At 68.3% G+C, this 55835-nt stretch carries 53 protein-coding genes, 5 tRNA genes and 2 pseudogenes (2 of these 60 running past the window's edge); 36 read left to right on the plus strand and 24 right to left on the minus strand.

Annotation, left to right across the window (positions count from 1 at the left end; translation table 11 throughout):
- A protein-coding gene (pip, locus tag PJ250_RS11805) for a prolyl aminopeptidase (protein WP_271644751.1) crosses the window boundary here: on the plus strand, positions 1–655 show its 3' portion. The gene continues 287 nt to the left of window position 1, outside the view; 655 of the gene's 942 nt are visible here — the last part of the coding sequence; its start codon lies off the left edge, out of view; it ends in the stop codon at positions 653–655.
- 201 nt (positions 656–856) lie between these two features.
- Here the strand turns inward: pip and PJ250_RS11810 are convergent, their stop codons facing one another.
- Genes PJ250_RS11810 through PJ250_RS11830 form a run of 5 tightly spaced genes read right to left on the minus strand, consistent with a single transcriptional unit; the run spans position 857 to position 4647 of the window.
- The gene (locus tag PJ250_RS11810) at positions 857–1723 is read right to left on the minus strand and encodes a transglutaminase-like domain-containing protein (RefSeq protein ID WP_271644752.1); all 867 of its coding nucleotides are present in this window, start codon (positions 1721–1723) and stop codon (positions 857–859) included.
- Positions 1724–1772: 49 nt separating this feature from the next.
- A complete protein-coding gene (locus tag PJ250_RS11815; RefSeq protein ID WP_271644753.1) occupies positions 1773–2546 on the minus strand; it encodes an N-formylglutamate amidohydrolase in 774 nt (257 codons plus the stop codon).
- Positions 2539–3090: an NUDIX hydrolase gene (locus tag PJ250_RS11820; protein ID WP_271644754.1), complete on the minus strand. Its 552-nt coding sequence runs from the start codon at positions 3088–3090 to the stop codon at positions 2539–2541. Before PJ250_RS11820 ends, PJ250_RS11815 begins: the two co-directional genes overlap by 8 nt.
- Positions 3090–4064, minus strand: coding sequence for a 5'-3' exonuclease (locus tag PJ250_RS11825; RefSeq protein ID WP_271648611.1), 975 nt, complete (start codon positions 4062–4064; stop codon positions 3090–3092). The genes PJ250_RS11820 and PJ250_RS11825 overlap by 1 nt, the downstream gene beginning before the upstream one ends.
- Before the next feature lies 1 nt (position 4065).
- The gene (locus PJ250_RS11830; protein WP_271644756.1) at positions 4066–4647 is read right to left on the minus strand and encodes a nitroreductase family protein; all 582 of its coding nucleotides are present in this window, start codon (positions 4645–4647) and stop codon (positions 4066–4068) included.
- A 133-nt stretch (positions 4648–4780) separates the two neighbouring features.
- On the opposite strand from PJ250_RS11830, the gene PJ250_RS11835 reads away from it, so the two are divergent.
- From PJ250_RS11835 to PJ250_RS11845, 3 genes are all read left to right on the plus strand, one after another.
- Positions 4781–7006, plus strand: coding sequence for a DUF1631 family protein (locus PJ250_RS11835; RefSeq protein ID WP_271644757.1), 2226 nt, complete (start codon positions 4781–4783; stop codon positions 7004–7006).
- A gap of 148 nt (positions 7007–7154) precedes the next feature.
- Entirely contained in the window at positions 7155–9536 is a 2382-nt protein-coding gene (locus tag PJ250_RS11840) for a PacR family protein (protein WP_271644758.1), read from the plus strand.
- A gap of 85 nt (positions 9537–9621) precedes the next feature.
- Positions 9622–10713 (plus strand): NAD(P) transhydrogenase subunit alpha, encoded by a 1092-nt coding sequence (locus PJ250_RS11845; protein ID WP_271644759.1) that lies wholly within the window; start codon positions 9622–9624, stop codon positions 10711–10713.
- A 23-nt stretch (positions 10714–10736) separates the two neighbouring features.
- Here the strand turns inward: PJ250_RS11845 and PJ250_RS11850 are convergent, their stop codons facing one another.
- The 3 genes from PJ250_RS11850 to PJ250_RS11860 are packed head-to-tail and all read right to left on the minus strand — an operon-like array spanning position 10737 to position 12072.
- Entirely contained in the window at positions 10737–11219 is a 483-nt protein-coding gene (locus PJ250_RS11850) for a DUF3106 domain-containing protein (protein WP_271644760.1), read from the minus strand.
- A complete protein-coding gene (locus tag PJ250_RS11855; RefSeq protein WP_271644761.1) occupies positions 11216–11554 on the minus strand; it encodes a hypothetical protein in 339 nt (112 codons plus the stop codon). The genes PJ250_RS11850 and PJ250_RS11855 overlap by 4 nt, the downstream gene beginning before the upstream one ends.
- A gap of 5 nt (positions 11555–11559) precedes the next feature.
- Entirely contained in the window at positions 11560–12072 is a 513-nt protein-coding gene (locus PJ250_RS11860; RefSeq protein WP_271648613.1) for an RNA polymerase sigma factor, read from the minus strand.
- 195 nt (positions 12073–12267) lie between these two features.
- Between PJ250_RS11860 and PJ250_RS11865 the strand changes: the two genes are divergently transcribed.
- A complete protein-coding gene (locus PJ250_RS11865; protein ID WP_271644762.1) occupies positions 12268–12570 on the plus strand; it encodes an NAD(P) transhydrogenase subunit alpha part 2 in 303 nt (100 codons plus the stop codon).
- Positions 12567–14021 carry an NAD(P)(+) transhydrogenase (Re/Si-specific) subunit beta gene (locus PJ250_RS11870; protein ID WP_271644763.1) on the plus strand — a complete coding sequence of 485 codons (1455 nt, stop codon included), beginning with the start codon at positions 12567–12569 and terminating at the stop codon, positions 14019–14021. The genes PJ250_RS11865 and PJ250_RS11870 overlap by 4 nt, the downstream gene beginning before the upstream one ends.
- Positions 14022–14047: 26 nt before the next feature.
- On the opposite strand, the gene PJ250_RS11875 is transcribed toward PJ250_RS11870, so the two are convergent.
- Positions 14048–14464 (minus strand): hypothetical protein, encoded by a 417-nt coding sequence (locus tag PJ250_RS11875; RefSeq protein ID WP_271644764.1) that lies wholly within the window; start codon positions 14462–14464, stop codon positions 14048–14050.
- 169 nt (positions 14465–14633) lie between these two features.
- Here PJ250_RS11875 and sufT point away from each other — a divergent pair, with 169 nt between their 5' ends.
- The 5 genes and pseudogenes from sufT to PJ250_RS11900 all read left to right on the plus strand — a co-directional run.
- Positions 14634–15185: a putative Fe-S cluster assembly protein SufT gene (sufT, locus tag PJ250_RS11880; protein ID WP_271644766.1), complete on the plus strand. Its 552-nt coding sequence runs from the start codon at positions 14634–14636 to the stop codon at positions 15183–15185.
- A 671-nt stretch (positions 15186–15856) separates the two neighbouring features.
- The gene (locus PJ250_RS11885) at positions 15857–17746 is read left to right on the plus strand and encodes a M4 family metallopeptidase (RefSeq protein ID WP_333909481.1); all 1890 of its coding nucleotides are present in this window, start codon (positions 15857–15859) and stop codon (positions 17744–17746) included.
- Positions 17747–17881: 135 nt separating this feature from the next.
- Entirely contained in the window at positions 17882–18979 is a 1098-nt protein-coding gene (locus tag PJ250_RS11890) for a branched-chain amino acid aminotransferase (RefSeq protein WP_271644767.1), read from the plus strand.
- 445 nt (positions 18980–19424) lie between these two features.
- Positions 19425–21179, plus strand: a pseudogene (locus tag PJ250_RS11895) (S8 family peptidase); the annotation flags it as partial.
- A 138-nt stretch (positions 21180–21317) separates the two neighbouring features.
- Positions 21318–21548: pseudogene (locus PJ250_RS11900) on the plus strand (proprotein convertase P-domain-containing protein); the annotation flags it as partial.
- A 191-nt stretch (positions 21549–21739) separates the two neighbouring features.
- On the opposite strand, the gene PJ250_RS11905 reads toward PJ250_RS11900, so the two are convergent.
- From PJ250_RS11905 to wrbA, 3 genes are read right to left on the minus strand one after another with little or no spacing between them, the layout of a single operon-like run.
- Positions 21740–22225, minus strand: a complete 486-nt coding sequence (locus PJ250_RS11905; protein WP_271648616.1) for an asparaginase domain-containing protein — start codon at positions 22223–22225, stop codon at positions 21740–21742.
- Between the two features lie 35 nt (positions 22226–22260).
- Positions 22261–22647, minus strand: coding sequence for a DUF2069 domain-containing protein (locus PJ250_RS11910; protein ID WP_271644768.1), 387 nt, complete (start codon positions 22645–22647; stop codon positions 22261–22263).
- Positions 22644–23243: an NAD(P)H:quinone oxidoreductase gene (gene wrbA / locus PJ250_RS11915; protein WP_271644769.1), complete on the minus strand. Its 600-nt coding sequence runs from the start codon at positions 23241–23243 to the stop codon at positions 22644–22646. The genes PJ250_RS11910 and wrbA overlap by 4 nt, the downstream gene beginning before the upstream one ends.
- Before the next feature lie 91 nt (positions 23244–23334).
- Here wrbA and PJ250_RS11920 point away from each other — a divergent pair, with 91 nt between their 5' ends.
- The 3 genes from PJ250_RS11920 to PJ250_RS11930 are packed head-to-tail and all read left to right on the plus strand — an operon-like array spanning position 23335 to position 25474.
- A complete protein-coding gene (locus PJ250_RS11920; RefSeq protein ID WP_271644770.1) occupies positions 23335–24612 on the plus strand; it encodes a YihY family inner membrane protein in 1278 nt (425 codons plus the stop codon).
- A 53-nt stretch (positions 24613–24665) separates the two neighbouring features.
- Positions 24666–25205: a TlpA family protein disulfide reductase gene (locus PJ250_RS11925; RefSeq protein ID WP_271648617.1), complete on the plus strand. Its 540-nt coding sequence runs from the start codon at positions 24666–24668 to the stop codon at positions 25203–25205.
- Positions 25202–25474 carry an acylphosphatase gene (locus PJ250_RS11930; protein ID WP_271644771.1) on the plus strand — a complete coding sequence of 91 codons (273 nt, stop codon included), beginning with the start codon at positions 25202–25204 and terminating at the stop codon, positions 25472–25474. The genes PJ250_RS11925 and PJ250_RS11930 overlap by 4 nt, the downstream gene beginning before the upstream one ends.
- A gap of 13 nt (positions 25475–25487) precedes the next feature.
- On the opposite strand, the gene PJ250_RS11935 is transcribed toward PJ250_RS11930, so the two are convergent.
- From PJ250_RS11935 to PJ250_RS11955, 5 genes are all read right to left on the minus strand, one after another.
- Positions 25488–26549: a glycosyltransferase gene (locus tag PJ250_RS11935; protein WP_271644772.1), complete on the minus strand. Its 1062-nt coding sequence runs from the start codon at positions 26547–26549 to the stop codon at positions 25488–25490.
- Positions 26550–26669: 120 nt separating this feature from the next.
- Positions 26670–27455, minus strand: a complete 786-nt coding sequence (ppk2, locus tag PJ250_RS11940; protein WP_271644773.1) for a polyphosphate kinase 2 — start codon at positions 27453–27455, stop codon at positions 26670–26672.
- A 36-nt stretch (positions 27456–27491) separates the two neighbouring features.
- Complete coding sequence (moaB, locus tag PJ250_RS11945) at positions 27492–28010, minus strand: molybdenum cofactor biosynthesis protein B (protein ID WP_271644774.1); 519 nt, start codon at positions 28008–28010, stop codon at positions 27492–27494.
- A gap of 103 nt (positions 28011–28113) precedes the next feature.
- Positions 28114–28977 carry a hypothetical protein gene (locus PJ250_RS11950; protein WP_271644775.1) on the minus strand — a complete coding sequence of 288 codons (864 nt, stop codon included), beginning with the start codon at positions 28975–28977 and terminating at the stop codon, positions 28114–28116.
- 82 nt (positions 28978–29059) lie between these two features.
- A complete protein-coding gene (locus PJ250_RS11955; protein WP_271644776.1) occupies positions 29060–30364 on the minus strand; it encodes a S8 family serine peptidase in 1305 nt (434 codons plus the stop codon).
- 61 nt (positions 30365–30425) lie between these two features.
- Here PJ250_RS11955 and PJ250_RS11960 point away from each other — a divergent pair, with 61 nt between their 5' ends.
- Both PJ250_RS11960 and PJ250_RS11965 read left to right on the plus strand, forming a co-directional pair.
- Positions 30426–30938 (plus strand): RNA polymerase sigma factor, encoded by a 513-nt coding sequence (locus PJ250_RS11960; RefSeq protein ID WP_271644777.1) that lies wholly within the window; start codon positions 30426–30428, stop codon positions 30936–30938.
- Positions 30935–31681 (plus strand): anti-sigma factor family protein, encoded by a 747-nt coding sequence (locus PJ250_RS11965; RefSeq protein WP_271644778.1) that lies wholly within the window; start codon positions 30935–30937, stop codon positions 31679–31681. The genes PJ250_RS11960 and PJ250_RS11965 overlap by 4 nt, the downstream gene beginning before the upstream one ends.
- Positions 31682–31702: 21 nt before the next feature.
- Here PJ250_RS11965 and prfA read toward each other — a convergent pair whose 3' ends face one another.
- The gene (gene prfA / locus PJ250_RS11970; RefSeq protein WP_271644779.1) at positions 31703–32785 is read right to left on the minus strand and encodes a peptide chain release factor 1; all 1083 of its coding nucleotides are present in this window, start codon (positions 32783–32785) and stop codon (positions 31703–31705) included.
- Positions 32763–34043 carry a glutamyl-tRNA reductase gene (hemA, locus tag PJ250_RS11975; RefSeq protein WP_271644780.1) on the minus strand — a complete coding sequence of 427 codons (1281 nt, stop codon included), beginning with the start codon at positions 34041–34043 and terminating at the stop codon, positions 32763–32765. The genes prfA and hemA overlap by 23 nt, the downstream gene beginning before the upstream one ends.
- A gap of 65 nt (positions 34044–34108) precedes the next feature.
- Between hemA and PJ250_RS11980 the strand changes: the two genes are divergently transcribed.
- From PJ250_RS11980 to ychF, 8 genes are all read left to right on the plus strand, one after another.
- Positions 34109–35797, plus strand: coding sequence for a tetratricopeptide repeat protein (locus PJ250_RS11980; protein ID WP_271644781.1), 1689 nt, complete (start codon positions 34109–34111; stop codon positions 35795–35797).
- Positions 35794–36447: a lipoprotein insertase outer membrane protein LolB gene (gene lolB, locus PJ250_RS11985; protein WP_271644782.1), complete on the plus strand. Its 654-nt coding sequence runs from the start codon at positions 35794–35796 to the stop codon at positions 36445–36447. Before PJ250_RS11980 ends, lolB begins: the two co-directional genes overlap by 4 nt.
- Positions 36444–37328, plus strand: coding sequence for a 4-(cytidine 5'-diphospho)-2-C-methyl-D-erythritol kinase (gene ispE / locus PJ250_RS11990; RefSeq protein ID WP_271644783.1), 885 nt, complete (start codon positions 36444–36446; stop codon positions 37326–37328). Before lolB ends, ispE begins: the two co-directional genes overlap by 4 nt.
- Before the next feature lie 8 nt (positions 37329–37336).
- Positions 37337–37414 (plus strand) — tRNA-Gln (locus PJ250_RS11995).
- 62 nt (positions 37415–37476) lie between these two features.
- Positions 37477–38436, plus strand: a complete 960-nt coding sequence (locus tag PJ250_RS12000; protein ID WP_271644784.1) for a ribose-phosphate diphosphokinase — start codon at positions 37477–37479, stop codon at positions 38434–38436.
- 114 nt (positions 38437–38550) lie between these two features.
- Positions 38551–39219: a 50S ribosomal protein L25/general stress protein Ctc gene (locus PJ250_RS12005; protein ID WP_271644785.1), complete on the plus strand. Its 669-nt coding sequence runs from the start codon at positions 38551–38553 to the stop codon at positions 39217–39219.
- A gap of 54 nt (positions 39220–39273) precedes the next feature.
- Positions 39274–39855 carry an aminoacyl-tRNA hydrolase gene (gene pth, locus PJ250_RS12010; RefSeq protein WP_271644786.1) on the plus strand — a complete coding sequence of 194 codons (582 nt, stop codon included), beginning with the start codon at positions 39274–39276 and terminating at the stop codon, positions 39853–39855.
- A 73-nt stretch (positions 39856–39928) separates the two neighbouring features.
- Positions 39929–41020: a redox-regulated ATPase YchF gene (gene ychF, locus PJ250_RS12015; RefSeq protein WP_271644787.1), complete on the plus strand. Its 1092-nt coding sequence runs from the start codon at positions 39929–39931 to the stop codon at positions 41018–41020.
- Positions 41021–41082: 62 nt separating this feature from the next.
- Here the strand turns inward: ychF and PJ250_RS12020 are convergent, their stop codons facing one another.
- Genes PJ250_RS12020 through PJ250_RS12040 form a run of 5 tightly spaced genes read right to left on the minus strand, consistent with a single transcriptional unit; the run spans position 41083 to position 47560 of the window.
- On the minus strand, positions 41083–41985 hold the full coding sequence (locus tag PJ250_RS12020; protein WP_271648618.1) for a hydroxymethylglutaryl-CoA lyase: 903 nt from the start codon (positions 41983–41985) through the stop codon (positions 41083–41085).
- A 5-nt stretch (positions 41986–41990) separates the two neighbouring features.
- Entirely contained in the window at positions 41991–43985 is a 1995-nt protein-coding gene (locus PJ250_RS12025; RefSeq protein ID WP_271644788.1) for an acetyl-CoA carboxylase biotin carboxylase subunit, read from the minus strand.
- A 2-nt stretch (positions 43986–43987) separates the two neighbouring features.
- Positions 43988–44773: an enoyl-CoA hydratase/isomerase family protein gene (locus PJ250_RS12030; RefSeq protein ID WP_271644789.1), complete on the minus strand. Its 786-nt coding sequence runs from the start codon at positions 44771–44773 to the stop codon at positions 43988–43990.
- Positions 44774–44781: 8 nt separating this feature from the next.
- Positions 44782–46389, minus strand: a complete 1608-nt coding sequence (locus PJ250_RS12035) for a carboxyl transferase domain-containing protein (protein ID WP_271644790.1) — start codon at positions 46387–46389, stop codon at positions 44782–44784.
- 10 nt (positions 46390–46399) lie between these two features.
- Positions 46400–47560: an isovaleryl-CoA dehydrogenase gene (locus tag PJ250_RS12040; protein WP_271644791.1), complete on the minus strand. Its 1161-nt coding sequence runs from the start codon at positions 47558–47560 to the stop codon at positions 46400–46402.
- A 312-nt stretch (positions 47561–47872) separates the two neighbouring features.
- Between PJ250_RS12040 and PJ250_RS12045 the strand changes: the two genes are divergently transcribed.
- The 12 genes from PJ250_RS12045 to rpoB form a co-directional block, all read left to right on the plus strand.
- A tRNA-Tyr gene (locus PJ250_RS12045) sits at positions 47873–47958 on the plus strand.
- Positions 47959–47987: 29 nt separating this feature from the next.
- A tRNA-Gly gene (locus PJ250_RS12050) sits at positions 47988–48061 on the plus strand.
- A gap of 53 nt (positions 48062–48114) precedes the next feature.
- Positions 48115–48190: transfer RNA gene (locus PJ250_RS12055), tRNA-Thr, on the plus strand.
- A 51-nt stretch (positions 48191–48241) separates the two neighbouring features.
- A complete protein-coding gene (tuf, locus tag PJ250_RS12060) occupies positions 48242–49432 on the plus strand; it encodes an elongation factor Tu (RefSeq protein ID WP_271644792.1) in 1191 nt (396 codons plus the stop codon).
- A gap of 113 nt (positions 49433–49545) precedes the next feature.
- Positions 49546–49621 (plus strand) — tRNA-Trp (locus PJ250_RS12065).
- 62 nt (positions 49622–49683) lie between these two features.
- Positions 49684–50079 (plus strand): preprotein translocase subunit SecE, encoded by a 396-nt coding sequence (secE, locus tag PJ250_RS12070; protein WP_271644793.1) that lies wholly within the window; start codon positions 49684–49686, stop codon positions 50077–50079.
- Between the two features lie 13 nt (positions 50080–50092).
- On the plus strand, positions 50093–50650 hold the full coding sequence (gene nusG / locus PJ250_RS12075; protein WP_271644794.1) for a transcription termination/antitermination protein NusG: 558 nt from the start codon (positions 50093–50095) through the stop codon (positions 50648–50650).
- 205 nt (positions 50651–50855) lie between these two features.
- Positions 50856–51284: a 50S ribosomal protein L11 gene (gene rplK / locus PJ250_RS12080; RefSeq protein ID WP_271644795.1), complete on the plus strand. Its 429-nt coding sequence runs from the start codon at positions 50856–50858 to the stop codon at positions 51282–51284.
- A 5-nt stretch (positions 51285–51289) separates the two neighbouring features.
- Positions 51290–51988, plus strand: coding sequence for a 50S ribosomal protein L1 (gene rplA, locus PJ250_RS12085; protein WP_271644796.1), 699 nt, complete (start codon positions 51290–51292; stop codon positions 51986–51988).
- A gap of 360 nt (positions 51989–52348) precedes the next feature.
- Positions 52349–52888, plus strand: a complete 540-nt coding sequence (gene rplJ, locus PJ250_RS12090; protein ID WP_271644797.1) for a 50S ribosomal protein L10 — start codon at positions 52349–52351, stop codon at positions 52886–52888.
- Between the two features lie 42 nt (positions 52889–52930).
- On the plus strand, positions 52931–53299 hold the full coding sequence (rplL, locus tag PJ250_RS12095; RefSeq protein WP_271644798.1) for a 50S ribosomal protein L7/L12: 369 nt from the start codon (positions 52931–52933) through the stop codon (positions 53297–53299).
- A 285-nt stretch (positions 53300–53584) separates the two neighbouring features.
- Positions 53585–55835, plus strand: the 5' portion of a protein-coding gene (gene rpoB, locus PJ250_RS12100) for a DNA-directed RNA polymerase subunit beta (RefSeq protein WP_271644799.1). 1907 nt of this gene lie beyond the right edge of the window; the window shows 2251 of its 4158 coding nt (coding positions 1–2251); the start codon lies at positions 53585–53587; its stop codon lies beyond the right edge, outside the window.

Consider the following 55835-nt stretch of genomic DNA (forward strand, 5'->3'; position numbering starts at 1 on the left):
TGAGCACCTGGGCATCGAGGCCTGGCAGGTGTTCGGCGGTAGCTGGGGGTCCACCCTGGCCCTGGCCTACGCCGAAACCCACCCGCAGCGCGTGACCGAGCTGGTCCTGCGCGGCATCTTCATGCTGCGCCGCTGGGAGCTGGAATGGTTCTACCAGGAGGGCGCCAGCCGCCTGTTCCCCGATGCATGGGAGCACTACATCAAGGCGATCCCCGAGGTCGAGCGCGCCGACCTGATCTCGGCCTTCCATCGGCGCCTGACCAGCGATGAGCAGGCTACGCGCCTGGCGGCCGCGCGGGCGTGGTCGGTGTGGGAGGGGGCGACCAGCTTCCTGCGCGTGGACGATGATTTCGTCAACGGGCACGAGGATGCGGAATTCGCGCTGGCCTTCGCCCGCATCGAGAACCACTACTTCGTCAACGGGGGCTTCTTCGAGGTCGAGGATCAGCTGCTGCGCGACGCACACCGCATCGCCGACATCCCCGGAGTGATCGTGCACGGCCGCTACGACGTGGTCTGCCCGATTGCCAATGCCTGGGGCCTGCACAAGGCCTGGCCGAAGGCGACGCTGGAGATCAGCCCGACCTCCGGGCACTCCGCATTCGAAGCCGAGAACATCGACGCCCTGGTCCGCGCCACCGACGCCTTCGCCTGATCGCATCGGCGGCCACCCGCGCGGTGGCCGACGGCGGGATCCGTGCGTCGAGCGTCTGGCGGGTGTCGCAGAGGCCGCTGCTCTTCTTGCGGCGCGCGGGTCTCATCGCGCCCCGGGTTTGCAATGCGAGGTGTCCTGCCTGTCCTGCCTGGGTGTCCGCTGTCGCTGCCCGCGACCAAGGCAGGGGAATGGCGACTCGCCTCAGACAGCCTGCAGGGCCGGCACCGCCGAGATGCCCGCCATGCGCGGGGACAGCGAAGGGTCGTCGGTCTGGTCGGTCCAGACGACGAACTTCTCCAGGGTGTTGGCGCCGAAGCTGTTGCTGATGGCCGCGTCGGCCGCGTCGCGGCCGCGGGCGATCAGCACCCGGCCGATGCGGGGGACGTTGTGGCGCGCATCGAAGGTGTACCAGGTGCCGTCCAGATAGGCCTCGAACCAGGCCGAGAAGTCCATCGGTGCGTCGACCGGTGGGATGCCGATGTCGCCCAGGTACCCGGTGCAGTAGCGGGCCGGGATGTTCATGCAGCGGCACAGCGCGATGGCCGAGTGGGCAAAATCCCGGCAGACCCCGCGCCCCTCGCGCAGCGCCTGCGCCGCACCCTTGGTGGCACTGGCGTGGTGGTAGCCGAATTCGATCTGGCCGTGGACGTAGTCGCAGATGGCCTGCACCCGCTGCCAGCCCGGGGGCGTGTGGCCGAACAGGTCCCAGGCCATGCCGACCAGTTGGTCGGTCTCGCAATAGCGGCTGCCCAGCAGAAATAGCAGGGCCTCATCCGGCAGCTCTGGCACGGGGATCTCGCGGGCCAGCGGCATGGTGAGGTCCTGCACGCCGCTGTCCTGGACCACCGCGTCGGCGTGCAGTGTCAGCAGTCCCGCCGGCGCGACCAGGCGCGTGCAGGTGTTGCCAAAGCTGTCGTGGTACTGACGCATCGGCACGCCGGGCAGGGCGCGCAACTCCTGTCCGATGACGATGTCGGTGCGCCGACTGTCATGGATATTGAGCGTCACCAGCATCGGCGTCGGCTGCGGGAAGCGGAAGGCAATCTCGTAACCCAGTCGGATGAGCATGGCGGCGCGGCGTGAGGTCGGGGGAACCTCCGGTATAGCCCTGCGCGGCCTAGGCGGGCGTGAAGTCCGTCGCCAGATCGCTGAACAGGCGCGCCAGACGCGCCGCCCAAGCCGCCTGCCCCTCCTCGTGTGCGATCAGGTCCTGGCGAATCTCCAGTTCCAGGTGCACCAGTCCACGTCGTTCTCCATGCACGGGGATGGCGTAGTCAGTGGCGTCACTGACCGCGTAGGGCTCGTTGTCGCCCACGACCAGTCCCTCGGCTTCCAGCAGTGGCTTGAGCGCCATGGCAAAGCGTGCATCGCGCTGGTACAGCACGCCAGCCTGCCAGGGCCGCACGATTCCCGCATACACCGGGGTGAAGCTGTGCATGGCGATCAGGATGGTCGGCTGGCCGCGTGCGGCGCGCGCATCGAGCTGGGCACCGATGCAGGCGTGGTAGGGCGCGAAGATCTCGGCCACGCGCTGCGCGCGCTGGGCCTCGCTGGCCGCCACGTTGGCGGCGATGTCGGTGCCGTCACTGACCGCGGCGATCGAGCCGGGCGCTCCTGGTGGACGGTTGCAGTCGATGACCAGGCGCGAATAGGTCTGCAGCACCGCCGTGGCATCGAGCAGGGCCGCCAGCTTGCGCGTGGTGCCGGCGACGCCGATGTCCCAGCCGATGTGCCGGTCCAGTTCGGCCTGCGCAAGCCCCAGGCGGTCCAGTGCCGCCGGCACGGCCTGCCCGGCATGGTCGGCGATCAGCAGGAAGGGCGAGGGTGCGCCCTCGCTGATCAGGGCGAACGCAGGGGGATCCTCGGGGCCGAGCAGGCTGGCCTCAGCCACGCGGCGTACCGTCCAGGTGGTGTTCGATCATCCACAGGCCGGCCCAGAGCTTGGCGTCCAGCTGGTAGCCCTCGCCCAGCTTGGACACCAGCCAGGCGGCGGCCTGGGTGCGCGGAATCTCGTGGACGGTGATGTTCTCGTCGCCATCGCCGCCGCCCTCACCGACTTTGGTCAGGCCACTGGCGCGGACGAAGGCGATCTGTTCGCTGGTGCTGCCCGAGGAGACCGGGCCGATCAGCAGCACTTCGGCGTGCTCGGCGGTCCAGCCGGTTTCTTCCTCCAGCTCCCGGATGGCCGAGACCTCGATGGATTCGTCGGCGTGGATGTCGCCCACCAGTCCGGCGGGCATCTCGATGGTGTTGGCCTGCAGCGGCACGCGGAACTGTTCGACGAAGACGATCTTGTCCTGCGGAGTGACGGCGATGATGATCGCGGCCAGGCCGCCGGCGTGGGCGCGTTCGGCGTATTCCCAGGTGCCGCGGCGGATCATGCGCAGGTACTTGCCGTCGTACATGACTTCGGCCGGTTCGGTCTTGGAATTCATCAGGCGGGCTCGTAGGAAGGGAAATGGGGAGCGTCGTCGTCCTGCGGCGGCGCCCAGGGGTGTTCCAGGCCGGCCACGGTGCGCAGCCGGCGGCGCAGGGTCGGGCCGAAGCGCAGCGACTGACAGAGCGCGTCCAGCATGTCGCCATCGGCGTCCAGTCTCGCGAAACCGGGCACTGCGCCGTCCAGCGGCGCATCCAGGGCGATGGTGGTCAACTGCCGCCAGAGCAGCGCGTGCTCACGCTGCTCGCGCAGGCGCATCGCCACCTGGGCCGCGCCGCGCATGCGCAGATAGGCGACCTCGTCGCAGCGTGCTAGCAGCGCATCCAGGCTGCCGAAGTGCGCCAGCAGGATCGCGGCGGTCTTGGCGCCGATGCCGGTCACCCCGGGGATGTTGTCGATGGCATCGCCGCACAGGGCCAGATAGTCGGCGATCTGGTGGGCCTCAACGCCGTGGCGGGCCTTGACCCCGCCCATGCCCCAGCTCACGCGGCGAGCGAAATCCCATTGCTCGTCGTGCGCACCGAGCAGCTGGGAGAGGTCCTTGTCGGCCGAGACGATCACCCCGCGGAATGCCAGCGGGCGGGCCGCATGCAGCGCGCTGCCGATCAGGTCGTCGGCCTCGTAGTGGTGGTGGGCCAGCACCGGCAGGCCCAGCGCGGCGCACAGCGCCTTGCAGTGGGCGAACTGGCGCCGCAGTTCCGGCGGTGCCGGTTCGCGGTTGCCCTTGTAGGCAGGGTAGAGCGCATGGCGGAAGCAACTGTCCAGCGCCTCGTCGAAAGCAATGGCGATATGGCCGGGCCGTTCGCGTTCGAGCAGTTCGGCCAGAAAACGCGCAAAGCCATGCACCGCATTGGTCGGCCAGCCTTCGGTGTCCTGGAACTGGTCGGGCATCGAATGCCAGGCGCGGAACACGTACAGGCTGGCATCGACCAGGTACAGCGGGGTCGGCCGCTGCGCCTGGACGGGGGGCATCTCAGTCACGGCCGGGCCAGTCGGTCAGCAGGTCCGCCGGATCGGGACGCTCGCGCTCGGGGGCTTCCATGGCCGCAGTCCCCAGGTGCATGAAGCCGGCGATCCGCTCGTCCGGGCCAAGGCCCAGAGCCGCGTGCACCTCGGCATCGTATGCCGGCCAGCCGGTCAGCCACTGCGCGCCGAAACCGGCCGCCTGCGCGGCCTGGAGCAGGGCGAAGCACACGCTGCCGGCGGTCAGCCATTGCTCCTCCAGGGGCACTTTGTGACCCGGGCGCAGGCATGCGACGACAGTGACGACCAGCGGCGCATGGGAAAAGCGGTGCCGGTCCTTCTCCACGGCCGAGGCAGGGGCCTGCGGGTCCAGGGCCAGGGTGCGCGCGGCGAGCAGCTCGCCCATCGCCTGACGGGCCTGGCCCTGGATGCGCACGAAGCGGAACGGCACCAGCTTGCCGTGGTCCGGGACGCGCGAGGCACTGCGCAGAATGCGCAGCAGCGTGGCCTGGTCGGGGCCGGGGTCGCGGAGCTGCTTGGACGGGACTGAACGGCGCTGGTCGAGGGCTTGCAGCAGTTCGGGGGTCGGCATAGGCTGGAGTTTAGCTGCTTGGCACGCTTTTTGAGTGATAAGCAGATCGGGTGGGATGTGAACGCTAGTCACACATATCCCTCCGTATCTTCCACTCGATTCAGGCACTCAAGGGGGGGCTTGGTGTCTCGGCATGGCCAGTACATACGCCCAGGACGCAAAAAACGACCGTAACGCCGCGCTGCTCGAGCATGTGCGGCTGTTGGCGATCGTGCCGGCGGGCGAAATCTTCCAGGCCGTCTATGACACCTTGCCCACGGGCCTGGACGAATCTGCCGGCCGCGACGGCGCGGCCTCGATCGATCTGATCGAAGCCAAGCACGAGGTCCGCCGACGCCGCGAGCGCAGCCTGTCCCGGTTCCGGGCGCACTTGGTCAACGCCTGGCAGCTGCTGGAGCTCGGCCGTCCGCTGTCGGTGGAATACAAGCTCGCCGAGATCGACCTGGACGAGGACGGCGCTGCCAAGCTGGGCCTGCTCAGCTACCAGGACATGGAGGTGCGCCTGGCGATCCGGCGCATGGCCGATGCCATCGCCCACCGCTGGCGCCCAGAGCTGATGCGAGTCAACCGCTACGTCGGTCTGCTGGCCGGCGGGCTGAAGCTGGGGGACGACACGCTGCCGTTCGGTCCCCATCACATCGGGGCGGGCCTGTTCGATGCCCTTGAGGAGCTGGTCCTGGCACCGCCGGCGCGCCTGGCGATCATCCGCATCTGCGAAGCCGAACTGCAGGAACGGCTGGGCACGCTCTACGCGGGCCTGGAGCGCCGCCTGGTGCAGGTCGTGCGGGCCTCGGAAGAAGCGCTGCTCAAGCCCCGGACCCTTCGGCGCATCCCCAATGCGCGCTACCTCTCGGGCCAGGACGCCGCCGACCAGGACGAGGCGCCGGACTGGATCGCGCGCTTCTTCGCCCAGTGGCAGCCCCCCGCCGCCTCGCCGGCCGCGGCCGCGGGCGCCGAGCACGCGCGAACGACCAAGGAAATCCTGCCCTCGGAACTGCATGCCCTGCTGCAGCGTTCGCGCGGCGAGTCGCCTGCCGGACGCGCCGACCCGCGTCGTGCCTTGTCCCAGCGCGAACTGCTCTCGGTGCTGTCGCTGATGCAGTCCATGCCCTCGCCGTCCACGGCGCCCTCGACGGCGCGGCTGCCGCAGCAGCTGAAACACGACATCCTGGCGACCGGGGCCAAGCTCGGCATCGATCCTGCGCGCGTGCGGCTGGACCCGGTCGATGAAGACACCCTGGACCTGGTGGCGATGCTGTTCGAGGTCATGCTCGACGAATGCCATCTGCAGGGCGCGCTGCGCGCGTCGATGCTGCGCCTGCTGGTGCCCTACGCCAAGGTCGCCCTGATCGGGCCGGAGCTGTTCCTGCGCGAGAACGATCCACCGCGGCGCCTGCTCAATCTGCTGGCCGATGCGGCCGAATGCCTGGCCGGCGACGAGGCGGCGGAAAAGCAGCTGCGCGCCGAGTTCGATCGCACGCTCGACCGGATCGTCAGCGATTTCGCCGAGCACACCGAGGTGTTCGCCGCGCTGCTGCAGTCCTTCGCCACCGCCTTCGGCAACTATCGTCGTCGGGTGGAGATCGCCGAGCGCCGCGCCACCGAGATGCATCGCGCCCAGGAACGTCGCGACGAGGCGCGTCGGTTCGCCGATGGCGCGGTGAGCGCCCGCACCCAGGGGCGGCATCTGCCGGCCGCCATCGAGGACTTCCTGTCGCGCTACTGGGCGCCGTATGTCGGCATGACGGTCTTGCGCGGGGAGAGTGGCGCGGCGGACCTGTCCGACGCCCTGGCGCTGGCCGACGCGTTGCTGGAGGAACTGGACCTGGCCCGGGTGCATGGCCAGGCCCGCCCATGGCTGGAGCAGTTGCAGCCCTCCTTGTCCAAGCTGCTCGACAACCTGGGACTGAGCGCGGCTGACGCAGCGGCGGCGCGCCAGGCCCTGCGCGACGCGCTGGCCGGCCAGGCGCAGCACGACGAGAGCGTGCTGGCCGAACTGCCACCGCTGCCTCGTCCGTTGCCGACCGCCCAGCCCGAGGCGCCGGTGCCGGTGGCCTGGGAAGAACCGACGCCGCCGACCGAGGTCGACGAGGTGACGGCGGACTATTTCCGGCACATGCCGCTGGGAACGTGGCTGGACTTCGTGTCCCGCGACGGCAGCGTGCGTCCTGGCAAGCTCAGCTGGGTCAGCCCGATCTCGGCGCGGCTGATGTTCGTGGACCGGCGTGGCGGCCGGATGTGCGTGGCATCGGCCGATGAACTGTCGGCCATGGCCCATCTGGACCGGGTGCGCATGCATCGTCACGAGGATGCCTTCTACAGCGCCATGCAGGGCGCGATCGACCAGCTGGAGCACTGAGTCGATGGGGAGAGACCTTTTTGCTTTAAGCTGAAGGTGGATTGCCAATTGCATCACGGTTCAGCGCGATGGCGATTCACTACGATGAAATCGCGGTACAGGGGCCGCATTTCCTCACGCTGCGCTATCGACGGACGCCTTCGCCCGTATGTCCCCATTTGCCGACATCCATCACGGTTCTGGTCGCAATCCGCGCCTGCTCGAACAGGCGCGTGCGCTGGTGCTGCCTGCACTGGTCACCGCGTTCGGCGAATCGCTGGGCTCGTTCGACGATGCCCTGTTCGACCGCGCCGAGCGGGCCGGTCCCGTGCAGATGGCCTACCTGGATGGCATGCGTGAGCTACGCCGCCAGCGTGAGCCTTCGGTCGCGCGCTTTCGTCAGCATCTGGAGAAGGCCTGGCGCTCGCTGGAAGAAGGTAAGCCCCTGTCGGTCGATACGGCCCTGACCGATCCCGGTGCCGGCGGACTGAGCCTGGTGTCGGAAACCGAACTGGAGTCGCGGCTGGCCGCGCGCAATCTCGCCAGCGTCGTCGGCCGCGACTGCAAGCAGGTCCTGGCCCGCCTCGATCGACGCCTGGCGCTCATCGCCGGGGTCACCGACCTGGACGCCGATCACAACCCGATCGGTCCCGAGCATGTGGGCGTGGCCTTGCACGAGGCGTTCTCTGGCTGTGACTTCGCCCTGGAAGTCCGGCTGACGGTGATCAAGCTCGGTGAGCGCGAGCTGGTGCCGCAGCTGGCCCGCGTCTATGAGGCGCTGGACCAGATGTTGCAGCAGGCCGGCGTGATCGCCGAGCTGCCGTCCAATCGGCGGGTGGTCCCGCGGCGGCCGACGCCGCAGCCCGATTCCACCCAGATCCCGGGCCTGGAAACCGTCGAGGCACGGTCCGTGGGGGATACCGAAGCCGCCTTCAATGACGAGGCCGCGATGCCGGCCTGGATGGCGCGTTTTGCAGAGCGCCTGTCGAGCAGTGGCGGCGCCATGCCCGGCATGATGGGTCATGCCGGCGCTGGTGATGCGGACGCAGCCGGCGGGCCGCACGCGCAGGGTGTGCTGCTTGAGGCACTGCATCATTTGCTGCAGGAGTCCCGTAGCCATCGGGGCGCCAGCGGCAGTCGCAGCGCCGCCGGCAACGGGGCCCTGGACGAGGCATTCGATGCGCCGGTCGGCGACGCCCGCTCGCTGTCCAAGCGCGAGATGCTGTCGGTCCTGTCCATGCTGCAGACCACGCCCAGCGCGACCCTGCAGGGCGCGGCGGTGGGCACCAGCAGCGAATCGCTGGCCCAGCGTCTGAAGAGCGAGGTCATCCACAACGCGTCCCAGCTGGGTGTGGAACCCGGTACCACGCGCCTGTCGCAGGCCGACGAGGACGCCATCGATCTGGTCGGCATGCTGTTCGACGTGATGCTCGACGAGCGCGACCTGGAGGTCCATTCGCGCGAGTTGATGGGCAAGCTGGTGGTGCCCTTCGTCAAGGTCGCGTTGCTGGACCGGCGCATGTTCGTGCAGAAGACCCATCCGGCGCGGCGCCTGCTCAACGTGCTGGCCGAGGCCTGCGAGGGCAACACCGGCGAGAGCGCCGCCGAGCGGGTGCTGATGGCCAAGGTCGAGGAGGTCGTCGAGCGGCTGGTGGCCGAGTTCAACGAAAACCTGGCGATCTTCCTGACCCTGGAAGAGGAATTCCGCGACTTCCTGGGCCAGCACAAGCGTCGGATCGAAATCGCCGAGCGCCGCGCCACCGAACTGCAGCGCGGTCAGGAGCGCCTGGAAGCCGCGCGTGCCCGCGCCGCGACGGAGTTGGCCAAGCGCCTGGAAGGGCGGCGTGTGCCGCAGACCATTGAAGACTTCCTGCGCCAGCCGTGGGCCCACCACCTGACCATGGCCCTGCTGCGCGAGGGCGAGGACAGCCAGATGGCCGCCAGTGCACTGGCCCTGGCCGACGGGGTCCTGCAGGAGCTGTCCGAGGCGCAGGCGCAGATCGTCGGCAAACCGTGGTTGCAGGAATGGCGCCATGGGCTGATCAAGGTCTTCAGCAGCGTCGGCATGGGCGGCGAGGCCGCCGGTTCGGCGATCGATGCGCTGCACGACACGCTGCAGGCGGTGTCGGTCTCGCGCCCGGACCTGGAGCGCGCGCTGCCTGACCTGCCGCCCGTGGCCGAGCCGGCCGCGCAGGCCGCCGCGGCGCAATCGCCCAACTTAGAGCTGATTGGCGGCACCGATGCGCTGGATTTCGACAGCGCAGACGCCGAGCATTTCCGTGGCCTGCCGATCGGCACCTGGCTGGATTTCGTGGACAAGGACAACAAGGTCCAGGCCGGCAAGCTGTCCTGGGTCAGCCCGATTTCCTCGCGCCTGTTGTTCGTCAACCGCCGCGGCGTGCGTTTTTGCGTGGCTTCGCCCGAAGAACTGGCGGTCATGGTGCGCCTGGGACGCCTGCGGCGTCATCGCCATGAAGACGCCTTCGACAGCGCCATGCAGGGCGTGATCGATCGCCTGGACGGCGTGAGCCGGGCGCCCGCCGACGCCTGAGGCGGGGTTCCGCTCAACCCAGCAGCGTCTGCCGCCGTTCGCCTTTGCTAGCATCGCCGCTCCTAGAGTGACGGGCGGTGCGGCGATGACGGTCGAAGTACGGGTGGTGCGGGAAACCGTAACGGGCGAGCGCCGCGTGGCAGCCGTGCCGGAGACCGTCAAGAAGCTGGTGGCCGCGGGCGCCGCGGTCCATGTCGAAGCCGGTGCGGGCCTGGCCGCGGGCTTTACCGATCAGGCCTACCTGGACGCCGGCGCGGACATCGTGCCGGCGTCCGCGCCCGTCGCAGGCGTGGTGCTGTGCGTGCAATGCCCGGGCACCGACGTGCTGGCGGGTTACCCGGCCGGCACCGTGCTGGTGGGCACGCTGCAGCCACAGGCCGACGCCGCCCGTACCCAGGCGCTGCAGGCCAGCGGTGCGGTGATCTTCCCGCTGGAGCGCCTGCCGCGCACGACACGCGCGCAGGCCATGGACGTGCTCAGCTCGCAGGCCGGCATGGCCGGCTACAAGGCGGTGTTGATCGCCGCCGAACTGACCCCGCGCTTTTTCCCGATGCTGACCACCGCGGCCGGCACGATCCGCCCGTCCAAGGTGCTGATCGTGGGTGCCGGCGTGGCCGGCCTGCAGGCGGTGGCCACTGCCAAGCGCCTGGGCGCGCAGGTGGAGGGCTTCGACGTGCGTCCGGAAACGCGTGAGCAGATCGAGTCGCTGGGCGGCAAGTTCCTGGACCTGGGCGTGAGCGCGGCGGGCGAGGGCGGTTACGCGCGCCAGCTGACCGACGCCGAGCGCGCCGAGCAGCAGCGGCGCCTGGCCGAACACCTCAAGGGCGTGGACACCATCGTGTGCACCGCCGCCGTGCCGGGCCGCCCGGCGCCGAAGATCATCACTGCCGCGATGGTGGCGGGCATGAAGCCCGGCAGCGTCATCGTCGATCTGGCCGCCGAGACCGGAGGCAACTGCGAGCTGACCGTGCCCGGCCAGACGATCACCTCGGACAACGGGGTGACCGTGGCAGGACCGCTGAATCTGGCGAGCATGGGCGCGGTCCACGCCAGCGAGATGTACGCGCGCAACGTCTACAACTTCGTGTCGCTGTTCCTCAAGGACGGTGCACTGGCCTTCGACTGGGAAGACGAACTGCTGGCCAAGACCCGCTGGCAGGCCGACGCGGCCATCTGATCCTGCCTGCGGCGTCGCCTGGCTCAGTCCGGGTCGTCGTCGCGCTCGGGCGGGTGCGCACGGACCCAGTCGCGCCGCTGTTGCGGCGTCATCTTCTTCCAGTCCTCGCGCAAGGCCTTGCGCTGCTCGGGCGGCAGTCCGCGCATGTGATCGAACAACGCGCGGGCTTCCTCGCGCTGCTGCGGGGTCATCCGCTCGTAGCGCTGCACCCCACGGCGGGCCTTCTCGCGTTGCTCGGGGCCCATGTCGTGCCAGCGCTGGGCGTGGGACATCATCCGGCCACGCCGGCCGGGATCGCTGTCCCAGCGTTCGCGCAGCTGTTCCACCAGGACCTCGCGCTGGGCCTGGGTCAGGTGCTGCCAGTCAGGCCATTCGGTCCGGTCAGCAGGCCCCGGCGGAGGCGGAGGTGGCGGCGGTGGACGGTGGTCCTGCGCACCGGCCAGGCCGGCCGAGGTGGCCAGGGCGAGCAGGAGAACGGAGCGGAGCAGGGCGCGCATGGGGCTCATTCCAGTGCCAGCGAGGCATCCGAGCCCAGCCAGACATACAGGTCGGGATTCTGGTCAAGCACGTCCGTGGTGCTGACGAAGTCTTCGGAGGCCTGCACGGTCGCCACCGCCGGGGTGGTCACGGGCGTGGCCTGTCTCACCGGCATCAGGTGGGTCACGGCGACCACCGCCAGCACGGCGGTGCACGCGCTCGCGCCCAGCCAGGCCGCGGCGCGCGCGCGCCGGGGACGGGCCTGGGCCTGGCGTGCGGCGCGCAGCCGGGCAAGGGTCTGCGGTGGGATGGCCCCGAGCGACGCTGCATGCAGTTGCCGCATGTCCTGGTCGAATTGCTGCATGGACTTCACCGTAGGTCCTCCAGTTGTTTCTGCAAGGCGTCGCGGGCACGCGACAGGTGGGTCTTGACCGAGCCTTCCGAGCACCCCATCACCCGGGCGGTATCGGCGACGTCCAGTTCCTCCAGGACCCGCAGGGTAAAGGCCTCGCGCTGCCGGGCGGGCAGCGTGCGCAGGGCCTGGACCAGGCGGGTGTAGCCCTCGCGCTGCTCGTGCTGGAGGGAGGGCCCCGGCCCCTGGTCGGCCCATTCGGCCAGCGCATCCTCGCTGCGCTCGCTGGAGGGCAGCAGCCAGCGCAGGCGGAAGCTGCCGCGCCGTTGCAGGTCGATGATGCGCCGGCGCAGGATGCTCCAGAACAGCGGCGTCCACTCGGTCGCCGGGCGGTCTGCATAGCCCAGCATCTTCATCATCGCATCCTGCACGGCATCCAATGCGTCCTCGCGACTGCGCAGGCCAGCCTCCGCAAAGCGGTAGGCGCGCGTGGAGATGCCAGCCAGGAAGGCCTCCAGCGACGCGGGCAGACACTCGGCCGCCGGTGCCGTGGAATCGGGGGGATCGGAGAGGAGCGGACTCACCAGCACAGCTTAGCCATGGCAGGGGGAATGCCAGTGCAAACGCGCCAGCACACCTCGGGTTGACGAGGGCCTCAAGCCAGTCAGCCCACGGTTATGATGCCGCCGCGGCCTTCAGTCGGCTATCCAAGGGGAACTCGGTCCATGAGCGACGGTTTCGTAGCGCTGTACATCTTCATGCTGGCGGCCATCGCCGGCCACGTCATCATCTCGCGCGTGCCGGTGATCCTGCACACGCCGCTGATGTCCGGATCCAACTTCATCCACGGCATCGTGCTGATCGGTGCGATGGTGGTGCTGGGCCATGCCGACACCACGCTGGAGAAGGTTCTGGGCTTCCTGGCGGTGCTGCTCGGCGCGGGCAACGCGGCCGGTGGCTACGTGGTGACCGAGCGGATGCTGGACATGTTCAAGTCCAGCAAGAAGAAGCCGGAGGCGCCCAAGTGAACCTCACCACCGTGCAACTGCTGGACTGGGTGGTGAGTGCAAGCTACCTGGTGGCCGCCACCCTGTTCCTGCTGGGCCTGCAGCGCATGGCCTCGCCGATGACCGCGCGCAGCGGCATCCGTTGGGCCGGCACCGGCATGCTGGTGGCGACCGTCGCCACGTTCTTCCTGCCCGAGCTGCACAACATCCCGCTGATCCTGGCGGCGATCGTCATTGGCGTCGGTGCGGCCTGGGTGTCGGCCAAGAAGGTCGCCATCACCGACATGCCGCAGATGGTGGCGCTGTACAACGGCATGGGCGGCGGCTCGGCCGCCGCCATCGGTGCGGTAGAGCTGCTGCGCTACGCCTTCATCCTCAACCGCGATACCAGCAACTGGAGCGAGGCCGCGATCGCCGAACTGGCCGCCCGCGCGCCGGGTACGACGACCTTGGCCCTGGCCGTGATCGGCTCGGCCATCGGCGCGGTGTCGCTGTCCGGCTCGGTGATCGCCTGGGCCAAGCTGGACGGGCGCCTGGACAAGCGCGTGACCTTTCCCGGCCAGCAATTGTTCAACCTGGGCGTGGCGGTGGCGGTGGTCGTGCTGGGCATCTGGGCGGCGGTGTCGCTCAACCCGATCGCGATCGTGGCGTTCTTCATCGTCGCCCTGGCGCTGGGCGTGCTGATGACGCTGCCGATCGGCGGTGCGGACATGCCGGTGGTGATCTCGCTGTACAACGCGTTCACCGGCTTGGCGGTCTCGTTCGAAGGCTACGTGCTGGGCAACGAGGCGCTGATCATCGCCGGCATGATGGTGGGCGCGGCAGGCATTCTGCTCACCCGCCTGATGGCCAAGGCGATGAATCGTCCGGTCACCGGCGTGCTGTTCTCCAATTTCGGCGGTGGTGGTGCGGCGCAGGAGATCACCGGCAGCCAGAAGCCGATCGAGGCCGGCGATGTCGCCGCGATGATGGCCTTCGCCGAGCGCGTGGTGATCGTGCCGGGTTACGGCATGGCCGTGGCCCAGGCCCAGCACAAGATCTGGGAGCTGGCCCAGCGCCTGATCGAGCGCGGGGTGAAGGTGAAGTTCGCCATCCATCCGGTCGCCGGCCGCATGCCCGGCCACATGAACGTGCTGCTGGCCGAGGCCGGCGTGCCCTATGACCTGATCGCCGACATGGACGACATCAACCCCGAATTCGCCAACACCGACGTGTCGCTGGTGATCGGTGCCAACGACGTGGTCAATCCGGTGGCCAAGACCGACCCGGCCAGCCCGATCTATGGCATGCCGATCCTGGACGTGGTGGATTCCAAGAACACCATCGTGATCAAGCGCGGCAAGGGCACTGGCTTTGCCGGGATCGAGAATGCGCTGTTCTATGCCGACAACACGCGCATGCTCTATGGCGATGGCGCGGAGGTGGCCAGCGCGCTGGTGAGCGAACTCAAGGCCCTGGACGGCGGCCACTGAGCCGCTTGCGCGACCAGCGGCCCGTTTCAGCGCGAGGCGATGGCCGCGCCGATCACCCCGGCGGCCAGCAGCAGCCAGTCCAGCGGGCGGTTGGCGAGCTGGATAAGGGTCCAGGCCAAGTGTCCGCCAAGCTTGAGGGCTGATTCATCCGGGCGCACGCCCATCGAGATGGCCATCTGCAGCACCACGATGCCCCAACTGGCCCAGACCGCGCCCAGCGCGGTCAGCGCGGCGGCCCACAGCATGCGCGCGCCGCCGGCGGGCATGCCCCCCAGGCGCAGGGCCAAGGCCGAGGTCAGGCCGAGGACCAGGGCCATCCAACTGCACTGTCCGCCCAGGTAGACCGACAGGCCCATCCAGGTCATGGTCTGGAGCAGCCCCAGCAGCAGGAACAGGAACAGTGCGGTCAGGGGCGGGAAACGCGGGGCGGAGGTCGATGGCATCGGCAGTGGCGCAGGGACAATCGAACAAGGATACCGTCCCGGCCCTTCTCGCCGGCGGCAGGTCGATGGACCACTGCAACGCTGTGGGGTGCCAGCGGCCCGGCGCTGGCACCCCAGCCCGGTAGAATGGGCGCTTGCCTGGCGTCCCCGTCGTCCCCACCTGATCCACATGTACTCAAGCAGCAGCGAACCGGTCCAGTTCGAGCGCGATTGCGCCGCCGTCATGGTGCCCGCGGGCGAGACGGTCACCCTACCGGCCGGCACTTATGGCTATATCACCCAGGCCCTGGGCGGCAGCTACACCGTCTTCGTGGAGGGCAACCTGTTCCGTATCGCCGGCCAGGACGCCGATGCACTGGGCAAGGAGCCGGCTGCGCCGTTGGAACTGGCCGAGGATGCCGGCGACGACCAGGTCGAGCAGTTGGTCTGGTCGCAGCTGCGGACCTGCTTCGACCCGGAGATCCCGTTCAACATCGTCGACCTGGGGCTGATCTACGAGGTGGACTTGGACCACCGCGACGATGGCCAGCGCCAGGTCGCGGTCAAGATGACGTTGACCGCGCCGGGCTGCGGGATGGGCGAGATCCTGGTCGACGACGTGCGCAGCAAGCTGGAGATGATCCCGACCATCGCCGAGGCGGATGTGGAACTGGTGTTCGATCCGCCCTGGAACCAGACGATGATGTCCGAGGCCGCGCGCCTCGAGACCGGCATGATGTGATGCCCCGGAAAGCCCGCCAATCCCGCGGGCTTTTTTGTGCGCATCGTTCCATCAATGCCGCCTCGCGCCGCAGCGGCAGCGTGAAGCGAACGGAAGGAGCGTGTCGATGCGGCATGACGCGATACGTTTGCATGGGATGGCTTTGGACTTCGCGCTGCGAGGGCAGTCCCAGATCGGCACTTTCGATGACAAGCGCTGTGTCGCGCGTCCATGAACCGTGGTTGACTCGCTGCGCACCACCCATTCGGGATGCGGCCTCTGGCCCTCCCTTGGCTATCGGATTCATGCGTCGCGACACGCACCAGTAGCACCGCATCGGTCCTGACAGGAGGTCGGCGACACCACACCGTATCGTGCGGACAACCAAGGACGGCCATGGTGGCTTTCCTCCGGCGATGCAGGCGGCTCCCGATTTCCATGAGGCCTGCGGCCGCATCGGTCACCCGGTGCGGACTGAAGCGCTTTTGTCGCGCTGTAAGACAACCACTGACGAGTTGCGTGCACATGCCCGGTCTTGCGTACAGGGGGGCTCATTGCGCGCGGGAGGACTGCGGCCTGCACCAAGCAGCCGGTCTTGCCCTGGCGGCCATCCCTGGCCGCCTGCCACCCAGTGGGGCGGCGGCAGGTCCCTGCCACTGTCCCTGGAAAACCCATTGAGGGAGATCGCAAACGTGATGCAAAACAAAGGACGTTCCATTGCCCTGTGGCTCAGCCCGCTGGCCATCGCCGTGTGTGCCGCCTCCGCCCAGGCGGCCACGCGCACCAACCTCAACAAGCAGGACGTGACCCAACTCCAGGCGCAGTACGCCGCTGCCGTACAGCGGCTGGGCGCGGTGCCGGCCCTGGCCGAGCGCCATGCCGAACTGGTCGGGCTCGATCCGCGCTCCACGCTCAAGCTGGTCCGGTCACGCACCGATCGCAGCGGTGCCAAGCACTATCGCTATCAGCAGGTCTACGACGGGCTGCCCGTGTTCGGCGAGCAGATCGTGGTCGGCGAGGACAAGGACGGCAACGTGCGCACGTTGTTCGGGCGCCGCATCGATGGCCTAGCCAGCGAGATCCCGCTCAACGCGTCAGTCCGTCTCAGCGGCGCGCAGGCTCTGGCAGCGGCAAAGACTCGGGCGCTGGGCAAGCAGGCCCTGACCCAGAAGATCGAGCGCGAGAAGAGCGAGAAGATGATCTTCGTCGACGAGGCCGGCAGGGCGCACGTGGCCTATGTGGTGAGCTTCTTCGCCGACAGCCCGACCGGTGGCGATCCCAGTCGCCCGATGGTCATCCTCGATGCGCAGACCGGCCGCGTGCTCAAGCAGTGGGATGCCTTGACCCATGCCGAGGTCGGGACCGGGCCGGGGGGCAACGCCAAGACGGGGCAGTACGAGTACGGCACCGACTTCGGCTATCTGGACGTCAGCCAGAGCGGCTCGACGTGCACGATGAACAACACCAACGTCAAGACGGTCAACCTCAATGGCGGGACCAGCGGCAGCACCGCGTTCTCGTACAGCTGCCCGCGTAATACGGTCAAGCAGATCAACGGCGCCTACTCGCCGCTCAACGACGCGCACTACTTCGGTGGCGTGGTGTTCGACATGTTCAACGACTATGTCGGCCAGGCGCCGCTGACCTTCCAACTGCAGATGCGCGTGCACTACAGCAGCAACTACCAGAACGCGTTCTGGGACGGCACCGGGATGACCTTCGGCGATGGCGGCAGCACGTTCTATCCCCTGGTGGCGCTGGACGTGTCCTCGCACGAGATCGCCCACGGCTTCACCGAGCAGAACTCCGACCTGACCTACTCCGGTCAGTCCGGCGGCATCAACGAGGCGTTCTCGGACATGGCCGGCGAGGCGGCCGAGTACTTCATGAACGGGAGTAACGACTTCGAGGTGGGCGCGCAGATCTTCAAGGGCAGCGGCGCGCTGCGCTACATGGAGGATCCCACCGCCGACGGCAGCTCCATCGACAATGCCGATGATTACTACAGCGGGCTAGACGTCCACTACTCGTCGGGGGTCTACAACAAGGCCTTCTACACGTTGGCGACCACCTCGGGCTGGACGACCAAGACGGCATTCCAGACCTTCGCCAAGGCCAATTCGGATTACTGGACCTCCAGCACGGACTACGATGATGGTGCGTGCGGTGTGGAAACGGCGGCCGAAGACCTTGGGCACGATGCCGATGACGTGACCGCGGCCTTCGCGGCGGTGGGTGTGAGCTGCGAGGGCGGCGGTGACGACGGCGGCTCGGGCACGGTCCTGGAGAACGACGTTCCGGTGTCCGGCCTGGCGGCCAGCCGGGGCGATTCTTTGAACTACACGATGCAGGTGCCGTCGGGGACCAGCAGCGTGCGCTTCTACATCTCCGGCGGCACCGGCGATGCGGACCTGTACGTGAAGGCCGGCAGCGCGCCGACCGACACCTCCTACGACTGCCGGCCCTACAGGTCCGGCAACAGCGAAACCTGCACCTTCTCCAACCCCAGCGCGGGGACGTACTACATCCGGATCAAGGCGTACTCGACCTTCTCCGGGGTGACCGTGCGCGGGCGTTACTGATCGTGGTGGTGTGAGTCGCAGGCCCCGGCGTGGCCGGGGCCTGTTGGTTGCGCTGGAAACGACGCGGGGCAGCGTGAATCGTCCTCTTGCGGGCGCTATCCTTGCGGGGTTTTGTTTCCGAGCAGGTAGCGCTCCATGTCTTCGTCGTCCACGGTTTTTTCCGTCCAGCGTTCCGGCCATGCGCGCAGCGCCGCTGAACGTGACCAGATCCTTTCCGCGCCGGGTTTCGGTACCCGGTTCACCGACCACATGGTCGCCATCACCTGGGACCGTGACCATGGCTGGCATGACGCGCAGGTGCGGCCCTACGGCCCGCTCTCGCTCGATCCCGCGGCCTCGGTCCTGCACTACGGCCAGGAAATCTTCGAGGGCATCAAGGCCTACCGCCACGCCGACGGCTCGATCTGGACCTTCCGTCCGCAGGCCAACGGCGCGCGCCTGCAGCGCTCGGCCAAGCGCCTGGCGCTGCCGGAGCTGCCGGTGGACCTGTTCGTGGAGTCGCTGCGCCAGCTGATCTCCGTGGACGCGCACTGGGTGCCCTCGGCACCGGAAACCAGCCTGTACTTCCGTCCCTTCATGATCGCCGACGAGGCGTTCCTAGGCGTGCGTGCCGCGCAGAAGGCGACCTACTACGTGATCGCCAGCCCGGCCGGTCCCTATTTCGCCAAGGGCGTGGCGCCGGTGTCGATCTGGCTGTCCACCGATTACGCGCGTGCCGGCAAGGGCGGTACCGGCGCGGCCAAGTGCGGCGGCAACTACGCCGCCTCGCTGCTGCCGCAGACCATCGCCCAGTCGAAGGGCTGTTCGCAGGTCCTGTTCCTGGACCCGGTCGAGGGCAAGTACATCGAGGAACTTGGGGGCATGAATGTGTTCCTGGTCTACCAGGACGGCACGCTGGTGACCCCGGCGCTGTCCGGCAGCATCCTGGAGGGCATCACGCGCTCGAGCATCCTCCAGCTGGCGCGCGATCGCGGCATGACCGTGCAGGAGCGCAAGATGTCCATCGACGAGTGGAAGCAGGGTGTGGCGTCAGGCGAGATCGCCGAGGTGTTCGCCTGCGGCACGGCCGCGGTGGTCACCCCGATCGGGGAGTTGAAGGGCGAGGGCTTTGCGGTGGGCAACCCGGATGCCGAGGCTGGCCAGGTCACCATGGCCCTGCGCAAGGAGCTGACCGACATCCAGTACGGGCGCCTGCCCGATCCCCATGGCTGGCTGGTGCGCCTGGACGGCTGAGTCCACGCCTCAAAGTTGAATGCGTGAGCAGGCCGGGCGGGTCATCCGCCCGGCCTGTTTTGTGTCGGCCCGCCCACGTGGCGCTCGTTGGCGGACGGCGCCTGGAGCCTTGTCCGGTGCGCCAGCGATGCTGCGACAGCAAAGACCTGTCCCGGGAAACGTATTCAGGGCGCGATCCGGACATCGGAGAAGTCGGCTCAGGCCATTTTTTGACGTGATGGCTGTCTCGATTTTAGAAAGTGGTGACATATTTCGTCACAAACCGTCCTGTGAGACCTGTCCAGGTCCTGTCGGCTCGGTTAGGTTCGGCTCAGGTTCGGCGCGACGCCGGGCCGTCATCCCCCGGAGATCGCAACGCAGTGCATGCAACGGCCTCGATGGATTCGAGGGCGATCGCCGGTCTTTTCCCGCAAGAAGCGGGTCAATTCACCCAGAGGGAATCCTGATGTCCGAAGTCTCCAAGCGCCGCCTGCGCCTGCATTCACTGGCCCTCGCCACCGTGGTGGCGATCTCCGCCCTGGGCGCGGTGCCCGCCATGGCGGCCGACCGCGTCAACCTGAGCGGCCTGCAGTCACCCGAGCAGCACAGCTTCGACCGTTTCATCGTGAAGTACCGCGACGGCAGCAGCGAGCAGGCCAGCGCCGCGTCGATGAAGCAGGCCCTGGGCAGCGCCGCGCGCGCGGTTCCCAGCGCGAAAGGACGGGCCCTGGGCCTGAACCACCTGCGCCGCACGGCGGTGGGCTCGGACGTGGTCACCACGGACCGCAAGCTGGACAAGGTGGAAGCCGAAACCCTGATGCGCCAGATCGCCGCCGATCCCAACGTGGAATACGTCGAGGTCGACAAGCTCAACCATGCGTACCTGACGCCCAACGATACTAATTTCAGCCAGCAGTGGGACTTCGGCACCGGCACCGGCGGCATGTACGCGACCAGCGCCTGGGACGTCACCAACGGCAGCGGGGCGGTGGTGGCGGTGCTCGATACCGGCATCACTTCGCACTCGGACCTCAACGCCAACATCCTGCCGGGCTACGACTTCATCGTGGATACCTTCGTGTCCAACGACGGCGACGGGCGCGACTCGGACCCGTCCGACCCAGGCGATGCCTATGCGGCCAACGAATGCGGCAGCGGCATCGGCGCGTCCAACTCCAGCTGGCATGGCACCCACGTGGCCGGCACCATCGCGGCGGTGACCAACAACAACAAGGGCGTGGCCGGCGTGGCGTATGGGGCCAAGGTGGTTCCGGTGCGCGTGCTGGGCAAGTGCGGTGGCTATGACTCGGATATTGCCGACGCGATCATCTGGGCCTCCGGCGGCACGGTCAGCGGCGTGCCGGCCAACCCGTATCCGGCCGAGGCCATCAACCTCAGCCTGGGTGGCAGTGGGGCGTGCGGCAGCACCACCCAGGCGGCCATCAACGGCGCGGTCTCGCGTGGGACCACGCTGGTGATCGCGGCGGGCAACGACAACACCAACGTCTCCAACGCCAGCCCGGCCAACTGCAACAACGTCATCGCCGTGGGCGCCACCACCAGCAGCGGCGCGCGCGCCAGCTACTCCAACTACGGCTCGCTGGTGGACATCGCCGCGCCGGGCTCGGGCATCCTGTCCACGCTCAACAGTGGTACGACCTCGCCGGGCTCGGAGACCTACGCGTCCTACAGCGGCACCTCGATGGCGACTCCGCACGTGGCCGGCGTGGTGGCCTTGATGCAGTCGGTGGCCAACCCGGCGCTGACTCCGGCCCAGGTCGAATCGATCATCAAGAGCAGTGCGCGCGCCTTCCCGTCCACACCCTCGCAGTCGATCGGTACAGGCATCCTGCAGGCACGCGCGGCGGTCGATGCCGCCGGTGGCGGCGGCGGGGACGACGGTGGTGGCGATACCGGCACCACGCTGACCAACGGCACGCCCAAGACCGGGCTGGCGGCCAGCAGCGGCAATTCGCTCAACTACACGATGACCGTGCCCGCTGGCGCGTCGAACCTGGTGTTCACCACCTCCGGCGGCTCCGGTGACGCGGACCTGTACGTCAAGTTCGGCAGTGCACCGACCGACAGCAGCTACGACTGCCGGCCTTACAAGACGGGCAACGCCGAAACCTGCACCATCGCCAGCCCCTCGGCCGGCACCTACTACGTGCGCGTCAAGGCGTACTCGACGTTCTCCGGCCTCAGCCTCAGCGGGAGCTACACCGCCGGTGGCAGCGGTGGAGGTTCCTCCCAGGCCTACAGCAACACCAGCGATGTGGCGATCAGCGACAACGCCACGGTCACCAGCACCATCAACGTGTCCGGGCGCAGTGGTAACGCCGGGTCCAGCGTGCCGGTGGCGGTGAACATCGTGCACACCTACATCGGGGACCTGAAGGTCGATCTGCTGGCACCGGATGGCAGCGTGTACGTGCTGCACAATCGTAGCGGCGGCAGCGCCGACAACATCAACAAGACCTATACCGTGAACCTGTCCAGCGAAGCCCTGAACGGTGCCTGGAAGCTGCGCGTCAACGACAACGCCAGCGGCGACACGGGCTACATCAACAGCTGGAGCGTCACCTTCTAAGCGCAGGGGCGAAGCTCGCGGGCAGCGCGCAGCGGATGCGCGGGACAGGAGGTTCGCCCGGAGCTTCCGCAGTAAAGCCAGTGCGCGACCTGGCAGACAGGGATGGCCTGCCGGGTCGCTTGGTTTTCATCGACCGAAGCAAAGCCCTGGCCCGGACCGGGCCCTTGCAGTCACTGCGCGCCAGGCGGCACTCAGGCCGCTTCGAAGCGGTTGGCCGCGACGTTCTTGCGCACGTGCCGCGGGTCCCAGATGCGGCCGTTCATGGCGATCCACACGCCCTCCGGTGCCGACTGCACCGCACCGACCGCGCAGCCGATGTTGAACTCCGCATCCGAGCCGCGGAAGCCCGCCGGATTGAGTGCGCCGGTCAGCACGATCACGCGGTCTTCCAGCGTCGACAACGTCTGCGCGGTGGCGACCATCGAGTCGGTGCCATGGGTGATCAGCACATGGCGTGCCGGCTGGGCGGCGATGGTGGCGCGCAGCAACTCGCGGTCGGCGTCGTTGATGTGCAGGGAATCCTTGCGGATGATCGGGATCACAGTGAAACGGAACGCCACGCCCAGTTCCTTCAGGATGCGGCCGATCTGCGGCTCGCCCACCTGGTAGTCGGACTTGTCGTCGAAATAGATCTTGTCGATGGTGCCGCCGGTGGTGACCACCAGCAGCTCATCCATCGGCTTGGAAAGAGGGTTCACGGGCCTGGACCTGGTTACGGCGAGGAGTCGTCGGGCGCGGATTCTACGCGGGTGCCACGCGCAGCCCCAGCCTTGCGTGCGAAGCGCCCGCGCAGCCCACGCCAGCTGGACGCGAAGACGATGACCAGCGCCAGCAGCAGTTCCAGCCAGCCATACAAGCGCACCTCCGGATGCGACCAGGCGGTCATCACGCCGTGGCTGAACCAGCCCAGCGCCAGCACGCCGGACCAGAACACCGCCAGCGGGCGCCCCAGCCGTGCGCCGATGGCCAGCAGCAGCGGCGGCAGGGTGAAGACCACGAGCGTGGCGATGACATGGCGATCGTCGCGGAACCACCAGCCGAACAGCGCCGAAAGAAGCAGGAGCGCGATGGCTAGCCCGGGGCGGGGAACCCGGGTCACGATGCCAGCGCCAGGCGCTGCGCGACCCGAGCCAGGCGCCGGCCCAGGGCACGGGCCAGCGCGGCTTCTTCTTCGCTGGGCTGCGGATCATCCTCGCCACCGGCCACGTGGCTGGCGCCGTAGGGCGTGCCGCCGGTGCGCGTGGTGCTCAGCAGCGGCTCGGTGTAGGGAATGCCGACGATCACACAGCCGTGGTGCAGCAACGGCACCTGCATCGACAGCAGCGTGGCCTCCTGGCCGCCGTGCTGGGTGGCAGTGGAGGTGAACACGGCCGCGGGCTTGTCCACCAGCGTGCCGCTGGCCCATTCGGCGCCGAGCGAGTCGATGAAGTACTTCATCGGCGCGGCCATGTTGCCGAAGCGGGTGGGGCTGCCGATCGCCAGGCCGATGCATTCGACCAGGTCGTTAGGCTCGACGTAGGGCGCGCCGTCCTCGGGAACGGGGGGCGCACTGGTCTGGGTGACGGCGGCCACCGGCGGCACGCTGCGCAGACGGGCGGACATGCCCTGGACTTCCCCGATGCCGCGTGCCAGCTGGCGCGCCAGGCGCGCGACCGAGCCGCCGCGGCTGTAGTACAGGACCAGGATCTCGGGCATCGGGCAGGGTGTCCATGCATCAACGGGGGCGCCAGTATCGGTCCATGGCGCTTGCCTGTCGCCCCACGGCGCTTCGGTTACCCTTGCGCCGATGTCCGTGTCCCACACCCTGCAACGCTGGAACGAGAACGTGCGCGACCGTGCGCGGGTGGCGGCGTTCTCCCAGTTCCTGCTCAAGCGCTTCTGGGACGACCGTCTGTTCCAGACCGCCGCGGCGCTGGCCTATACGACGATGTTCGCGCTGGTGCCGCTGGCAATGGTGGTATTCGGTGTGCTCTCGGCGTTCCCGGGATTTGCCCAGTGGAGCGACACGCTGAGTGACTACATCTTCTCCAACTTCGTGCCGAGCGCCGCGCGCGCGGCCGAAGGCTATCTGCGGCAGTTCTCGGAGGCCGCGCGCGATCTGACCGTGGCAGGTGTGATCGCGCTGGTGGTCTCGCTGCTGATCACGCTCAACAGCGTGGAGGCCGCGTTCAACCGGATCTGGCGCGTGTCCGGCTCGCGGCCGCGGCTGGGACGCTTTGTCATGTACTGGACGGTGCTCACGCTGGGCGCGCTGCTGTCGGCAGCCTCGCTGGCGATCACCGCGCGGGTGTTCGCGCTGCCCTTGTTCAAGACCGAACAGGGGCGGCAGATCGCCTCGATCGCCCTGGCCCTGGCGCCGGTGATGATCGAGCTGTGCGCCATCGCGGTGATCTACCGGGTGGTCCCGCACCGGTCGATCCACTGGCGCTACGCGTTTGCCGGCGCCCTGCTGGCGACCATCGGCCTGGAGCTGATCAAGTGGGGCATGGGCCTGTATCTGTCCAGTTTCGGTTCCTATACCCGCGTCTATGGCGTGGCGGCCGTAGCGCCGATCCTGATGCTGTGGATCTATCTGAGCTGGGGTTCGATCCTGCTGGGCGCCTCCCTGGCGGCCTCAATGTCGGCCTTCCGTTACCAGCCCGAGTCGATGCGCCTGCCACAGGGCTTTGAGATCTACGGACTGCTGCGGCTGCTGGGGCGCTTCCACGAGGCACGCGCAGAAGGCCGGGGGTTGAGCGATGACAAGATCCTGCAGCTCGAGCCGATGCTGACCGATTCGCTGGTGCAGGAGTTCCTCGAGCAGCTTTCGCGCATCAAGCTGCTGCGCTGTACCGAGGACGGCGAGTGGCTGCTGGCGCGTGACCTGGAAAGCACCTCGCTCGCCGAACTCTACGAGGCCTGCCAGCTGCGCGTGCCCATCGCCGAAGCGCATCTGCCCTGCCAGGACGATGCCTTGGGCCAGGCCGCGCGCGAAGCCCTCGACCGCATCCGCCTGCCGGTCCGCGACCTGCTGCGCCATCGTGCCGGCGCCCTGTATCCCCCTGTGTCGGAGCCGCGCTCTTGATCCGTTTCCCGCGATTCACTGCTTCCACCCTGTTGACGCTGGCCTGGCTGGCGATGGCCGGCTGCCAGCAACAGGCCCCATCCGCGTCCGACCCGCAGTCCTCCTCGGCGCCCGCGGCCGATGCGGCGCCTGCCGCGGCGTCGGAACACACGCCGGACCCGGCGACGCCGGTCGACCTGAAGGTCGTCACGACCGACGGTGCCGAATTCGATGTGGCCGCCCATCGGGGCAAGTGGCTGGTGGTGAATTTCTGGGCGACCTGGTGCCACCCCTGCCTGGCCGAGATGCCCGCCCTGTCGAAGATGGATGCGCAGCGCGAGGACATCGAAGTCCTGGGCCTGGCCTATGACGACATCGCACCCGATGCCTTGAAGGCGTTCCTCAAGCAGCACCCGGTGGGCTATCCGATCGCGCTGGTGGATGTGTATGCGCCGCCCGAGGCGTTCCCTCCGCCGGAGGGCCTGCCGACGACTTACCTGCTGGATCCGCAGGGCAAGGTGGCCGAGCGCTTCGTGGGGCCGGTGACGCCGGAGGACATCCAACACGTGGTCGACGCCGGATCGGCCGGGACCGGGCAGGGCGCGAGGCAATGAGCAGGGTCGCGGCCCGCTTCTTGGTCAGCGGAAGGGTGCAGGGGGTGTTCTTCCGTGCCTCCACGCGCGAACGTGCGCTGGCATTGGGGCTCGACGGCAGTGCGTGCAATCTGCCCGATGGCCGGGTGGAGGTGATCGCCTGCGGATCGGCTGCGGCGCTGGACACGTTAGCTGACTGGCTGCACGAGGGCCCAGCGACCGCCAGCGTAACCGAGGTGGTGCGTCAGACGTGGACCGAGTCGGTGCCGCCGGGGTTCGTCACCGGCTGAGACGTGCGTGGATTCAGCCGGCGCCTTGGCCGGGCAGCAGGGCCGCCATCAGGCGCGCCCCCACGCGTCGTCGTGCCGGCAGGCTGGTCTCCAGTTGAGGCTGCAAGGCCTGGGTCAGTCGCTCCGGGAAGGCGGCATCGTTGTCCAGGAAGAAGCGGCGCGCCGCCGCTCCTAGCGTCGCGCAAGCCTCTGCATCCAGGGCCAGGGCGCGTTCGACGGCGTTCTCGATGGCCGCCACGTCCACCTGGTAGCGGGTTCCCAGCGCCATCGGGCGCTGCGCAGCCGGTGCCAGCAGCAGGCCGCGCTCGGGGGTGACCAACTCGTTCATGGGCTCCCCATCGGTGGTGATGACCACCGCCGAGGTGCTCAGGGCTTCGACCAGATAATGGCCAAAGCCCTCTGCCTCGGACGGGCAGAGATGGAACTGGTGCGCATTCTGCAGCTGGCGCAGTTCGGCATCGTCCAGATAGTCGAGACGGTGGACGATGTTGGGCGCCTGCACCTGCGGCACGTCGCGCGACTGCACAACGGTGAGCGTGGGCCATTCCGGATGCCGCAGCCAGGCCTGGAACACGGCGTCGGTGCCCTTGGCGGTGCTGCGCCCTGCCACGTGTAGGAACGCGCGCTGCCGCGGGACGCAGGCGTCAAATCGTTCCTCGCTGGTGAAGCCGATATAGCGCGTGTTGCAGCCCAACTGCGCGAACACCCGTTCGGCATGGCGGGTCTTGCACAGCACGCGCTCGAATTGCGGCAGCAGCGGTATCCACTTGTCCCGCATCCACTCCGGATTGGGGACCAGCACGTTTCGCCGCGCCGCGGGCAGGCAGCCGCGGTAGACCCGCTCCAGAAATATCTGGATATCCACGGGGCCGGTCAAGGCTGACTTCAGACGGGTTCCGGCCTGAAGCAGGTTGTTGAACAGTCGAGTATCGCCAAAAGTCAGTGCTTCGCTTTCCAGCTGCGCACCGGAAAGAGCGCGGGCCATGGTGTCCAGGTCGCGCCGCAGGCCAACTCCGTTGTCACGGGTGATCAGACGGATACAGGCGGGCGTGGGGGGGGAGACGGTCGGAGCCATGATGACGTTTGGCACGGTCAGGGCGTGCCACTTGAACGGCATAATGACAGGTTGGCATCTTCACGTCATCCCAATTGCCGGCACATGTCACGCGGGCTTGTATGGTGTTTGCAGCATGTTTCAGTCCTGGTCGCTGACGTTAGAGATCGGCTTCAACAGGGTGAACGACTCCTTGAGCGGCTTGTGCTCGAGCGCGGGAAGTTCCAGGTCCGGGGGCGGGACGGTGGTATCGGGCAGGCGCGAGAGCAGGTCGCGGATCAGGGCCAGGCGGCCGCGCTTCTGGTCGTTGAAGTCCACCAGGGTCCAGGGCGCGTGGTGAGTGTGGGTCGCCGCGAGCATGGCCTCGCGCGCGTCGGTATAGGCCTGGTACTGGGTGCGCGCTTCCACGTCCACCGGCGAGAGTTTCCAGCGCTTGAGCGGGTTGTCCAGCCGTTCGGCGAAGCGTTCCTCCTGCTGGGCCTGGTCCACGGTCAGCCAGTACTTGAACAGCAGGATGCCGTCATCGATCAACAGCCGCTCGAAGATCGGTGTCTGCTGCAGGAAGGTCGTGTACTGGTCGGGCGTGCAGTACCCCATGACCCGTTCAACGCCGGCGCGGTTGTACCAGCTGCGGTCCATCAGGACGATCTCGCCAGCGGCGGGCAACTGGTGGACGTAGCGCTGGAAGTACCACTGCGTAGCTTCGCGGTCGCTGGGCTTGGGGAGCGCCACGACCTTGCACTGGCGGGGATTGAGGTGCTCGCGGATGGCGCTGATCGCGCCGCCCTTGCCGGCGGTATCGCGGCCTTCGAAGAGCACCACCACGCGCTTGCCGGTGCGCAGTAGCCAGCGCGAGAGGTTCACCAATTGCAGTTGCAGGGGCTCGAGTTCCTGCTCGTAGTCCTTGCGCTTGAGTTTCTTGCCCATCGATCCACACGCCTTTGGGGGAGATGGACGCCCGTTCTACTCCTTCAGGCGTGGGCGCAGCGTGGCGAGATTGCAGGGGCGGGTGCGCGCGTCCAGCTGGGCCGAGATGATCTTCTCCCAGGCCGTGCGGCAGGCCGAGGTCGAGCCTGGCAGGCAGAACACGAAGGTCTGGTTGGCCAGCCCGGCAAACGCGCGGGACTGCAGCGAGGAGGTGCCGATCTCCTCCACGCTGACCGCGCGGAACAGCTCGCCGAAGCCCGGCATCTGCTTGTCCAGCAGGGGCAGCACCGCCTCTGGCGTGGAATCGCGGCCGGTGAAGCCGGTGCCCCCAGTGACCAGGATGCCGTCGACTTCGTCATCGGCGATCCAGGCCGCGACGATGGCGCGCATCCGGTAGATGTCGTCCTTGACCAGCGTGCGGTCGCGGACCAGGTGGCCGGCCTCGGTGAGCGCGCCCACCAGGTAGTCGCCGGAAGTGTCGTTGGCCAGGGTGCGGGTGTCCGAGACGGTCAGCACGCACAGGCGCAGGGGAATCAGGGTGTCGGCATGGCTCATCCCGTCAGCCTAAGCGCTGGGCCGTGAGGCTTCAACGCACCGGCTCGATAGAGCGGCGCCGGCCTTCCGAAGGCGGCCGGCGCCGGTGTATCAGCCAAGCCGCTTACGGCTGGGTGTCGGTGCTGGCCGAGCCATCGGCCGAGCCGCCGATCGAGGCATTCGCACCACTGCGCGAGGCGCTGCCGCTGGCATGGCCCGACGTGGTACCGGTGCCGGTGGTGTCGCCCAGCGTGCCGTTGCCGCTCGCGCTACCGGAAGCGGAGCCGCTGCCGCTGGCCGATGAGGCGCTGTTACCGACCTGGGATGCGGCGGCACCGGCCCGGCTGGCAGTGTTCTGCACGCCGCTCTGGGTGCGGGCGGCGACTGTCTGCGCCGTGTCGCGCACGCGGCTGGCCGCGTTGCGTGCCCCCTGCGCGGCCTGGGTGGAGCCCGTGCGGGCCGTGTCGGCGGTCTGGCTGGCGGTGGACTGGGCGGCGCCCGTCACCCCGCTGGTATCGACGGCGGCCGAACCTGCCGCGTTGCCGGCCCCGTTGAGCGCGCCGCTCAGGTCGCCGTTGGACGCGCTGCCTGCGGCGTTGCCGGTGCCACGGGCATCGCCGGTCACCGAGGCGGCCGAGCCGGCGGCGTTGCCGAGCGTCTGCACCTGCTGGCCCAGCCCCTGCGTCTGGCTGGCCACCGACGCGGTGGTCGCCGCCGCGCGCTCCTTGGCGCGCTGGGCGGCGCGTTCGGCACGGGTGCGACTCTGCTGCAGACGATCGCCGGCCATGCCACGAGTGGTGTCGATCGTGTTGCCGATGCCGCCCATGGACGGGCCGACGCCGCCGATCTGGCCGCCGATGTTGCCGGCACCGCCGATGGCGCCGCCCACCTGGCCGCCCAGGCCGCCAAGGACCTGGGCCGAGGTGCCGGTGCTGCCCAGAGCAAGCACGATCGCGGCGGTGGCCAACTTCAGCGTGGTGTGACGCATGGGATGTCTCCTCGTTGGCGCGGGAAATCCGCTGCCTTCAAAGAGTCCTACGCCTGGAGGTGCACGTTTCTTCCCGGTGCCCCTAGCGTGTTGCCGCCTGTTCATCCGGCGTGTCCGGCACCAACCCGCGGCCGTAGATCGGGTCCGGGCCGGGGGCGCCAAGATCGCGCGCATGCGCCGACAGGGCATCGAGCAGGGCGTCGGCATCTTGCTCAGGGCGCGCGGCCAGGGCTTGGGCGGCGAGTGCGGCCACGTGTGGCGCGGCGAACGAAGTGCCGCGCATGCGTCGGTATCCGCCCCCCGGCGCGGCGGCTTGGACCTGCGCGCCGACCGCAGCCAAGTCCACTTGCGCGCCACGCCCGGCCTCGGGCAGGACGCGATCGCGCGGGTCCACTGCGGTCACGCCGATCACCCGAGGATAAGCCGCGGGAAACAGTGGCGGCGCGGCGGGTCCGTCGTTGCCGACCGCGGCGACCACCACCATGCCGCGCCCGAGCGCCGCAGCCACCGCGCGCTTGAGCAACGCATTGTCCGGGCCAACCAGGCTGAGGTTCACCACGCGCACCCGCTGCTGTACCAGCCAGGCCAGCGCCTTTGCCACGTCCAGCGCATTGCCCCCGGTCGGCGTGCCGCAGTACACATCGGCCGCGAATAGGTGCACCCCGGGGTGGGCGTGCCGGCCATTGCCGACCAGCAGCGAGGCCACGGCCGTGCCATGCAGGTCCGGGTGCGGCTGGTCGTCGCAGCCCCATTGCTGGATCTGCGCACCCGCCAGCGCGGGATGGTTGGCGTCCACGCCGCTGTCGACCAGACCGACTCGCCACGGCGTTCCAGCCTGGGGTGCCGGCGTCGCGGCCACGCCCCGGGTCGGCTCCGCTGCGCCGCCCTGTGCATAGAGATGGTCGTAGTCGTAGCTGCCGGACGGATCCAGCCGGCGCAGCGTGTCCACCGCCTCGCGCGTGGACACGCCGGGCGGGGCATGCAGCGACACCACGTCCAGGCCCAGGGTGTCCAGGTGGTGCGGAGGCTCGACGGTAAAGCCGGCCCGGCGTGCAAGTTCCAGGGCCTCGGGGGTGGGCGCCAGCGCCAGCACCTGGCCGCGCACGACGACGTTGTCGTTGGCATCGGTATCCAGTGCATCGCGATGCTGGCGCAACAGCTGGCGTTGGGCCAGCATGCGTGCGCGGGTCAGGGTGCGGTCGATGGTCGTGGTGGTATCGCGCAATAGCGGATCGACCGTCTGGGTCAGGCCCCGGGTGATCGGCGCGGTGGCCTGCTGCGGGGGCTGAAGAGGCTGCAGTTGCGCGTGCGCCGCCGGCGCCAGGACCAGGCACGCCGCAAGGGCGGCGGCTTGCGCTAGGATCGCGCCGCCCTGGGTGCGTCGCATCGGTGTACAACATGGTGTGCCTGCCATGGAAGCAATCTGGCTTCCCGAACGTATACCTCCCATGAAGCATGACGCGGCGACCCCGTCCTTCCGCCAGGCGCTGTGCGAGCGGCTGCCGAAACTGCGCCGTTACGCCCACCACCTGGCCGGGACGCGGCACGATGCCGACGACCTGCTTCAGGTCGCCGCCGAGCGCGCGTTGGCGCGGGCGGCGCAGTGGGATCCGGCCCAGCCGCTGGATCCGTGGCTGTATCGCATCGTGCGCAACGCCTGGATCGACGAGGTGCGGTCGCGCCGGCGCGGGCAGGAGGTGTTCGCCGATGCCGAACTGGGTGAACGGGTCGGCGTGACGACCGTCGAGGCACACGCGGTGCGCCTGTCGGTCGAGGCGGCGATGGCGCGTTTGCCCGAGGAGCAGCGCAGCGCCATCGCGTTGGTGCTGGTGGAAGGCTTGGCTTACCGCGAGGCGGCACAGGTCCTGGACATCCCGATCGGCACCCTCACCAGCCGGCTGGCACGCGGCCGCGAGGCGTTGCAGGCCCTGCTGGGCGACGAACCTGGAGCAGCGACATGACGATCGACGAAGCGACCCTGATGGCCTACCTGGACGGTGAACTGGATGCGCAAGGCGTCGCGCAGGTCGACGCTGCGATGGCACGCGACGCGGAACTGGCCGCGCGGATCGCGCGCCAGCGTCGCCTGGATGCCCGCCTGCGCACCTCGCATGCGGCAGCGGCGCAAGCACCCGTGCCCGATGCGTTGCTGCAGGGGGTGCTCGGCACCGGGGCCGCATCGAAGGCGGACGCGAGCGAGGCAACGACGGCCCCGGGTCATGTCGTGGCGTTCGCGCCACGGAGGCGGGCGCGCACGGTATGGACCCACCTCGGCGCGCTGGCCGCCGGCATCGTGCTGGCGGTGATCGCGCTGCCATGGCTGCGGGGCCCCCGTGAGGCAGATTGGGTGCAGTGCAGCGACGGGCTGCACGCACGGGGTGAGCTGGCCGCGGCGCTGGACGACCAGCTGTCCGTCGATCGCGCTGGCAGGGTGCAGGTGGCGCTGAGCTTCCGCGACCAGGGGGGGCGCTACTGCCGCGCTTTCAGCATGGCTTCGGCCAGGACCGCCGGCCTGGCCTGTCGCGATGGGCAGGGTTGGTCGTTGCCGGTGCTCGCGCACGAGGAAGAGCTCGCGCAGGGACCGATGCGCCAAGCGGCTTCGCCGCTGCCTGCTGCGGTGCTCGACGCGGTGGATGCGCGCATCGCCGGCGAAGCGCTGGATGCAAAGGGCGAACAGGCCGCGCGCAAGGTGGGCTGGCGCTAGGTCAACGAAAAACTGGGCGAATCAGCCCGCAGCCAATCGCGCCAACTCATCGGCCTGGTGTTCGTGCACCAGGCGGCCGATCAGGTCGTCCATGCCGCCTTCGATGATGTTGGGCAAGTCGTACAGGGTCAGGCCCTCGACGCGGTGGTCGGTGATCCGGCCCTGCGGGAAGTTGTAGGTGCGGATGCGCTGGCTGCGGTCGCCGCTGCCGACCTGCAGCTTGCGGGTCTGGGCTTCGGCGGCGGCCTGGCGGCTGCGTTCGGCGTCCAGCAGCTGCGCCTTGAGCCGCTTCATGGCCTTGTCGCGGTTGGCATGCTGGCTGCGCTCGGTCTGGCACTCGACCACCACGCCGGTCGGGATGTGGGTGATGCGGATGGCCGAGTCGGTCTTGTTGACGTGCTGCCCGCCCGCGCCGGAGGAGCGGAAGGTGTCGACCTTCAGGTCGGCTGGATTGATCACGATCTCCTCGACCTCGTCGGCCTCCGGGATGATCGCCACCGTCGCGGCGGAGGTGTGGATGCGGCCCTGCGATTCGGTGGCCGGCACGCGCTGCACGCGATGGGTGCCCGATTCGAACTTCAGCCTGGAATAGGCGCCGCGGCCGACGATGCGCGCCACCACTTCCTTGTAGCCGCCGTGTTCGCCGGGGCTGTCCGATTCGACTTCGACCTTCCAGCCCTGGCGCTCGGCGTAGCGCGCATACATGCGGAACAGGTCGCCGGCGAAGATCGCCGCTTCGTCGCCACCGGTGCCGGCGCGGACTTCCAGAAACAGGTTGCCCTCGTCGCGCGGGTCGTGCGGGACCAGCAGCAACATCAGGGCCTCGTCCAGTTCGCTCAGCCGTGCCTGGGCGCTGGTGATCTCTTCCTCGGCCAGTTCGCGCAGCTCCGGGTCCTCGCGCATGGCCTGCGCGGCGGCCAGGTCGGCGCGGGCCTGGGCCTCGGCCGCCAACGCGGTGGCGAGCGGCTCGAGCTGGGCGAACTCGCGCGAGAGGTTGCGGAAGCGCTCGTTGTCGCTGGCAACCTCGGGATCGGCGAGCAGGCGTTCGAGTTCCTCACGGCGCTCTGCCAGCGCCTCCAGCTTACGGCGCAGGGTCGGCGTCATCGGGCAACTTGGCGTGGGAGTAGGGCGCCTTGGCCGGGAACATCCGTTCGGCAGCGCGGGTCAGGTCGGTATCGCCGGACAACGCCGCTTCGCGCAGTGCGGCGGTGGGTGGATGCAGCAGGCGGTTGGTCAGGGTGTGGGCCAGGAATTCCAGGACTTCGGCCGGGTCGCGGCCTTGGGTCAGCTGGGCCTGGGCCTTCTCCAGGACCTCCTGGCGGGTGGCGTCGCCGTAGGCGCGCAGGCGTTTGAGCGGGGCCTGGCGGCTGCCGGCCTGCAGGGTCTCGACGAAGCGCGCCACCTGCAGGTCGATGATGGTCTCGGCCTCGTCGGCGGCCTGGCGGCGACCGCGGCGGTTTTCCTCCACCGCGCGCTCCAGGTCGTCCACCGTATACAGGTAGGCGTCGGCCAGCTCGGCCACGCTGGCCTCGATGTCGCGCGGTACGGCCAGGTCGAACAGCATCATCGGCTTGTGTTTGCGCCGCGCCAATGCCTCGACGACCTGGGCGCGGTTGATGACCGGCTCTCGTGCGGCGGTGGCCGAGAACACGACGTCGGCCTCGGCCAGGTGGCGGTCCAGTTCGGTCAGGGGCAGGGCCACCCCACCGTGGCGGCTGGCCAGTTCCTGGGCATGGGCCAGGGTGCGGTTGGCCACCAGCAGGCGCCGGACCTTGCCTTCGCTCAGGTGCCTGGCGGCCAGTTCGATGGTTTCGCCGGCGCCGACCAGCAGGACGGTCGAGTCGCTGAGGCGGGCGAAGGAGTTCTGCGCCAGGCGCACGGCGGTGGAGGCCACCGACACCGGGTTGGCGCCCACGCGGGTATCGGTGCGGGCCCGCTTGGCCACCGAGAAAGCCTGTTGGAACAGACGATCCAGGCCGCTGCCCAGCGCGTGATGCTCGCGCGCCAGCGCCCAGGCGTCCTTGACCTGGCCCAGGATCTGCGGCTCGCCCAGGACCATCGAATCCAGTCCGGTGGCGACCCGGAACAGGTGGCGCACCGCCTCGGCGTCGCGGTGGCGATACAGGTAGCCGTCCAGCCCTTCGCCATGGGTGGCCAGCCACTGCACCAGCGGCGTGGCGTCCTCGGCCATCGCGTAAAGCTCGGTGCGGTTGCAGGTGGACAGCAGCGCCGCTTCACTCACCTGCGGCAGCGCGCGCAGGGCGGCCAGCGCCTCGGGCAGCGCATCGCCGGCAAAGGCCACCCGCTCACGCAGGCTGACCGGCGCGGTCTGATGGTTCAGTCCAAGGACCCACAACGTCATCTTTTAGGGCTTGCGCTAAGCTGCTGGCTGTTTGATCCCCCCATTTTACGGCCCGGTTCCCCCTAATGCCCGCAAAGATGCGTTTCGTTCCGTCGTTGGTGCTGCTGGTTGCCGGTTTTGCGTCAGTCCCGGCCCTCCAGGCCCGGCAACCGGCCAAGGCGGAAACGACGACTTCGAGCGTGCTGGAGCCGGTCATGGCGGGGGAATTCGCCCTGCAGGCCGGCAAGCTCCCGGAGGCTTCCCAGCTGTACTTGGAGGCAGCGGAGGCCAGCGAGGACACCGGTCTGGCCGAGCTCGCCACGCGGATCTCGCTGCTGGCCAACGACGATGCGCGCGCGGCCCGGGCGCTGAAGCTGTGGAAGCGTCGCGCGCCCGAATCGCTGGCGATGCGGGCGGCCGAGGCCACCCTGTCCCTGCGTCAGGGGCGCGAGCGGGCCGCCCGCCGCGAGCTTGAATCCCTCCTGCGCGACCCCGATCCCCAGGCGTGGCGCTATGCGCTGACTGCGCTGGGCAGCGGCGGGCGCGATCCGGCGCTGTCGGCGCGTGTGCTGGGCCGGCTGCTGGATGACCAGGCCCTGCCCAATGAGCTCAACGTGTGGCTGGCGTTCGGCGGACTGGCCCAGTCGCTGCAGCAGCCCGCCCTGGCCGAGCGCATCGTGGGGCAGGTGATCGCCCGGTTCCCGGTCAATCCGCGCGTGGCCCTGCTGCATGCCAGTCAGCTGCGCCAGGCCGGGCGCACCGACGAGGCCCGCCAGGTGCTGGACGGGTTGGAGCCCGGCGCCACCCAGGACGCCAACATGCGCCTGGGCATCGCCTCCGAATTCGACGCCCTGGGCCTGCCCGCGCAGGCCGCCGCCGCCCTGGCCAATGGTCCGCAGGACACCCGCACCTACGGCCTGCGGGCTTCGTTGTTGGCCAAGGCCGAGGACACCGCCGGCCTGGGTGCGCTTTACAAGGAGGCCGGCGGGGCGGATGACGCGCAGGTGCGCGACCCGGCGCAGCGGCTCCTGCTGGGCCAGATCGCCGAATACCTCAAGCGTCCGCAGCAGGCGCTGGACTGGTACCAGGGCGTGGGCGAAGGCGAGCAGAAGGTGGAAGCGCGCCTGCGCGCGGCCAATACGCTATACGCGCTGGGGCGCAAGCAGGACGCGTTCGATCGCGTCCACGCGCTGCAGGCCGATGCCTCGGTGGATGAGCCCGCGCGCCGCGACGCCTATCTGCTGGAGGCCGAGCTGCGCCAGAAGGAGGGCGATGACGCCGGAGAACTGGACGCCCTGGCGCGCGGCCTGGCCGCCTATCCGGACGACACCAATCTGCTTTACGCGCGCGGCCTGGCATGGGAGCGGCGCGACCGCATCGACCGTGCCGAGGCCGACCTGCGCCGGGTCCTGGTCACCGATCCCACCAATACCGCTGCGCTCAACGCGCTGGGGTACACCCTGGCCGACCGGACCGAGCGCTACAAGGAGGCCCTGGAGCTGATCGACCGGGCCCGCGCGGCCGAGCCGGACGAGCCGGCGATCATCGACAGCTATGGCTGGGTGCTCTATCGCCTGGGCCGCAAGGACGAAGCCCTGGTGCAGCTGCGCCGGGCCTACACCTTGATGAAGGATCCGGAGATCGCCGCCCACCTGGGCCAGCTGCTGTGGGAGCGCGGCCAGCACGATGAAGCCCGACGCTATTTCGACGAGGCGCGCAAGCTCGACCCGCAGAACCGCTCGCTGCAGCGCGCGCTGGAGAAGACCGGCGCATGAAGTCCTCGCTGAAAACCGCCGCCAGCCTGGCGCTGGCGATGTTGCTGGCCGGCTGCACCACGCTGGGTCCCCGTCCGACCGCGCCGGCCGCAGGCCCCGCGGATCCGGCCGCCGCCGCCGCGAACCAGGCCGCGCGCGAGCGCTGGCTGCAGGCGCATCCGGACTGGGCGCTGGAAGGGCGGGTCGCGATCCGGCGCGCCGACAAGGGTGGCAGCGGTCGCATCGACTGGCGCCAGCGCGGCGCCCAGTTCGATGTGTCGCTCAGCGCGCCGGTCACCCGGCAGAGCTGGCGCCTGACCGGCGACGGGCAGGGCGTGCTGCTCGAAGGCCTGGACGGAGGGCCGCTGCGCGGCGCCGATGCCGGCCAACTGCTGTTGGCGGCCACTGGCTGGGAAATCCCGGTGCAGGCGCTGGCCTATTGGATCCGTGGCCAGGCCGCGCCTGGGCCCGCGCCCGGCGATCTTCAGTACGGCGCCGATGGCCTGCCCGCGTTGCTGGAACAGTCCGGTTGGCGCATTGCCTACACCGCCTGGCAGCCCGCGGGCGCCGATGTTCCGGCGTTGCCCTCGCGGATCGAGGCCGAGCGCGGCGACTCGCGCGTGCGCCTGATCATCGATGCCTGGCAGCCTGCCGGCGCGGCGACGCCATGAGCGCCAATGCCATGCCGGGCGGCTGGTCGTGGTGGCCGGCACCGGCCAAGCTCAACCTGTGCCTGCGCATCATCGGCCGCCGCGAGGATGGCTATCACGACCTGCAGAGCGCCTTCCGCCTGCTGGACTGGGGCGACCGGGTCGGAATCCGGGCCCGTGAGGACGGGCGCATCACCCGCGTCGGCGCCTCCGTTCCCGGCGTGGCGGAGGCGGACGATCTGCTTGTGCGTGCTGCGATCCTGCTGCAGAAACACGCAAAATGCGCGCTTGGTGCCGATATCTGCGTCGAAAAGGAAATTCCTGCCGGTGGCGGATTTGGCGGCGGGTCCTCCGATGCGGCGACGGTCCTGCGGGTGCTGGACCGCCTGTGGGGGCTGGATCTGGGCGAGGACACACTGGCCACGCTGGGCCTGGCGCTGGGCGCGGATGTGCCGGTCTTCGTGCGCGGGCGCAACGCCTGGGCCGAGGGGGTGGGTGAGCGGCTGACGCCCCTGGACCTGGCCCCGGCCTGGTATGTGCTGGTCGACCCGGGCGTCCACGTGGCCACGGCCAAGCTGTTCGGTGCGCCGGATTTGACGCGCAATGCCCCACCCGTGAAAATAGCGGACTTCCTTTCCGGATCTGTGCCCGACAACGTGTTCGAGCCGGTGCTGCGTCGCCGGGAACCTGCCATCGAGGCGGCGTTCCAGGCCTTGTCCAGCATCGGGACGCCACGACTGACGGGGACGGGCAGCGGCTGTTTCGTGGAGTTCGCAAGCCTTCAGGCCGCCCAGGCCGGATTGGCGCTGCTGCCTGCGAACCAGCAGGGCTGGGTGGTGGCCGGGGCGGCGCGTTCGCCCCTGCTGGACGCGCTGGAAGGGAAAGTGCAGGACGCGGACTGATGTTTTACTGGGGCGTCGCCAAGAGGCCTAAGGCACCGGGTTTTGATCCCGGCATTTCGCAGGTTCGAATCCTGCCGCCCCAGCCAGCCCGTCGTTCGTGTGCCGCCGCCGATTCAAGACGTTCCACCGCAGTCATCGAGAACCCCCCGTGCAAGACGAACGCAGCCTGCTGGTCTTCTCCGGCAACGCCAACAAGCCGCTGGCCAAGAGCATCTGTCGCGAACTGGGCGTGCGCCCGGGCAAGGCGATGGTCTCGCGCTTCTCCGACGGCGAAGTGCAGGTGGAGATCGAGGAGAACGTCCGCCGCCAGGAAGTGTTCGTGGTGCAGCCCACCTGCGCGCCCACGGCCGAGAACCTGATGGAACTGCTGGTGCTGATCGACGCGCTCAAGCGCGCCAGCGCCGCCAGCGTGACCGCCGTGGTGCCGTATTTCGGCTATTCGCGCCAGGACCGTCGTCTGCGCTCCTCGCGCGTGCCGATCACCGCCAAGGTCGCCGCCAAGATGTTCAGCGCCGTCAGCGCCGACCGTGTGCTGACCGTGGACCTGCATGCCGACCAGATCCAGGGCTTCTTCGACATCCCGGTGGACAACGTCTACGCATCGCCGCTGCTGCTGGCCGACATCTGGCGCGCCTACGGCACCGACCGGATGATGGTCGTCTCGCCGGACGTGGGCGGCGTGGTCCGCGCCCGCGCCATCGCCAAGCGCCTGGACGATGCGGACCTGGCGATCATCGACAAGCGCCGCCCGCGCGCCAACGTCTCCACCGTGATGAACATTATCGGCGACGTGGAAGGCAAGGAATGCGTGATGGTCGATGACATCGTCGACACGGCCGGCACCCTGTGCGCCGCCGCGGCCGCGCTCAAGGACCGGGGCGCGACCAAGGTCGCCGCCTACTGCACCCACCCGGTGCTGTCCGGCCCGGCCGTGGACAACCTCAACAAGTCCGTGCTCGACGAGCTGGTGGTCACCGACACCATCCCGCTGTCCGATGCGGCCCGCGGCTGCAGCAAGATCCGTCAGCTCTCGGTGGCCAGCATGCTGGCCGAGACCATCCGCCGCATCGCCTTCGGCGAATCGGTCAGTTCGCTCTACGTGGACTAAGCATTCCGGCGGGCGGGGGAATCCTCCATCGCCTGCCGCAATACGGCTCTCCTGGTCGCGGGGGAGTCGCATCGCCGCCGCGAGGCGGTCTACCAACCAAAGAAGTGAATCAACATGGCTACGACACATGAAATCAACGTGGAGCGCCGCGAGGACGAGGGGAAGGGTGCGAGCCGCCGCCTGCGTCACGCCGGTCGCGTCCCCGCCATCGTCTACGGTGGCGACCTCAAGCCGGTCAGCATCTCGCTGAACCACAACGAAGTCTGGACCGCCAGCCAGCACGACTGGTTCTACTCGTCGATCCTGGACCTGAGCCTCAACGGCGAAGTGCAGAAGGTCCTGCTGCGTGACATGCAGCGCCATCCGTTCAAGCAGCAGATCATGCACCTGGACTTCCAGCGCGTGAACGACAAGGAGACGCTGCGCACCGCCGTGCCGCTGCACTTCCTCAACCAGGACACCTCGCCGGCCGGCAAGTCCTCCGACGTGGTCATCACCCACGAACTCAACGAAGTCGTGGTCGAGTGCCTGCCGTCGGACCTGCCGGAGTTCATCGAGATCGACCTGGCCAAGCTGGCCCTGGGCGACGTGGTCCACCTGTCCGAGCTGAAGCTGCCCAAGGGCGTCGAGATCCCCGAGCTGAAGCTGGGCAAGGAGCACGACGTGGCCGTGGTCATCGCCAAGCACGTCAAGGTCGAGGACGAGTCGGCCGAGGGCGAGGAAGGCAGCACCGACGTGCCGGCCGCCAAGGTCGCCGACGACGGCGCCAAGGACGCCGAGTAACCGGACGCGCCGGGACGGGCCGCAGGCCTGTCCCGGTGGTCTGGCGAACCTTCGATGGAAGGCGTGCGTCTCATCGTCGGGCTGGGCAACCCCGGACCCGAACACCTGCGGACCCGGCACAATGCCGGGTTCCGTTTTGTCGACACCCTCGCGCTGCAGCTGGGCGCGCGGTTCGCCGTGGATGCCAAGCTGTTCGGCGAGACCGCCCAGGCCAGCCTCGGCGGGCAGACGGTACGGCTGCTCAAGCCTGCCACCTTCATGAACCTCTCGGGCAAGTCGGTCGCCGCGGCGCTGCGGTTTTGGAAGATCGAACCCGAGCAGGCGCTGATCGCCCACGACGAGCTGGACATGCCGCCGGGGATCGCCCGGCTGAAGTTCGACGGCGGCCATGGCGGCCAGAACGGCCTGCGCGACACGATGAAATTGCTGGGACACGGGCGCTTTGGCCGGCTGCGCATCGGCATTGGCCATCCCGGCCACAAGGACAAGGTCACCGGCTGGGTGCTGGGCCGACCCAGTGCGGACGATGAGATCCTGATCGGGCGTGCGATCGACGACGCGCTGGACGTGCTGCCCCTGGCAGTGGCCGGCGATTTCAACGAGGCGATGAAACGCCTCAACAGCATCAAGGCGTGAGCCGGCAGCCGCCAGCGGACTGGGCACAGTCCGCTGGCGCTTACCGGATTGCGGTTGCAGGAGTGAGCAAGACATGGGCATCAAATGCGGCATCGTGGGCCTGCCGAACGTCGGCAAGTCGACCCTCTTCAATGCGCTGACCAAGGCGGGCATCGCCGCGGCCAACTTCCCGTTCTGCACCATCGAGCCCAACGTGGGCATCGTGCCGGTGCCGGACCCGCGCCTGGGCGCGCTGTCGGAGATCGTCAAGCCGCAGCGGGTCGTGCCCACGGCGGTGGAATTTGTCGACATCGCCGGCCTGGTCGCCGGTGCGGCCAGCGGTGAAGGCCTGGGCAACAAGTTCCTGGCGCACATCCGCGAGGTCGATGCGATCACCCACGTGGTGCGCTGCTTCGAGAACGACGACGTGATCCACGTCAACAACAAGGTCGACCCGATCTCGGACATCGAGACCATCGACACCGAACTGGCGCTGGCCGACCTGGACAGCGTGGAGAAGGCGCTCAACCGCGCCGAGCGCAGCGCCAAGGGCGGCGACAAGGAGGCCATCGCGCGCAAGCCGGTGCTGGAGAAGCTGCGCAAGGCGCTGGACGACGGCATCCCCGGACGCGGCGCTGGCCTGGACGAGGAAGAAAAGGCGCTGGTGCGCGACCTGTTCCTGCTGACCCTCAAGCCGGTGATGTACATCGCCAACGTGCTGGAGGACGGTTTCGAGAACAACCCGCATCTGGACGCGGTGCGCGCCCGCGCCGAGAAGGAGGGCGCGCAGGTGGTGCCGGTTTCGGCCGCCATCGAGGAAGAGCTCTCGCAGCTGGACGATGCCGACCGCGATGCCTTCCTGACCGACCTGGGCCTGGACGAGCCCGGCCTGAACCGCGTGATCCGTGCCGCCTACCAGCTGCTGGGCCTGCAGACCTACTTCACCGCCGGCGTGCAGGAAGTCCGCGCGTGGACGGTCAAGGCCGGCGCGACCGCGCCCAAGGCCGCGGCGGTCATCCACACCGACTTTGAGAAGGGCTTCATCCGCGCCGAGACCATCGGCTACGACGACTTCATCAAGTACAAGGGCGAGGCCGGTGCCAAGGAAGCCGGGCGCCTGCGCCTGGAGGGCAAGGAGTACAAGGTGCAGGAAGGCGACGTGCTGCACTTCCGCTTCAACGTCTGAGTCGGGCCGCACTGAGGTCGACGCGAAGGCCGCGCACTGCGCGGCCTTTGCGTATCCGGGATTCAACCCAGGCCCTGTCCGGCCAGCGCCTGGGCCACCTTGGAGCGGCTGGGCCGGCCCAGCGCGTGGCTGATGAAGCTGCCGGCAGCCGCCAGCCGATGTAGATCCACGCCGGTCTCGATGCCCAGCCCGTCCAGCAGGTAGAGCAAGTCCTCGCTGGCCACGTTGCCGGCCGCGCCAGGCGCGTACGGGCAGCCGCCCAGCCCGGCCACCGAGCTGTCGAAGGTCGCCACGCCCAGTTGCAGGGCCGCGTGGACGTTGGCCAGGGCCTGGCCCCAGGTGTCGTGGAAGTGGCCGGCCAGGCGTTCGACCGGTACGCGGGCCATCACCGCTTCCAGCATTGCCTGGGTCTTGCCGGGCGTGCCCACGCCGATGGTGTCGCCCAGCGAAATCTCGTGGCAACCCATCGCGTGCAGGGCGGCGGCCACCTCGGCCACCGCGCTGGGCGCGATATCGCCAGCGTAGGGGCAGCCCAGCACGCAGGAGACATAGCCGCGCACCGGGACGCCGGCGTCCTGTGCGGCGCGGGTGACCTCTTCGAAACGCGCCAGGCTCTGGGCTATCGAGCAGTTGATGTTCTTCTGCGAGAAGGCCTCGGAGGCGGCGGCGAACACCGCGACCTCGTCCGCGCCGGCCGCCTGGGCGGCCTGGAACCCGCGCAGGTTGGGCGTGAGCGCCGAATACACGACGCCTGGCCGACGTGGCACGCCGCGCATCACCGCGTCGTGGTCGGCCATCTGCGGCACCCACTTGGGCGAGACGAAGGCCGTGGCCTCGATGTGGCGCAGGCCAGCCTCGGCCAGGCGCGCGATCAGGTCCAGCTTGGTCTGCGTGGTGACGGTGCCGGGCTCGTTCTGCAGGCCATCGCGCGCGCCCATCTCCACCAGTTTCACCTTGGCGGGCAGGGCGCTCACGCGGCGACCTCGAACTCGACCAGTGGCGCCTGGTCGGCCACCAGGTCACCGACCTTGCACAGCAGCGCGGTGACGGTGCCGGCCGCCGGTGCGCTGACCGTGTATTCCATCTTCATGGCTTCCATGACCAGCAACGGGGCGCCGGCAGCAACCTCGGCGCCGGCCTCGGCCATGACCGCGATGATCCGGCCCGGCATGGGCGCCACCAGGCCACCTCGGGTATCGGCGATGCCCGCCTGGTGCGCCAGCGGCACGTATGGCTGCAGGCGGACGCGGGCGTCTGCCGTGATGACCGCCAGCGCCCCCGCGTCGTCAGTTACGACATGTCCCTGCACGGTGTGCGCGCCGGCCGCCAGAAGCAGGTGGTCGTCGTGGACCTCCAGTACGCGCACCGACACACCATCCAGGCGCCAGACACCGCCGGCGTGCTGCTCGACCTGCACGGTGTGGGACGTGCCGTCAGCCTCGTCGAAGCGCAAGCTGCGACGGGCGTGGCCGTTGGCGCGCCAGCCATCGGCGATCGCCCATGGCGAGGACGGATTGCCGGCCGCGGCGGCCAGTGCGGCGGCCTGGCGCTGCTCGGCGAGCAGGACATGCAGGCTGGCGAGGGCCAGCAGTGCCGGGGTCACTGGATCCGGGCGCAGCAGCTCGGCCAGCTCGCGCTCGATCAAGCCGGTGTCATACCCGCCGGCGCGCACCTGCGGGTTGTCCACCAGACGCGACAAGAACGCCAGGTTGTTGCCGACCCCGGCGATTCGGGTCTGGGCCAGGGCGCTGCGCATGCGTGCGAGCGCGCCAGCGCGGGTGCTGTCCCAGGCGATCAGTTTGGCGATCATCGGGTCGTAATCGGCACCGATCATGTCGCCTGCGTCCACGCCCGAATCGACGCGCACATGCGCCGAGGCGGGGGGAAAGGCCAGCTGCTGCAGCGTGCCGGTCGACGGCAGGAAGCCGCGCTCGGGCTGCTCGGCGTACAGGCGCACCTCGATCGCATGGCCGTGCAGGGTGATCTGGTCCTGCGCCAGCGGCAACGGCGCACCTGCCGCTACACGTAGCTGCCATTCGACCAGATCCAGTCCGGTGACCTGCTCGGTCACCGGGTGCTCGACCTGCAGCCGGGTATTCATTTCCATGAAGTAGAACGCGCCGTCGGCATCGACGATGAACTCCACCGTGCCCGCGCCGACATAGCCCACCGCGCGGGCCGCCTCCACGGCGGCCTGGCCGATGGCCGCGCGGAAGGTCGCGCTGATGTCGGGCGCGGGGGCTTCCTCGATCACCTTCTGGTGTCGGCGCTGGGCCGAACAGTCGCGCTCGTAAAGGTGCACCACGCTGCCTTGCGTGTCGCCGAACACCTGCACCTCGATGTGGCGGGGACGCACCAGGTATTTCTCCACCAGCACCCGGTCATCGCCGAAGCTGGCGGACGCTTCGCGCCGGCACGAGGCCAGGGCGGCGTCGAAATCCGTCTCGCGCTCGACCACGCGCATGCCCTTGCCACCGCCGCCGGCGCTGGCCTTGATCAGCACCGGATAGCCGATACGCGCCGCCTCCGCGCGCAGCAGCGCAGGGGTTTGGTCGTCGCCGTGATAACCAGGGACCAGGGGCACTCCGGCGGCCTGCATCAGCGCCTTGGCCGCCGATTTGGAGCCCATCGCCTCGATGGCCGCCACCGGCGGTCCGACGAAGACCAGTCCGGCCTGCTGACAGGCGCGGGCGAAGTCCGCGTTCTCCGACAGGAAGCCATAGCCGGGATGGACGGCCTGCGCGCCGGTGGCGCGCGCGGCCTCGACGACCCTGTCCGCGCGCAGGTAGCTCTCGCGCGCCGCCGCCGGGCCGATGCACACCGCCTCGTCTGCCAGACGCACATGCCGCGCGTTGGCGTCGGCCTCGGAATACACCGCGACGGTGGCAATGCCCAACCGCTTGCAGGTGGCGATGACGCGGCAGGCGATTTCGCCGCGGTTGGCGATCAGAAGTTTGCCGAACACCGTCAGGACCTCCAGTCCGGGGCACGTTTGTCGAAGAACGCGGCGATGCCTGCGCGCGCCTCGGCGCTGCCGCGGGCACGCGCGATGCGGGTGGTGGTGTCGTCGATCAGCGCCGGGTCGATGCCGCGCCCGGCCACGTCGGCGACCAGGCGTTTGCAGTCGGCCTGGGCCTGCGGCGCGCCGGCGAGCAGGTCCTCGGCCAAGGCCTGCACGCGCGCGTCCAGGGTGTCCGCCTCGCATACCTCATGCAGCAACCCGAGTCGCAGTGCCTGGGCCGCGTCGAAGCGCTCGCCGGTGAGGAAATAGCGTTGCGCCGCACGCGCGCCGATCGCGCGGATCACGTAGGGGCTGATCGTGGCCGGAATCAGGCCCAGTCGCACTTCGGTCGTGCCAAAGCGCGCCTCGGGTGTGGCGATGGCGATGTCGCAGGCGGCCACCAGCCCGGTGCCGCCGGCCAGGGCCGCGCCGTGCACGCGGGCGATGGTTGGCTTGGACAGGCCGGCGAGCGTGGCCAGCATCGTCGCCAGCGCGCCGGCATCGCACAGGTTGTCCTCGTGGCTGAAACCGGCCATGCGCCGCATCCAGTCCAGGTCGCCGCCGGCGCAGAAGCTCTTGCCATGCCCGGCCAGCACGACGACGCGCACGGCCGAATCAGCGTCGGCGGCGCGCAGCGCCTCGGTGAGCGCGGCGATCAGGTGTTCGTCGAAGGCGTTGTGCACCTCGGGCCGGTTGAGCCAGAGGGTCAGCGTCGCGCCGCGGTGTTCGCATTGGAGAAGGGAAGCGTCCATGGCCGGCCTTACATGCGGAACACGCCGAAGCGCGTGTCGGAGATGGGGGCATGGGCGGCGGCCGCCAGACCCAGGCCGAGCAGGCGGCGGGTCTGGGCCGGATCGACGATGCCGTCGTCCCACAGCCGCGCGCTGGCGTAGTACGGATCGGATTGCGCCTCGAATTGCTCGCGGATCGGCTGTTTGAACGCGTCCTCGTCCTCGGCGGCCCATGTCTTGCCCTGGGCTTCAAGCCCGTCGCGGCGCACGGTCGCCAGGACGCTGGCGGCCTGTTCGCCACCCATGACCGAAATACGCGAATTCGGCCAGCTCCACAGGAACCGCGGCGAATACGCGCGACCGCACATCCCGTAATTGCCTGCGCCGTAGGAGCCGCCGATCAGCACGGTGAACTTGGGCACGGCCGTGGTCGCCACCGCCGTGACCAGCTTGGCGCCGTCCTTGGCGATGCCGCCATTTTCATAGGCCCGGCCGACCATGAAGCCGGTGATGTTCTGCAGGAACACCAGGGGAATCCCGCGCTGCGAGCACAGCTCGACGAAATGCGCGCCCTTGAGCGCGCTTTCGGAAAACAGGATGCCGTTGTTGGCCACGATGCCCACCGGATAGCCGTGGATATGGGCGAAGCCGGTCACCAGCGTGGTGCCGTACCGCGCCTTGAACTCATCCAGCCGCGAGCCGTCGACGATGCGTGCGATGACTTCGCGCACGTCGTAGGGCTTGCGCGTGTCGGCGGGGATCACGCCGTACACCTCGGCCGGGTCGTAGCGCGGTTCCTCGACCGCCTGTGGCACCAGCGCCGGCGGGCGGCGCGGGCCGAGGTGGCCGACGATGTCGCGCAACAGGGCCAGGGCGTGGTGATCGTTTTCGGCCAGGTGGTCGGCCACGCCGGACAGGCGGGTATGCACGTCCGCGCCGCCCAGATCCTCGGCACTGACCACCTCGCCGGTGGCGGCCTTCACCAGCGGCGGGCCCCCCAGGAAGATCGTGCCCTGGCCCTGCACGATGATGGTCTCATCGCTCATCGCCGGCACGTAGGCGCCGCCAGCGGTGCATGAGCCCATCACGCAGGCGATCTGCGGGATGCCGGCAGCCGAGAGCTGGGCCTGGTTGTAGAAGATCCGGCCGAAGTGCTCGCGATCGGGGAACACCTCGTCCTGCATCGGCAGGAACGCGCCGCCCGAATCGACCAGATACAGGCAGGGCAGGTGGTTTTCTCGGGCGATCTCCTGCGCGCGCAGGTGCTTCTTGACCGTCATCGGGTAATAGGTACCGCCCTTGACCGTGGCGTCGTTGGCCAGGATCACGCACTCGCGCCCCTGCACGCGGCCGATGCCGCCGACTACCCCGGCGCAGGGCACCTGGTCCTCGTACATGCCGTGGGCGGCCAGCGGGGCCAGTTCCAGGAACGGCGCGCCGGGGTCGAGCAGGGTGTCGATGCGCTCGCGCGCCAGGAGTTTGCCGCGCCCGGTGTGTCTGGCGCGGGCAGCCTCGCTGCCCCCCCGCGCCGTGAGGGCCACACGCTCGCGCAGGGTGTCGACCTGGGCCTGCAGGGCCGTGCGATTGGCCTGGAACGCCGCATCGTCGGTCCGCAATTTCGAAACAATCACGCCCATGCCGATGTCCTTAAGCCTTGGTTCCGACCAGCTCGCGGCCGATCAGCATGCGCCGGATCTCCGACGTGCCCGCGCCGATCTCGTACAGCTTGGCATCGCGCCACAGGCGGCCGGTGGGGTATTCGTTGATGTAGCCGTTGCCGCCCAGGGCCTGGATGGCCTGGCCGGCCATCCAAGTGGCCTTCTCGGCGCTGTAGAGGATCGCCCCGGCCGCATCCTTGCGCGTGGTTTCGCCGCGGTCACAGGCCTTGGCCACCGCGTACACGTAGGCGCGGCAGGCGTTGAAGCCGACGTACATGTCGGCCAGCTTGCCCTGCATCAGCTCGAACTCGCCGATCGGCCGACCGAACTGACGACGTTCGCGCACGTAGGGCAGCACCGCGTCCAGGCTGGCAGCCATGATGCCCAGCGGGCCCCCGGAGAGCACGATGCGCTCGTAGTCCAGGCCGGACATCAGCACCTTCACGCCCTGGTTGAGACCGCCCAGGATGTTCTCCTCGGGGACCTCGCAGTCGTTGAACACCAGTTCGCAGGTGTTGGACCCGCGCATGCCCAGCTTGTCCAGCTTCTGTGCGGTGGAAAATCCCTTGAAACCACGCTCGACGATGAAGGCGGTGATCCCGCGCGGACCGGCCTGCGGATCGGTCTTGGCGTAGACCACCAGCGTGTGCGCATCCGGCCCGTTGGTGATCCACATCTTGCTGCCGTTGAGCACGTAGCAATCTCCGTGCTTGTCCGCACGCAATTTCATGCCCACCACGTCAGAGCCCGCACCGGCCTCGCTCATCGCCAGCGCGCCGATGTGCTCGCCGCTCACCAACCCTGGCAGATAGCGTGACTTCTGTTGCGCCGTGCCGTTCTTGCGCAGCTGGTTCACGCACAGGTTGGAATGGGCTCCGTAGGACAGCCCAATGGCTGAGCAGGCGCGGGAGATTTCCTCCATGGCCACCACGTGGGCCAGATACCCCAAGCCGCTGCCGCCGTACTCCTCCTCCACGGTCAGGCCCAGCAGGCCCATCTCGCCCAGTTGGGGCCACAGCGCGTTGGGAAACGCGTTGTCGCGGTCGGCCGTGTCAGCCAGTGGCGCGATGATGCGGGAGGCGAAATCGCGCACGGCACTGCGCAGTTGGTCGATGTCTTCACCGAGGTCGAAACTGAAATCCGGGCTCATGAGGTCCTGTTGGATCGTGCGCCACACGGAGTGCGGCGGGGCAAAAGCGGGGCAGGCTGACGTGCGCGCCGGCAAGGTGCACGCTGCGGGGCAGCATCAAGGTGCTTCCCGTCGGCGCGGTTGCCTGCCACAATGCGCGCCCCCACGGCCGGCCGCCGTGAGGACTCGCCTCCAAGGCGAGGATGCGTCCGCTTCGGGCGCAGCGGTGGGCCTGGTGGAAAATCGCGCGCAGTCGTTGACAGCCCGCGGATCTCACGCCAGAATCACCGGCTGTTTCACCCCGGCCCGAAAGGCCGGACACAAGCGTCATCCGGAGGGATACCCAAGCGGCCAACGGGGGCAGACTGTAAATCTGCTGGCTTACGCCTTCGGTGGTTCGAATCCACCTCCCTCCACCAAGCGTTTCGTGTTGTTGCGGTGCCCCGGCGCGGGAGTAGTTCAACGGTAGAACCTCAGCCTTCCAAGCTGATGGTGCGGGTTCGATTCCCGTCTCCCGCTCCATTGAACATCTGCTCCATCGTCGCCAGTTGTATCGCGGCAACGCCAGGTTTCACGCTCACGTAGCTCAGTCGGTAGAGCACCTCCTTGGTAAGGAGGAGGTCGAAGGTTCGATTCCTTTCGTGAGCACCATCCAAGCAGTACGTTTCATCCTCTTATCTAACGATCCGAGAATAAGCAGCCATGGCAAAGGGTAAGTTCGAGCGCACCAAGCCGCACGTGAACGTGGGCACCATCGGTCACGTTGACCATGGCAAGACCACGCTGACCGCCGCACTGACCAAGGTGGGTGCTGAGCGTTTCGGTGGCGAGTTCAAGGACTATTCGTCGATCGATGCGGCGCCGGAAGAGAAGGCGCGCGGCATCACGATCTCCACGGCGCACGTGGAATACGAATCGGACAACCGCCACTACGCCCACGTGGACTGCCCGGGCCACGCCGACTACGTGAAGAACATGATCACCGGTGCGGCCCAGATGGATGGCGCGATCCTGGTGTGCTCGGCCGCCGACGGCCCGATGCCGCAGACCCGCGAGCACATCCTGCTGTCGCGTCAGGTCGGCGTGCCGTACATCGTCGTGTTCCTGAACAAGGCCGACATGGTGGACGACGCCGAGCTGCTCGAGCTGGTGGAAATGGAAGTGCGCGAGCTGCTGAGCAAGTACGACTTCCCGGGCGATGACACCCCGATCATCCACGGTTCGGCCCGCCTGGCGCTGGAAGGCGACCAGAGCGAGATCGGCGTGCCGGCGATCCTGAAGCTGGTCGAGGCGCTGGACACCTTCATCCCGACGCCCGAGCGCGACGTGGACAAGACCTTCCTGATGCCGGTGGAAGACGTGTTCTCGATCTCCGGCCGCGGCACCGTGGTGACCGGTCGTATCGAGCGCGGTGTGATCAAGGTGGGCGAGGAAATCGAGATCGTCGGTATCCGCCCGACCCAGAAGACCACCGTGACCGGCGTGGAAATGTTCCGCAAGCTGCTGGACCAGGGCCAGGCAGGCGACAACGCCGGTCTGCTGCTGCGCGGCACCAAGCGTGACGACGTCGAGCGCGGCCAGGTGCTGGCCAAGCCGGGTTCGATCACCCCGCACACCGAGTTCGAGGCCGAGGTGTACGTGCTGTCCAAGGACGAGGGTGGCCGTCATACCCCGTTCTTCAAGGGCTACCGTCCGCAGTTCTACTTCCGCACCACCGACATCACCGGTGCGATCGAGCTGCCGGAAGGCACCGAGATGGTGATGCCGGGCGACAACGTGAAGATGAAGGTCACCCTGATCAACCCGGTGGCGATGGACGACGGCCTGCGCTTCGCGATCCGCGAAGGTGGTCGTACGGTCGGCGCCGGCGTGGTGGCCAAGGTCATCAAGTAAGCTTTAGGTCCAGCGATCCGGCGATCCCGCATCGCCGGAAGTGACGCGAATGGCGGGCCGGGAACCTCGGTCCGCCTTCGCCGTCTAAGGGCAACACTTTCAGCAGGTTCCGTACGCCAGTAGCTCAATTGGCAGAGCAGCGGTCTCCAAAACCGCAGGTTGGGGGTTCGAGTCCCTCCTGGCGTGCCACTGCCCCGTAAGTTCCGTCGCCGCAGGCGGCGGCGCAGTGCAAGGCGGCACACCCGACTTCAATGAACAGCAAGATCCAACAATCCAAGACGGCGACAGGTACGTCCGGTGGCGATATCGCCAAGTACGTGGCGGCGGCCGCGCTGGTGGTGGCTGGGCTGGTGGTGTGGTGGTGGTTCGCCGGACAGTGGGCCACGCCGTTGCGTGCGCTGGCCGTCGTGGTCGGTCTGGTGGCCGGTGCCGCGGTCTTCATCGCGACCGCCAAGGGCAAGGACACGGTCGAGTTCCTGTCCGAGTCGCGTTTCGAGCTGCGCAAAGTCGTGTGGCCAACCCGTCAAGAATCGCTGCGGATGACCTGGGTGGTCATGGTGGTCGTGGTGATCCTCAGCCTGATTCTGGCGGGCTTCGATTTCGTCATCCAATGGATGGTCGAGAAACTGTTCACGATGGGCCGTTGAGGAGAGCGTCGCAGTGAAGCGTTGGTACGTGGTACATGCCTATTCAGGCTTCGAGAAGTCCGTGGCGCAGGCGCTGCGCGACCGCATCGTGCGCGATGGCATGGAAGAGCGCTTCGGCGACGTGCTGGTCCCGACCGAAGAGGTCGTGGAAATGCGTGCCGGCCAGAAGCGGCGTTCCGAGCGCAAGTTCTTTCCCGGCTACGTGCTGGTCCAGATCGAGACCCAGGACGAGGCCGGCATTCCGCGCATCGACAACGAGTCCTGGCATCTGGTGAAGGACACCAACAAGGTGCTGGGCTTCATTGGCGGCACGGCCGATCGCCCGCTCCCGATTCGCGACGAAGAGGCGGCCGCCATCCTGGATCGTGTTCAGGAAGGTGTCGAAAAGCCCCGGCCCAAGGTGCTGTTCGAGCCCGGCGAGATGGTGCGCGTGGTCGATGGCCCGTTCAACGACTTCAACGGCGTGGTCGAGGAAGTCAATTACGAGAAGAGCCGCCTGCGCGTGGCCGTGCTCATCTTCGGCCGCTCGACCCCGGTGGAGCTGGAATTCGGCCAGGTCGAAAAGGCCTGAATTCCCCTGGCCTCTGGCGCGTTGCGCGAGAGGCCTCAAAACCTGCTATAGTGCGCGGCTCCCTGTCCGGTCGAGCCGGGCATCCGCACTGGCCGCCCGCGAGGGCGGCCTTTCGCGCGACGAGAAACGCGATGTCGGGACGCGTGATTTTCCCGATCCGATGGGGAGCCTGTCTTCCAGGCGCTAGCACCCGGAGAGCATTGAAATGGCAAAGAAAGTCATTGGTTACATCAAGCTGCAGGTGAAGGCCGGTCAGGCCAATCCCTCGCCGCCGGTCGGTCCTGCGCTGGGTCAGCGCGGCCTGAACATCATGGAGTTCTGCAAGGCGTTCAACGCCGCCACGCAGAAGCTCGAGCCGGGTCTGCCGATTCCGGTGGTGATCACCGCCTATTCGGACCGTACCTTCACCTTCATCACCAAGACGCCGCCGGCGTCGATCCTGCTGAAGAAGGCCGTGGGCATCCAGTCCGGTTCCAAGCGTCCGAACACCGAAAAGGTGGGCAAGGTCACCCGGGCCCAGCTGGAAGAGATCGCCAAGGCGAAGGAGCCCGACCTGACGGCGGCCGACCTGGACGCCGCGGTGCGTACGATTGCGGGCTCGGCCCGTTCCATGGGTCTGACGGTCGAGGGCTAAAGACAATGGCAATGAACAAGCGACAGAAGGCCATCCTGGCCGCCGTGGCCCCGGGCAAGGCCTACGCCGTTGACGAGGCCCTGCAGATCCTGAAGGGCGCCGTGAAGGCCAAGTTCGTCGAGTCCATCGACGTGGCCGTCCGCCTGGGCGTGGACGCGAAGAAGTCCGACCAGCAGGTGCGCGGTTCGACCGTGCTGCCCGCCGGTACCGGCAAGTCGGTCCGCGTGGCCGTGTTCGCCCCGGCTGGCGCGAAGGCCGACGAGGCCCTGGCTGCCGGCGCCGAAGCGGTCGGCATGGACGACCTGGCCGAGAAGATGCAGGCCGGCGATCTGAACTACGACGTGGTCATCGCCACCCCGGACGCCATGCGCGTGGTGGGTAAGCTGGGCCAGCTCCTGGGTCCGCGCGGCCTGATGCCGAACCCCAAGGTCGGCACCGTGTCCCCGAATCCGGCCGAAGCGGTGAAGAATGCCAAGTCCGGTCAGGTGCGCTACCGCACCGACAAGGCGGGCATCATCCACTGCACCATCGGCAAGGCGTCCTTCGAGGACGACGCGCTGAAGACCAACCTGCAGGCGCTGCTGGCCGACCTGGTGAAGGCCAAGCCGTCCACCGCCAAGGGTCAGTACCTGCAGAAGATCTCGCTCAGCTCGACCATGGGCCCCGGCGTGACCGTGGACCAGTCCTCGCTGAGCCTGAAGTAATGCTGTAACCGGTGGCGGGGCGACCTGCCACCGGGGTTGTGCTTGAGGGCGATCGGAGGGCTGCAAGGCCCGAAGAAAGCCGTCAAAGACCGCAGGTGCGGTCAGCGCGCTCCGACGACGGGCAGGGAAGCTCGGTCCTGGCAAGGATTCGGCGTCGGCGTTAGCGGGACTGCTTGATTGGCTTGATGCCAGCCCGCGCAGATGGTGCCGCCTTCATCGGTTTTTCTGGTTTCCCGTTTCGGGGGCCGGGTGATAAGGCCACCAGTTGGGATGCGAAGGCATCCCCGGCGTCCAGGATGGATGCTGCCCTGGACCGCAAACGGCAGGAGCCGTGAGCGGAGTTCACAAGAGGAGTGATTAATGGCTCTCAATCTGTCCCAGAAGCAAGAAGTTGTCGCCGAGCTGGCAGAAGTCGCCGCCAAGGCGCACTCCTTGATCGCCGCCGAGTACGCAGGCACCACGGTCTCCCAGATGACCGCGATGCGCAAGCAGGCGCGCGAGTCCGGCGTGTACCTGCGGGTCGTCAAGAACACCTTGGCCGCCCGTGCAGTGGAAGGTACCGAATACGAGTGCACCAAGGACTCGTTGGTCGGCCCGCTGCTGTACGCGTTCTCGACCGAGGAGCCCGGCGCCGCCGGTCGCCTGATCAAGGAATTCGCCAAGAGCAACGACAAGCTGCAGGCCAAGGTGGTCGCCGTCGGTGGCCAGCTGTACCCGGCCAGCCACGTCGACGTGCTGGCTTCGCTGCCCACGCTCGACCAGGCCCTGGCCATGGTGGCCCGTGCGCTGGCCGAACCCGCCACGATGTTCGCCCGCGCCGTCAAGGCCGTGGCCGACAAGCAGGGCGGTGGCGACGAAGCAGCGCCGGCCGAGGCAGAAGCCCCGGCTGAAACGGCTTAATTCCCGTAACCCATTCCAGAATATTGACCGAAGGTAATCACAATGTCCCTGTCCAACGAACAGATCGTCGACGCCATCGCTGAAAAGACCCTCATGGAAGTCATGGAGCTGGTCAAGGCGATCGAAGACAAGTTCGGCGTCTCCGCCGCCGCCCCGGTTGCCGTGGCTGCCGCCGCCGGCCCGGCCGCTGCCGTCGAAGAGCAGACCGAGTTCAACGTCGTGCTGAAGGAAGCCGGCGCCAAGAAGGTCGACGTCATCAAGGCTGTCCGCGCCATCACCGGCCTGGGCCTGAAGGAAGCCAAGGACCTCACCGAGGCCGGTGGCGTCCTGAAGGAAGGCCTGTCGAAGGAAGACGCCGAGAAGGCAAAGAAGGACCTCGAGGCCGCTGGCGCGACCGTCGAGCTGAAGTAATCAAAATCCGTCGCCTTAGTTCCATCGGCGACATCCAAAGGCCGGGGGCGAAAGCCCCTGGCCTTCGGTCGTTGTTGAAGTGCGGTAGGCGGTACACAACTAGCAGTCGTAGTTTCGCCATCCAAGCGGTGGCCAAAAATCCACGAGTTGGTAGTTGGAAGTAGCGGGAGATGGCGTGCTGGTGCCGGCAATACCAGCGACTTCCAACTGACAGTTCTTCCCATTCGAAAGAATGTTCCCCGGGGTCACGGACGCGTGGCCCCCAGATGCCAGAGGCAATGTCCCATGTCGACGACATACTCGTTCACCGAAAAGAAGCGCATCCGCAAGGATTTCGGCAAGCAGCGGTCGATCCTCGAGGTCCCGTTCCTGCTCGCCATCCAGGTCGATTCCTATCGCGAGTTCCTGCAGGAGCACGTTGACGCCGCCAAGCGCGACGACCGTGGCCTGCACGCCGCCCTCAAGTCGGTCTTCCCGATCGCCAGCTACTCGGGCAACGCCGCCCTGGAGTACGTGGGCTACAAGCTCGGCGAGCCGGCCTTCGACGAGCGCGAGTGCCGCCAGCGTGGCATGAGCTACGGCGCGCCGCTGCGCGTGACCGTGCGCCTGGTGATCTACGACCGTGAGTCGTCGACCAAGGCGATCAAGTACGTGAAGGAGCAGGAGGTCTATCTGGGCGAAATCCCGCTGATGACCGACAACGGTACCTTCATCGTCAACGGCACCGAGCGCGTCATCGTTTCGCAGCTGCACCGTTCGCCGGGTGTGTTCTTCGACCACGACCGTGGCAAGACCCACAGCTCGGGCAAGCTGCTGTACAGCGCCCGCATCATTCCTTACCGCGGCTCCTGGCTGGACTTCGAGTTCGACCCGAAGGACGCGCTGTTCACCCGTATCGACCGTCGCCGCAAGCTGCCGGTCTCGATCCTGCTGCGTGCGCTGGGCTACTCCAACGAGGAGATGCTCAACCAGTTCTTCGAGATCAACACCTTCCACATCGATCCCAAGGAAGGCGTGCAGCTGGAGCTGGTGCCCGAGCGCCTGCGCGGCGAGACGCTGAACTTCGACCTGGCCGATGGCGACAAGGTCATCGTCGAAGCCGGCAAGCGCATCACCGCGCGTCACGTCAAGCAGCTGGAAGCCTCCGGCATCGAAGGCTTGGGCGTGCCCGACGAGTACCTGGTCGGCCGCATCCTCTCGCACGACGTGGTCGACGCTGCCACCGGCGAACTGCTGGCCAACGCCAATGACGAGATCACCGACGACCAGCTGGCTGCGTTCCGCAAGGCCGGCGTGGAAACCGTCGGCACCCTGTGGGTGAACGATCTGGACCGCGGTCCGTACCTGTCCAACACCCTGCGCATCGATCCGACCAAGACTCAGCTCGAGGCGCTGGTCGAGATCTACCGCATGATGCGTCCGGGCGAGCCGCCGACCAAGGACGCCGCGCAGAACCTGTTCCACAACCTGTTCTTCACCTTCGAGCGCTACGACCTGTCCAGCGTCGGCCGCATGAAGTTCAACCGTCGCGTGGGCCGCAAGGAAACCACCGGCGAGTCGGTGCTGTACGACCACAAGTACTACAGCGTGCGCAACGACGAAGAGTCCAAGCGTCTGGTCGCCACCAACGGTGAGAGCTCGGACATCCTGGAAGTGATCAAGGTCCTGACCGAGATCCGCAACGGCCGCGGCGTGGTCGACGACATCGACCACCTGGGCAACCGTCGCGTGCGTTCGGTCGGCGAAATGGCCGAGAACGTGTTCCGCGTGGGCCTGGTCCGCGTCGAGCGCGCGGTCAAGGAGCGCCTGTCGATGGCCGAGTCCGAAGGCCTGACCCCGCAGGAGCTGATCAACGCCAAGCCGGTGGCCGCCGCGATCAAGGAGTTCTTCGGCTCCTCGCAGCTGTCCCAGTTCATGGACCAGAACAACCCGCTGTCGGAAGTCACCCACAAGCGCCGCGTCTCGGCTCTGGGCCCGGGCGGCCTGACCCGCGAGCGCGCCGGCTTCGAAGTGCGCGACGTGCACCCGACCCACTACGGCCGCGTCTGCACCATCGAGACGCCGGAAGGCCCGAACATCGGCCTGATCAACTCGCTGGCGGTGTATGCCCGCACCAACGCCTACGGCTTCCTGGAGACGCCGTACCGCAAGGTCGTGGACGGCCAGATCACCGACGAGATCGAGTACCTGTCGGCGATCGAGGAAAACGAGTACGTCATCGCCCAGGCCAATGCGCTGCATGACTCCAAGAGCAGGCTGACCGAGCTGTTCGTACCGTGCCGCTTCCAGGGCGAGTCGCTGCTCAAGCCGCCGGCGGACGTGGATTTCATGGACGTCTCGCCCATGCAGACCGTCTCCATCGCCGCGGCGCTGGTGCCGTTCCTGGAGCACGATGACGCCAATCGCGCGCTCATGGGCGCCAACATGCAGCGCCAGGCCGTTCCGACCCTGCGTTCGCAGAAGCCGCTGGTCGGCACCGGCATCGAGCGCGCCGTGGCGCGCGACTCGGGCGTGACGGTCAATGCCCGTCGCGGCG

The sequence above is a fragment of the Pseudoxanthomonas sp. JBR18 genome (assembly GCF_028198165.1).
Lineage (GTDB): Bacteria > Pseudomonadota > Gammaproteobacteria > Xanthomonadales > Xanthomonadaceae > Pseudoxanthomonas_A.

What these genes read in the sequence shown, in the direction of transcription:
- PJ250_RS11810 (WP_271644752.1), bottom strand. Translation starts at nt 1,723, where the DNA reads ATGCTCATCCGACTGGGTTACGAGATTGCCTTCCGCTTCCCGCAGCCG.
- PJ250_RS11820 (WP_271644754.1), bottom strand. Translation starts at nt 3,090, where the DNA reads ATGAATTCCAAGACCGAACCGGCCGAAGTCATGTACGACGGCAAGTAC.
- PJ250_RS11825 (WP_271648611.1), bottom strand. Translation starts at nt 4,064, where the DNA reads ATGCCCCCCGTCCAGGCGCAGCGGCCGACCCCGCTGTACCTGGTCGAT.
- PJ250_RS11830 (WP_271644756.1), bottom strand. Translation starts at nt 4,647, where the DNA reads ATGCCGACCCCCGAACTGCTGCAAGCCCTCGACCAGCGCCGTTCAGTC.
- PJ250_RS11835 (WP_271644757.1), top strand. Translation starts at nt 4,781, where the DNA reads ATGGCCAGTACATACGCCCAGGACGCAAAAAACGACCGTAACGCCGCG.
- PJ250_RS11840 (WP_271644758.1), top strand. Translation starts at nt 7,155, where the DNA reads ATGTCCCCATTTGCCGACATCCATCACGGTTCTGGTCGCAATCCGCGC.
- PJ250_RS11845 (WP_271644759.1), top strand. Translation starts at nt 9,622, where the DNA reads ATGACGGTCGAAGTACGGGTGGTGCGGGAAACCGTAACGGGCGAGCGC.
- PJ250_RS11850 (WP_271644760.1), bottom strand. Translation starts at nt 11,219, where the DNA reads ATGAGCCCCATGCGCGCCCTGCTCCGCTCCGTTCTCCTGCTCGCCCTG.
- PJ250_RS11855 (WP_271644761.1), bottom strand. Translation starts at nt 11,554, where the DNA reads ATGCAGCAATTCGACCAGGACATGCGGCAACTGCATGCAGCGTCGCTC.
- PJ250_RS11865 (WP_271644762.1), top strand. Translation starts at nt 12,268, where the DNA reads ATGAGCGACGGTTTCGTAGCGCTGTACATCTTCATGCTGGCGGCCATC.
- PJ250_RS11875 (WP_271644764.1), bottom strand. Translation starts at nt 14,464, where the DNA reads ATGCCATCGACCTCCGCCCCGCGTTTCCCGCCCCTGACCGCACTGTTC.
- sufT (WP_271644766.1), top strand. Translation starts at nt 14,634, where the DNA reads ATGTACTCAAGCAGCAGCGAACCGGTCCAGTTCGAGCGCGATTGCGCC.
- PJ250_RS11890 (WP_271644767.1), top strand. Translation starts at nt 17,882, where the DNA reads ATGTCTTCGTCGTCCACGGTTTTTTCCGTCCAGCGTTCCGGCCATGCG.
- PJ250_RS11905 (WP_271648616.1), bottom strand. Translation starts at nt 22,225, where the DNA reads ATGGATGAGCTGCTGGTGGTCACCACCGGCGGCACCATCGACAAGATC.
- wrbA (WP_271644769.1), bottom strand. Translation starts at nt 23,243, where the DNA reads ATGCCCGAGATCCTGGTCCTGTACTACAGCCGCGGCGGCTCGGTCGCG.
- PJ250_RS11920 (WP_271644770.1), top strand. Translation starts at nt 23,335, where the DNA reads ATGTCCGTGTCCCACACCCTGCAACGCTGGAACGAGAACGTGCGCGAC.
- PJ250_RS11925 (WP_271648617.1), top strand. Translation starts at nt 24,666, where the DNA reads ATGGCCGGCTGCCAGCAACAGGCCCCATCCGCGTCCGACCCGCAGTCC.
- PJ250_RS11930 (WP_271644771.1), top strand. Translation starts at nt 25,202, where the DNA reads ATGAGCAGGGTCGCGGCCCGCTTCTTGGTCAGCGGAAGGGTGCAGGGG.
- PJ250_RS11935 (WP_271644772.1), bottom strand. Translation starts at nt 26,549, where the DNA reads ATGGCTCCGACCGTCTCCCCCCCCACGCCCGCCTGTATCCGTCTGATC.
- ppk2 (WP_271644773.1), bottom strand. Translation starts at nt 27,455, where the DNA reads ATGGGCAAGAAACTCAAGCGCAAGGACTACGAGCAGGAACTCGAGCCC.
- moaB (WP_271644774.1), bottom strand. Translation starts at nt 28,010, where the DNA reads ATGAGCCATGCCGACACCCTGATTCCCCTGCGCCTGTGCGTGCTGACC.
- PJ250_RS11950 (WP_271644775.1), bottom strand. Translation starts at nt 28,977, where the DNA reads ATGCGTCACACCACGCTGAAGTTGGCCACCGCCGCGATCGTGCTTGCT.
- PJ250_RS11955 (WP_271644776.1), bottom strand. Translation starts at nt 30,364, where the DNA reads ATGCGACGCACCCAGGGCGGCGCGATCCTAGCGCAAGCCGCCGCCCTT.
- PJ250_RS11960 (WP_271644777.1), top strand. Translation starts at nt 30,426, where the DNA reads ATGAAGCATGACGCGGCGACCCCGTCCTTCCGCCAGGCGCTGTGCGAG.
- PJ250_RS11965 (WP_271644778.1), top strand. Translation starts at nt 30,935, where the DNA reads ATGACGATCGACGAAGCGACCCTGATGGCCTACCTGGACGGTGAACTG.
- prfA (WP_271644779.1), bottom strand. Translation starts at nt 32,785, where the DNA reads ATGACGCCGACCCTGCGCCGTAAGCTGGAGGCGCTGGCAGAGCGCCGT.
- hemA (WP_271644780.1), bottom strand. Translation starts at nt 34,043, where the DNA reads ATGACGTTGTGGGTCCTTGGACTGAACCATCAGACCGCGCCGGTCAGC.
- PJ250_RS11980 (WP_271644781.1), top strand. Translation starts at nt 34,109, where the DNA reads ATGCCCGCAAAGATGCGTTTCGTTCCGTCGTTGGTGCTGCTGGTTGCC.
- lolB (WP_271644782.1), top strand. Translation starts at nt 35,794, where the DNA reads ATGAAGTCCTCGCTGAAAACCGCCGCCAGCCTGGCGCTGGCGATGTTG.
- ispE (WP_271644783.1), top strand. Translation starts at nt 36,444, where the DNA reads ATGAGCGCCAATGCCATGCCGGGCGGCTGGTCGTGGTGGCCGGCACCG.
- PJ250_RS12005 (WP_271644785.1), top strand. Translation starts at nt 38,551, where the DNA reads ATGGCTACGACACATGAAATCAACGTGGAGCGCCGCGAGGACGAGGGG.
- pth (WP_271644786.1), top strand. Translation starts at nt 39,274, where the DNA reads ATGGAAGGCGTGCGTCTCATCGTCGGGCTGGGCAACCCCGGACCCGAA.
- ychF (WP_271644787.1), top strand. Translation starts at nt 39,929, where the DNA reads ATGGGCATCAAATGCGGCATCGTGGGCCTGCCGAACGTCGGCAAGTCG.
- PJ250_RS12030 (WP_271644789.1), bottom strand. Translation starts at nt 44,773, where the DNA reads ATGGACGCTTCCCTTCTCCAATGCGAACACCGCGGCGCGACGCTGACC.
- PJ250_RS12035 (WP_271644790.1), bottom strand. Translation starts at nt 46,389, where the DNA reads ATGGGCGTGATTGTTTCGAAATTGCGGACCGACGATGCGGCGTTCCAG.
- PJ250_RS12040 (WP_271644791.1), bottom strand. Translation starts at nt 47,560, where the DNA reads ATGAGCCCGGATTTCAGTTTCGACCTCGGTGAAGACATCGACCAACTG.
- tuf (WP_271644792.1), top strand. Translation starts at nt 48,242, where the DNA reads ATGGCAAAGGGTAAGTTCGAGCGCACCAAGCCGCACGTGAACGTGGGC.
- secE (WP_271644793.1), top strand. Translation starts at nt 49,684, where the DNA reads ATGAACAGCAAGATCCAACAATCCAAGACGGCGACAGGTACGTCCGGT.
- rplK (WP_271644795.1), top strand. Translation starts at nt 50,856, where the DNA reads ATGGCAAAGAAAGTCATTGGTTACATCAAGCTGCAGGTGAAGGCCGGT.
- rplA (WP_271644796.1), top strand. Translation starts at nt 51,290, where the DNA reads ATGGCAATGAACAAGCGACAGAAGGCCATCCTGGCCGCCGTGGCCCCG.
- rplJ (WP_271644797.1), top strand. Translation starts at nt 52,349, where the DNA reads ATGGCTCTCAATCTGTCCCAGAAGCAAGAAGTTGTCGCCGAGCTGGCA.
- rplL (WP_271644798.1), top strand. Translation starts at nt 52,931, where the DNA reads ATGTCCCTGTCCAACGAACAGATCGTCGACGCCATCGCTGAAAAGACC.